Source organism: Streptomyces diastaticus subsp. diastaticus, assembly GCF_011170125.1.
GTDB classification, from domain to species: domain Bacteria; phylum Actinomycetota; class Actinomycetes; order Streptomycetales; family Streptomycetaceae; genus Streptomyces; species Streptomyces diastaticus.
In genome coordinates, this window is sequence record NZ_BLLN01000003.1 from 1,709,509 (window position 1) to 1,767,179 (window position 57,671).

A 57,671-nucleotide genomic window follows, 5' to 3' on the forward strand; every position below is an offset into this window, starting at 1 on the left:
ACCGGCTTCCTCGAACTCGCCGTCCGCGCCGGTGACCAGGTCGGCTGCGACCGCGTGGAGGACCTCACCCTCGCCAAGCCCCTCGTCCTCACCGAGAACTCCGCAGCCGTCGTCCAGGTCCACGTCGGCGCCCCCGACGCCGACGGGGCCCGTCCCGTCACCGTCTACTCCCAGGCCGTCGACGACCCCGAGCAGCGCTGGACCGAGCACGCCTCCGGGCTGCTGACCCGAGGCGAGCGCGTCACCGGCTTCGACTCCGCCGTCTGGCCGCCCCGAGGCGCGGTCGCCACCGACCTCGAGGGCTTCTACGCACGCACCGAGTACGGCCCGGTCTTCCAGGGGCTGCGCGCCGTCTGGACCCGCGACGACGAAGCGTTCGTCGAGGTCGCGCTACCGTCCCAGGTGGACGACGCCGAGTACTACGGGATGCACCCGGCGCTGCTCGACGCGGCCGTCCAGTCCGTCGGGTTCGCCGGCCTCGGCGACGGCAAGAAGCTCGTACCGTTCTCCTGGTCCGGCGTGTCGCTGCACGCCGGCGGCGCCTCCGTGGTGCGCGTGCGGGTCGCCCGGGTCGGCGAGGACACCGTGTCCATTTCCGCCGTGGACGTCGAGGGTGCCCCGGTGCTCTCCGCCGAGTCCCTCATCCTGCGGGCCCCCTCCGCTCTGCGGGCACCCACCCCGCACAGCAGCGAGCAGGACGGACTCCTGCGCGTGGAGTGGGTGGCCGCCCCCGACAGCGGCTCCGCCCCCGTGCACGCCGTCACCCTCGGCACGGACCGCGCCTGGCCCTGCCCGGTCGCCGGCCTCGCCGACGCCGCCGCCCTCACACCCGCCCCCGACCTGGTCCTCGTCCCGCTGGAGGGCTTCGAGGACGACACCCCCACGGCCGTCCACGCGTCCACCGCGCGCACCCTGGCACTGATCCAGGAGTGGCTGGAGCCGGCCGCGGCCACCTCCGGCCGCCTCGTGTTCGTCACCCGGGGCGCGGTGGCCACCGGGACCGACACCGGCGTGAGCGACCTCGCGGCCGCCGCGGCACACGGACTCGTCCGCAGTGCCGAGGCCGAGAACCCCGGCCGTTTCGCCCTCCTCGACCTCGACGCCGGCGCCCCCGCGCCCTCCGCCGAACTCCTGGCCCAGCTCCCGGCCCTGCTGGCTGCCGGGGACACGCAGTTCGCCGTACGGGACGACACCGTCCTGGTGGCGCGGCTGGCGCGGCTGGCCACCGGCGCGAGCCTGCTGCCCGTGCCGGGGCTCCCGTGGCGCCTGGACACCACCGTCCCCGGCAGCGTCGACGGCCTCTCCCTCGTGCCCGCCCCCGAGGCGCTGGACGAGCCGGAGGGCCGGGACGTGCGTATCGAGGTGCGGGCCGCGGGCCTGAACTTCCGTGATGTGCTGAACGCGCTCGGCATGTACCCCGGCGAGGCCGGGCTGCTCGGATCCGAGGCGGCCGGCCTCGTGACGGCCGTGGGGCCCGAGGCCACCGGGATCGCCGTCGGCGACCGCGTGACCGGCATGATCCCCGGCGGCCTCGCCGACACCGTCCTCGTCGACGAGCGGTACGTGACCCGTGTGCCCGAGGAGTGGAGCGACGAGGACGCGGCCTCGGTGCCGCTGGTCTTCCTCACCGCCCTGTACGCCTTCCGTGACCTGGCTTCGGTCCGGGCGGGGGAGCGGGTGCTGATCCATGCGGGTGCCGGTGGTGTGGGGATGGCGGCGATCCAGTTGGCGCGGTATCTGGGCGCGGAGGTGTTCGCGACGGCGAGTGAGTCCAAGTGGGGGGTGTTGCGGGAGCTGGGGCTGGACGACGCTCACATCGCGTCCTCGCGTGATCTGGGTTTCGAGGGGAAGTTCCGTGAGGTTTCCGGTGGTGCGGGGATGGACGTGGTCCTGAACGCGCTCGCGGGGGAGTTCGTGGACGCGTCGTTGCGGGTCACGGCTGCGGGCGGCCGGTTCCTGGAGATGGGCAAGACCGACATCCGCGACCCGCAGGCGCTCGGTGATGTCCGGTACCGCGCCTTCGACCTCGGCGAAGCAGCCCCCGAGCGCATCGGCGAGATGCTGACGGAGCTCCTCGGCCTGTTCGCCGAGGGGGTGTTGCGGCCGCTGCCGGTGCGTGTCTGGGACGTGCGTCGTGCTCGCGAGGCGTTCCGGTTCATGAGCCGGGCGAAGCATGTCGGCAAGATCGTGCTGACGATGCCACCGCGCTGGGACCTTGAGGGCACCGTGCTCATCACCGGTGGGACGGGGGGCCTGGGGCGTGAGGTGGCGCGTCATCTGGTGGTGGCGCGTGGGGTGCGGCGTCTGCTGCTGGCGTCGCGGCGTGGCCCGGCGGCGGAGGGCGTGGACACCTTCCGTGAGGAGCTGGCCGGGCTGGGTGCCCACGTGGACGTGGTCGCCTGTGACGTGACGGACCGTGCCGCTGTGGCGGAGCTGCTGGCGTCGGTGCCGGTGGCGCATCCGCTGACGGCTGTGGTGCATACGGCGGGTGTGCTGGACGACGGTGTGGTGACGGGTCTGTCGCCGGAGCGGTTGTCGGCGGTGTTGCGTCCGAAGGTGGACGCGGCGTGGCATCTGCACGAGTTGACGCGGGGCATGGGCCTCGCGGCGTTCGTGATGTTCTCGTCGGTGTCGGGGGTGATGGGCAGTGCGGGGCAGGCGAACTACGCCGCCGCCAACGTCTTCATGGACGCTCTCGCCCAGTACCGGCGCGCGGAGGGCCTGGCCGGCCTCTCCCTCGCCTGGGGTGCCTGGGAACGGACCAGCGGCATGACCGGCACGCTCACCGACGCCGACATGCAGCGCGTCACCGCCTCGGGAGCCGCCCCTCTCACCGTCGAGCAGGGCCTCGCCCTCCTCGACGCCGCCACGGTCTGCGACGAACCCCTGATCGTGCCCATCGGCTCCCCCTCCGGTGACCACCGCGTCCTCGGCCTCGTCCCGCCGCTGCTGCGCAACCTCGTCCGCGGCACCCGCCGTGCCGCCGCGACCACCGCCGGCGGCGCCGGCACCGCGGCCGACCTCGCCCGCCGCCTCCTGACGCTCCCCGCCGAGGAACGGGTCCGCCACGTCGTCGAACTGGTCCGCACCGAGGCCGCCGCCGTACTGGGCCACGCCTCGGCCAGGTCCGTCGAACCCGGGCGCGAGTTCCGCGAGCTGGGCTTCGACTCCCTCACCGCCGTCGAACTGCGCAACCGCCTGACCACCGTCACCGGCCTGCGCCTCACCGCCACTCTCGTCTTCGACTACCCCACCCCCCACGGCCTCGCCGAACACCTGGTCGCCGAACTCCTCGACGAGCACGGTGAGACGGGCACACCCCTCGTGGCGGCCGACGTGGCCGACGACCCGGTCGTCATCGTCGGCATGGCCTGCCGGATGCCCGGCGGCGTCGAGACTCCCGAGGACCTCTGGCGGATGCTCGCCGACGGCGAGGACCGCATCACCGGCTTCCCCACCGACCGGGGCTGGGACCTGGACGCCCTTTCCGGCGGCGGCCAGGACAACCGGGGTGTCAGCGCCACCCGGCGGGGCGGCTTCCTGCAGGACGTCGGCGGCTTCGACGCGGGCTTCTTCGGGATCTCCCCGCGTGAGGCGCTGGCCATGGACCCGCAGCAGCGGCTGTTGCTGGAGACCTCCTGGGAGGCCTTCGAGCGCGCCGGTATCGACCCGGCGGGCCTGCGCTCCAGCGCCACCGGTGTCTTCGTCGGCACCACCGGCCAGGACTACGCCAACCTCGTCATGACCTCCCGCGAGGATGTCGAGGGGCACGCCAGCACCGGTCTGGCCACCAGTGTCATCTCCGGCCGCGTCTCCTACGCGCTCGGACTGGAGGGCCCCGCCCTCACCGTCGACACCGCCTGCTCCTCCTCCCTCGTCGCGCTCCACCTCGCCGCCCAGTCGCTGCGCAGCGGGGAGAGCTCTCTCGCCCTGGCGGGCGGCGTGACGGTGCTGTCGACGCCGATGAACTTCTTCGGCTTCTCCCGCCAGGGCGGCCTCGCCGAGGACGGCCTGTGCAAGCCGTTCGCCGACGCCGCCGACGGGACCGGCTGGTCCGAGGGCGTCGGCATGCTCGTCCTGGAGCGCCTGTCCGACGCCCGCCGCAACGGCCATGAGGTCCTGGCCGTCGTCCGCGGCTCGGCCGTCAACCAGGACGGTGCCTCCAACGGGCTGACCGCGCCCAACGGTCCGTCCCAGCAGCGTGTCATCCGCCAGGCGCTCGCGGGCGCCGGGCTCACCGCCGCCGACGTGGACGCCGTCGAGGCACACGGCACCGGCACCACCCTCGGTGACCCGATCGAGGCGCAGGCCCTGCTGGCGACGTACGGACGGGAACGGCCCGGGGACCGTCCGCTGCTGCTCGGCTCCGTCAAGTCCAACATCGGGCACACCCAGGCCGCCGCCGGCGTCGCGGGCGTCATCAAGATGGTGCTGGCCATGCGCCACGGCACGCTGCCGAAGTCCCTCCACATCGACCGGCCCTCGACCCACGTCGACTGGGAGGCCGGAGCGGTCCGTCTGCTCACCGAGCCGACCGCCTGGCCCGAGACCGGGCGCCCCTGGCGCGCCGGCGTTTCCTCCTTCGGCCTCAGCGGCACCAACGCCCACGTGATCCTGGAGCAGCCGGAGCCCGCCGAGGCGGAGCCCTCCGAGGTCCCGGCGGAGCCCGAGGCCGTCGCAGGTGTCGTCCCGTGGCCGGTCTCCGCCCGTACCGAGGAGGCGCTGCCCGGCCAGCTCGCCCGGATCACCGCGCTCGACACCGCCCCCCTCGACATCGGTCACTCCCTGGCCACCGGCCGCACCGCCTTCGACCACCGCGTGGTCCTGCTGGCGGACGCCGAGGGCGAGGGTGAGCCGGTGGAGGTGGCGCGGGGGCGTGCCGGGGAGCGGCGGCTCGCGGTGCTGTTCTCGGGCCAGGGTTCGCAGCGGGCCGGAATGGGCCGCGAACTGTACGGCCGGTTCCCGGTGTTCGCACGCGCGCTGGACGAGGTCCTGACCCTGCTCGACCCGCGGGGGGAGCTTCCGCTGCGGGAGGTGCTGTTCGCTGAGGAGGGTACCGAGGAGGCCGCTCTCCTGGACACCACCGGTTACACCCAGCCGGCGCTGTTCGCCGTCGAGGTCGCCCTCTACCGTCTTGTCGAGTCCTGGGGCGTGGTCCCGGACTTCGTGGCCGGTCACTCCGTCGGGGAGATCGCCGCCGCGCACGTCGCCGGTGTCCTCTCCCTGGAGGACGCGTGCGCGCTGGTCGCCGCCCGCGCCCGCCTGATGCAGGAACTGCCCGCCGGCGGCGCCATGGTCGCCGTCCAGGCCACCGAGGCCGAGGTGACCCCACGGCTGACCGAGGGCCTGTCCCTGGCCGCGGTCAACGGACCGGACTCCGTGGTGGTCGCCGGCCTCGGAACCGAGGTCGATGCGCTCGCCGGCGAGTTCGCCGCCGAAGGGCGCAAGGTCCAGCGCCTGGCGGTCAGCCACGCCTTCCACTCCGCCCTCATGGAGCCGATGCTCGACGCCTTCCGTGACGTCGCCAAGGGGCTGGGTTACGGCGAACCGCGTATCCCGGTCGTCTCGAACGTGACCGGCGCCCTCGCCGAGCCGGGGCAGCTCAGCGTTCCCGAGTACTGGGTCGAGCACGTCCGCCGGACCGTCCGCTTCGCCGACGCCGTCCACGCCCTCGACCAGGCCGGCGCCAACGCCTTCCTGGAGGTCGGCGCCGGGGGCGTCCTCACCGCCCTCGCCCGGCGGACGCTGGACGACGGCGGCGCCGAGGCCGCCTGTGTGACCGTGCCCGCGCTGCGCAAGGACCGGACCGAGGAGTCCGCCCTGCTCACCGCGCTCGCCACGCTGCACGTCAACGGCGTCCACGTCGACTGGGCCGGCTGCTTCCAGGGCACCGGCGCACGCCGCGTCGAACTGCCCACCTACGCCTTCCAGCACGAGCGGTACTGGCCGCGCTCCTCCGCCCACCACGGGGACGTCACCGGCGCCGGACTGAGCCCCGCCGAGCACCCGCTGCTCGGCGCCGCCACCGCCCTCGCCGCCTCCGAGGGCGTCCTCTTCACCGGGCGCCTCTCCCTCACCACGCACCCCTGGCTCGCCGACCACACCGTCGGCGGCGGCATGGTGCTCTTCCCCGCCACCGGTTTCCTGGAGCTGGCCGTGCGCGCCGGCGACGAGGTCGGCTGCGACCGTGTCGAGGAGTTCACCCTCTCCACCCCGCTGCTGGTGCCCGCGGACGCCGCCGTGGTCGTCCAGGTGTGGGCAGGCGCCCCCGACGAGGGCGGCGCGCGCACCGTGAGCCTCTACTCCCGGTCCGCGGACGCTCCCGACGAGCCCTGGACCCAGCACGCCTCCGGTGTCCTGACGACCGGTGCCGTCACCGTTCCCGCCGACGCCGCGGTCTGGCCGCCCAAGGGCGCGGTCGCCGTCGGTCTGGAGGACTTCTACGACCGCACCGAGTACGGCCCGGTCTTCCGCACCATCCGCGCCGTCTGGAAGCGCGGCGACGAGGCGTTCGTCGAGGCGGCCCTGCCGCCGCAGGCCGACGACGCCGAGTACTACGGGATGCACCCGGCGCTGCTGGACGCCGCCGTCCAGTCCGTCGGCTTCGCCGGCCTGGACGACGAGCACCAGCTCCTCCCGTTCCTGTGGGCCGGCGTGTCGCTGCACGCGGGCGGCGCCCGCGTGGTGCGCTTCCGCGTCGCCCGGACCGGCGAGGACTCCGTCTCCATCGCCGCCGTGGACGTCGAAGGGGGCCCGGTGCTCTCCGCCGAGTCGCTGGTGCTGCGCGTGCCCGCCGGGACCCACGCCCCGGCCGCCCGCCGCACCGAGCTCGACTCGCTGCTCCGCCTGGAGTGGACCGCCGCCCCTGAGACCGGCGACGCCCCCGCCGCCCGACACGCGATCGCCGGTGTCCTCGGTGCCGACGGGGCCGCCGCCACCCTCGCCGGGCTGACCGGCGAGGAGGACCTGGTCCTGGTGGAGGTCCCCGCACCGGCCGACGGTGCCGACGTGCCCGCCGCCGCCCACCAGCGCGCCGCACAGGCACTCGCCCTGGCGCAGGAGTGGCTGACCGGCGAGCGGTTCGCCGACGCCCGGCTCGTCTTCGTCACCCGGGGCGCGGTCTGCGCCCGCCCCGGCGACCGGATGGAGGACCTGGCCGCCGCAGCGGTCTGGGGCCTCGTCCGCGCCGCGCAGTCGGAGAACCCCGCCCGGTTCGCCCTCCTCGACCTGGACGGCGCCGCCACCGCCGAAGCCGCGCTGCCGCGGCTTCCCGGCCCGCTCTCGGGCGGCGACGCCCAGTTCGTGGTCCGCGAGGGCGCCGTCCTGGTCGGCCGGCTCGACCGGGCCGTGACCGGCCCGTCCCTGCTGCCGCCCGCCGACGGGCCCTGGCGCCTGGACTCCACCTCACGCGGCAGCCTGGACGGGCTCACCCTGCGCCCCTGCCCCGAGGAACTGGCGGAGCCCCGAGGACGCCAGGTCCGTGTCGAGGTGCGGGCCGCGGGCCTGAACTTCCGCGATGTGCTGAACGCGCTCGGCATGTACCCCGGCGAGGCCGGGCCGCTGGGCGCGGAAGCGACCGGCTTCGTCACCGCCGTGGGCCCCGAGGTCACCGGAGTCTCCCTGGGTGACCGCGTCATGGGCATGGTCCCCGGAGGTCTCGCCACGGACACCCTGATCGACGAGCGCTTCCTCGCCCGGGTGCCCGAGTCCTGGAGTGACGAGGACGCGGCCTCCGTGCCGCTCGTCTTCCTCACCGCCTACTACGCGCTCACCGAACTCGCCGGTCTGTCGGCGGGGGAGCGGGTGCTGATCCATGCGGGTGCCGGTGGTGTGGGGATGGCGGCGATCCAGTTGGCTCGGTACTTGGGCGCGGAGGTGTTCGCGACGGCGAGTGAGCCGAAGTGGGGGGTGTTGCGGGAGCTGGGGCTGGACGACGCTCACATCGCGTCCTCGCGTGATCTGGGTTTCGAGGGGAAGTTCCGTGAGGTTTCCGGTGGTGCGGGGATGGATGTGGTCCTGAACGCGCTCGCGGGGGAGTTCGTGGACGCGTCGTTGCGGGTCACGGCTGCCGGTGGCCGGTTCCTGGAGATGGGCAAGACCGACATCCGCGACCCGCAGGCGCTCGGTGATGTCCGGTACCGCGCCTTCGATCTCGGCGAGGCCGGGCCCGAGCGGACCGGCGGGATGCTGACCGAGCTGCTCGGTCTGTTCGCCGAGGGGGTGTTGCGGCCGCTGCCGGTGCGTGTCTGGGACGTGCGTCGTGCTCGCGAGGCGTTCCGGTTCATGAGTCGGGCGAAGCATGTCGGCAAGATCGTGCTGACGATGCCGGCGCGTTGGGATCCTGAGGGCACGGTGCTGGTCACGGGTGGTACCGGTGGTCTGGGGCGTGAGGTGGCGCGTCATCTGGTGGTGGCGCGTGGGGTGCGGCGTCTGCTGTTGGTGTCGCGCAGTGGTCCGGCGGCGGAGGGGGTGGGGGGCTTCCGCGAGGAGTTGGCCGGGCTGGGTGCGCAGGTGGACGTGGTGGCGTGTGATGTGGCGGATCGTGCCGCTGTGGCGGAGCTGTTGTCGTCGGTGCCGGTGGCGCATCCGCTGACGGCTGTGGTGCATACGGCGGGTGTGCTGGACGACGGTGTGGTGACGGGTCTGTCGCCGGAGCGGTTGTCGGGTGTGTTGCGTCCGAAGGTGGACGCGGCGTGGCATCTGCACGAGTTGACGCGGGGCATGGGCCTCGCGGCGTTCGTGATGTTCTCGTCGGTGTCGGGGGTGATGGGCAGTGCGGGGCAGGCCAACTACGCCGCCGCCAACGTCTTCATGGACGCTCTCGCCCAGTACCGGCGCGCGGAGGGCCTGGCCGGCCTCTCCCTCGCCTGGGGTGCCTGGGAACGGACCAGCGGCATGACCGGCACGCTCACCGACGCGGGCACGCGCCGGATGTCGGCCTCCGCGGCCCCCGCCCTCACCGTCGAGCAGGGGCTCGCCCTCCTCGACGCCGCCACGGTCTGCGACGAGCCCTACCTCGTACCCCTCGGCGCCTCCGGCTCCACCCGGATGCCCGGCGAGGTGCCGCCGCTCCTGCGCAACCTCGTCCGCGGCACCCGCCGTGCCGCCGCGACCGCCGTCGGCGGCGCCGGCACGGCCGACGAACTCACCCGGACCCTCCTCGACCTGCGCGAGGACGAGCGACTGCGCTTCGCCGTGAACCTGGTCCGTGGAGAGGCCGCCTCGGTCCTCGGCCACTCCTCGGCCCAGGCCGTCGAAGCCGAACGCGACTTCCACGACCTGGGCTTCGACTCCCTCACCGCCGTCGAACTGCGCAACCGCCTCACCGGCGCCACCGGCCTGCGGCTGCCCGCCACCCTGGTCTTCGACCACCCGACGCCCACCGTGCTGGCGGAGCACCTGATCGCGGCCCTGCTCGACGAAGAGCGCGCCTCCGGCGCCATCGCGCCGACGCCCGTCGCCGCCGCGCTCGCCGAGGACCCCGTCGTCATCGTCGGCATGGCCTGCCGGATGCCCGGCGGCGTCAGCTCCCCCGAGGAGCTGTGGCAACTCGTCCTCGACGGCCAGGAGGGCATCTCCGCCTTCCCGGCCGACCGCGGCTGGGACCTCGACACCCTCCGGCGCGGCGGGGAGAGCGGCCACGGCCGCAGCGCCACCTCCGAGGGCGGATTCCTCCACGACGTCGCGGACTTCGACGCCGACTTCTTCGGCATCTCCCCGCGTGAGGCGCTGGCGATGGACCCGCAGCAGCGGCTGCTGCTGGAGACCACCTGGGAGGCTTTCGAGCGCGCCGGCATCACTCCCACCGCGGTGCGCGGAAGCCGGACCGGTGTCTTCGTCGGCACCAGCGGCCAGGACTACACCACCCTGGTGATGAACTCCCGCCAGGACGCCGAGGGCCACGCCCCCACCGGTCTGGCCACCAGCGTCATCTCCGGACGGTTGTCCTACACCTTCGGCCTGGAGGGCCCGGCGGTCACCATCGACACCGCGTGCTCCTCCTCCCTGGTGGCCCTCCACTGGGCCGCGCACGCGCTGCGCTCCGGCGAGGCCGACCTGGCGCTCGCGGGCGGCGTCACCGTGATGTCCACCGCCATGGGCTACGCCGGCTTCACCCGGCAGGGCGGCCTGGCCACCGACGGCCGCTGCAAGGCCTTCGCGGACGCCGCGGACGGGACCGGCTGGTCCGAGGGCGTCGGCATGCTCGTCGTCGAGCGCCTCTCGGACGCCCGCCGCAACGGCCACCCGGTCCTCGCCGTGCTGCGCGGCTCGGCCGTCAACCAGGACGGTGCCTCCAACGGGCTGACCGCGCCCAACGGTCCGTCCCAGCAGCGTGTCATCCGCCAGGCGCTCGCGGGCGCCGGGCTCACCGCCGCCGACGTGGACGCCGTCGAGGCACACGGCACCGGCACCACCCTCGGTGACCCCATCGAGGCGCAGGCCCTGCTGGCGACGTACGGGCAGGACCGGCCCGAGGGCCGTCCGCTGCTGCTCGGCTCCATCAAGTCCAACATCGGGCACGCGCAGGCCGCCGCCGGCGTCGCGGGGGTCATCAAGACCGTCATGGCGCTCCGGCACGGGCTCCTGCCCAGGTCACTTCACATCGACCGGCCCTCCACCCACGTGGACTGGACCGAGGGCGACGTCCGCCTGCTGACCGAGACCACCGAGTGGCCCGAGACCGGCCGCCCCCGCCGGGCCGCCGTCTCCTCCTTCGGCATCAGCGGTACCAACGCGCACACCATCATCGAGCAGGCGCCGGAGAGTACCGAGGCCGCGCCGGCCGGCACACCGGCCCTGACCGCCACGGCCGTCCCGTGGCCGGTCTCCGCGAAGTCCCCGGAGGCGCTCGACGGGCAGCTCGGCCGTCTCACCACCGTCACCGGCGCCACGCCGCTCGACATCGGTCACTCCCTGGCCACCGGCCGCGCGTCCTTCGCGTACCGGGCGGTCCTGATGGCGGGCACCGGTGCCGGGGACGAGCCGGTGGAGGTGGCGCGGGGGCGTGCCGGGGAGCGGCGGCTCGCGGTGCTGTTCTCGGGCCAGGGTTCGCAGCGGGCCGGAATGGGCCGCGAACTGTACGGCCGGTTCCCGGTGTTCGCACACGCGCTGGACGAGGTCCTGACCCTGCTCGACCAGGAGCGGGACGGTTCGCTGCGCGAAGTGCTGTTCGCGGAGGAAGGCTCCGAGAAGGCAGCTCTCCTCGACGCCACCGGCCACACCCAGCCCGCGCTCTTCGCCGTCGAGGTCGCCCTCCACCGCCTGTTGGTGTCGCAAGGGGTGTCGCCGGAGTACGTCGCCGGCCACTCCGTCGGTGAGATCGCCGCCGCACACGTGGCGGGCGTGTTCTCGCTGGAGGACGCCTGCGCGCTGGTCGCCGCCCGCGCCCGCCTGATGCGGGAACTGCCCGCCGGCGGCGCCATGGTGGCTGTGCGGGCCACCGAGGCCGAGGTGACCCCACGGCTGGCCGGGGGCCTGTCCCTGGCCGCGGTCAACGGACCGGACTCCGTGGTCGTATCCGGCCCCGAAGACGAAGTGACCGCGCTCGCGGCCGGGTTCGCGGCCGAGGAGCGCGAAGTCCAGCGCCTGGCGGTCAGCCACGCCTTCCACTCCGCCCTCATGGAGCCGATGCTCGACGCCTTCCGCGAGGCCGCCGGTGCCCTGACGTACGCCGAGCCGCGCGTCCCGGTCGTCTCCAACGTGACCGGTGCGCTCGCCGAGCCAGGACAGCTCACCGACCCCGAGTACTGGGTGCGGCACGTGCGCGAGACCGTCCGCTTCGCCGACGGCGTCCGCGCCCTCGGCGAGGCCGGCGCCGACGCCTTCCTGGAGGTCGGCCCCGGCGGCGTCCTCACCGCCCTCGCCCGGCGGACGCTGGACGACGGCGGCGCCGAGGCCGCCTGTGTGACCGTGCCCGCGCTGCGCAGGGACCGGGCCGAGGAGCCCGCCCTGCTCACCGCGCTCGCCACGCTGCACGTCAACGGCGTCCACGTGGACTGGGCCGCCTGGACCGAAGGCACCGGCGCACGCCGCGTCGAACTGCCGACCTACGCCTTCCAGCGCGTCCGCCACTGGCCCGACACCCGGCCTCCCGGCGCGGGCGGCGGCTCCGCCGATCCGCTCGACGGCGCCTTCTGGACCGCCGTGGAGGGCGAGGACCTGACCAGCCTCGCCGCCGACCTGGCCGTGGACACCGACGCACTCGGCGCGGTGCTGCCGGCCCTCTCCACCTGGCGGCGCCGGCGGCGCGACCAGGCCATGGTCGACGCCAACCGCCACCACGAGACGTGGAAGCCGCTGTCGCTGCCCGCCGGCGCCCCCGCCCCGGCCGGGACCTGGCTGGCCGTCGTGCCCGCCGCGCTGGCCGAGGACCCCTGGACCTCCGCCGTCCTCGACGCCCTCGGCACCGACGTCGTACGCCTCACCGTGGACACCGCCGAGCGGGAGGCGCTCGCCGGCCGGCTGCGAGCCCTGTCCGCGGACGGCGCCCCCCTCGCCGGTGTGGTCTCCCTGCTGGCCCTCGCCGACACTCCGGAGGCCGTCGCCTCCGCCGAAGCGGCCGGCACGCCCGCCGTCCCGTCCGCGGCCCTGTTCCAGGCCCTGCTCGACGCCGAGGTCGACGCTCCCCTGTGGTGCCTGACCAGCGGAGCCGTCGCGGTGGCGGGTTCCGAGTCCGTCACCGCCCCCGCCCAGGCCGCCGTCTGGGGCCTGGGCCGGGTCGCGGCGCTCGAACACCCCGCCGCGTGGGGCGGGCTCGTCGATCTGCCCGCCGAGTGGGACGAGCGCGCCGCCCGCCGCTTCGCGACCGTCCTCGCCGGACACGACGGCGAGGACCAGGTGGCCGTCCGCTCGTCCGCCGCCTTCGCCCGACGGCTCGTTCCGGCGCCGCCCGCCGAGCCCGACGCGGGCTGGCAGCCACGCGGCACCGTCCTCGTCACCGGCGGGACCGGCGGCCGAGGTGCCCACGTGGCACGCTGGCTCGCCGGAGCCGGCGCCGAGCACCTGGTACTGCTCGGCCGCCGAGGCCCGGGCGCGCCGGGTGCCGACGCCCTTCGCGCCGAACTGGAGGCGACCGGCGCGCGCGTCACCCTCGTCGCCTGCGACGCCGCCGACCGGGACGCCCTCGCAGGCGTCCTCGACGGCATCCCCGCCGACACCCCGCTCTCCGCGGTGGTGCACGCCGCCGGAGTCGTGGACGACGGAGTCCTGGACGACCTGACTCCGGAGCGGTTCGCCGCTTTGCACCACGCGCGGACCGTGCCCGCCGTCCATCTGGACGAGCTGACCCGCGGCCTGGACCTCGACGTCTTCGCCCTCTGCTCCTCCGTCGCCGGCACCGTCGGCACGGCGGGCCGGGCCAACCTCGCCGCCGCCACCGCCGTCCTCGACGCCCTTGCCCGGCGCCGCCGGAGCGAGGGGCTGCCCGCCACCTCGATGGCCTGGGGCGCCTGGATCGGCGACGCCGAGGAGGCCGGAGCGAAGGACGCGCCGGACTCACGGAGGACGGGAGCCGGGCACCCCGCGGTCCACCCGGACCTGGCCCTGGCCGCGCTGCGGCAGGCCGTGACCCGGCCCGAGGCCGCGCCCGTCCTGTTCGACCCGCATCAGCCGCAGGTCCTGGAGAGCCTCATCGGCATGCGCGGCAACGCGCTGCTGCGGGACCTGCCCGACGCCCGGCAGGCACTCGCCGACGCCCAGAGCACCCGCGACCGGACCCGGACCGCCGCCTCCGGACTCGCCGAGCGGCTGCGCGGCCTGCCCGCCGACGAGCGCACCGGAATCGTCACGGAGCTGGTGCGCGGCCACGCGGCGGCCGTCCTCGGCCACCGAGGTCCGGAGGCCGTCGCCCCCGACCGCAACTTCCGCGACCTCGGCTTCGACTCGCTCACCGCCATCGAACTGCCCAACCGGATCGCCCTCGCGACCGGCCTGCGCATGCCCGCCACGACCGTCTACGACTACCCGACCTCCCAGGCCCTCGCCGAACACCTCGTCGCCGAACTGCTCGGCGAGCAGGACACCCCCGGCCCCGACCGGGCCACCCTGGCGGCCCTGGCCGAGGACCCGGTCGTCATCGTCGGCATGGCCTGCCGCCTGCCCGGCGGGGTCCGCTCCCCGCAGGAGCTGTGGGCCATGCTCAGCGAGGGCCGCGACGGCATCGACGCCTTCCCCGAGGACCGCGGCTGGGACCTCGCCACCCTGACGACCGGCGGAGCCGACGGCCGGGGCCGCAGCGCCACCCTGCGCGGTGGATTCCTCTCCGGCGCGGCCGACTTCGACGCCCCCTTCTTCGGGATCTCCCCACGGGAGGCGCTGGCGATGGACCCCCAGCAGCGCCTGCTGCTGGAGACCACCTGGGAGGCCTTCGAACGGTCCGGCATCGACGCCGACGGACTGCGCGGCAGCCGCACCGGCGTCTTCGTCGGCACCAACGGCCAGGACTACTCCACCCTCGTCATGAACTCCCGCGAGGACCTGGAAGGCCACGCCGGCACCGGCCTCGCCGCGAGCGTCGTCTCCGGCCGGCTGGCCTACACCTTCGGCCTGGAGGGCCCGGCGGTCACCGTCGACACCGCCTGCTCCTCCTCCCTGGTCGCCCTCCACTGGGCGATGCAGGCGCTGCGCGCCGGTGAGTGCGACCTCGCCGTCGCCGGCGGCATCACCATGATGAGCACCCCGTCCGCGTTCTCCGGCTTCACCCTGCAGAACGGCCTGGCCGTCGACGGACGCTGCAAGGCGTACGCGGACGCCGCCGACGGCACCGGCTGGTCGGAGGGGGTCGGCCTGATCGTCGTCGAGCGGCTCTCCGACGCCCGCCGCAACGGCCATGAGGTCCTGGCCGTCGTCCGCGGCTCGGCCGTCAACCAGGACGGCGCCTCCAACGGTCTGACCGCGCCCAACGGTCCGTCCCAGCAGCGCGTCATCCGCCAGGCCCTGGCCAGCGGCGGACTGAACCCGTCGGACGTCGACGCGGTCGAGGGCCACGGCACGGGCACCCCGCTGGGTGACCCGATCGAGGCGCAGGCCCTGCTGGCGACGTACGGGCAGGGCCGGCCCGGGGACCGGCCGCTGCTGCTCGGCTCCGTCAAGTCCAACATCGGGCACACCCAGGCCGCCGCCGGCGTCGCCGGCATCATCAAGACCGTCATGGCGATGCGCCACGGGGTCCTGCCGCGCACGCTGCACGTCGACCGGCCCTCGACCCACGTCGACTGGGAGGCCGGGGCGGTACGGCTGCTCGTGGAGGAGTCGGCCTGGCCCGACAGCGGCCGCCCTCGGCGCGCGGGCATCTCGTCCTTCGGCATCAGCGGCACCAACGCGCACACCATCATCGAGCAGGCGCCCGCCCCGGAGGCCCCCGAGGAGGCCGGGACGGACGCCGGACCGAGGCCGACACCGACCGTCGTGCCGTGGCCGGTGTCGGCCAGGTCCGAGCAGGCCCTCGACGCGCAACTCGGCCGCCTCACCTCCACCACCGGGCCGACCGGAGCGGCCCCGCTCGACGTCGGCCACTCCCTGGCCACCGGGCGCGCCCGCTTCGACCACCGCGCCGTGCTCCTCGCGGGCCCCGGCGGGACGCCGACGGAGGCCGCCCGTGGCCGCGCCGCCGTGCGCTCGCTCGCCGTGCTGTTCTCCGGCCAGGGTTCGCAGCGGGCCGCGATGGGACGCGGACTGTACGACCGCTTCCCGGTGTTCGCCGACGCGCTGGACGCCGTCCTCGCCCGTCTGGGCACCGGTTCGACCCCGTCGCTGCGGGAGGTGCTGTTCGCAAAGGAGGGTTCTGAGGCGGCGGCTCTGCTGGACACGACGGGATACACGCAGCCGGCGCTGTTCGCCGTCGAGATCGCCCTGTACCGCCTCGTCGAGTCCTGGGGTGTGCGCCCCGACCAGGTCGCGGGCCATTCGATCGGTGAGATCGCGGCGGCGCACGTGGCGGGCGTGTTCTCGCTGGAGGACGCGTGCGCGCTGGTCGCCGCCCGGGCCCGTCTGATGCAGGAACTGCCGGCGGGCGGGGCGATGGTGGCCGTGCAGGCGACCGAGACCGAGGTCGCGCCCCGGCTGACCGGGGGGCTGTCGGTCGCGGCCGTGAACGGTCCCGACTCCGTCGTGATCGCCGGCCGGGAGGAGGAAGCTCTCGCGCTGGCCGGTGAGTTCGCGGCTGAGGGGCGCAAGACGCAGCGTCTGCCGGTCAGCCACGCCTTCCACTCGCCGCTGATGGAGCCGATGCTGGCCGGGTTCCGCCGGGTGGCGGAGGAGCTGGAGTACGCCGAGCCTCGTGTTCCGGTCGTCTCCAACGTGACCGGTGCGCTCGCCGAGCCCGGACAGCTCACCGACCCCGAGTACTGGGTGCGGCACGTGCGCGAGACCGTCCGCTTCGCCGACGGCGTCCGCGCCCTCGGCCGGGCCGGAGCCAACGCCTTCCTGGAGATCGGCCCCGGCGGCGTCCTCACCGCCCTCACCCAGCGCGTCCTCGACGCCGACGGCCGGGACGACGCCGTCAGCTTCCCGGCCCTGCGCAAGGACCGGGACGAGGAGACCGCGCTGCTCACGGCCCTCGCCGGACTCCACGTCAACGGCGCCCGCGTGGACTGGACCGCCTGGTTCGCCGGCACCGGCGCCCGCCGCGCCGAACTGCCCACCTACGCCTTCCAGCACGAGCGGTACTGGCCGCGCCCGGCCGCCCTCAGCGGCGACGTCAGCACGGCCGGCCTCATCTCCGCCGAACACCCCCTGCTCGGCGCGGCCGTCCCGCTCGCCGACTCCGAGGGCGCCCTGTTCACCAGCCAGATCTCCATGCAGGTGCACCCCTGGCTGCTCGACCACCGGGTCGGCGGCACGGTCATCATGCCGGGCACCGGCTACCTGGAGATGGCCATTCGCGCCGCCGACCAGGTCGGCTGCGCCCGCGTCGAGGAGCTCGTCCTCGCCGCGCCCATGGTCCTGGACGAGAAGAACCCGACCGCCGTCCAGGTCACCGTCGGGGCTCCTGACGAGAACGGCGGCCGGTCGATCAGCTTCTACTCCCGGCCCTCCGACGCCGTGGACGCTCCCTGGACCCGGCACGCCGACGGCCTCCTGGCCGTCGAGGAACGCACCGACACCTTCGAGGCCCCGCTCTGGCCGCCGTCCGACGCGGTCTCCGTCGGGTTCGACGGCGACTACAGCCGCACCGGGTACGGGCCGTCCTTCCAGGGCCTGCGCCAGGTGTGGGTACGCGGAGAGGAGGCGTTCGTGGAGGTCGCCCTGCCCGGGGACGTCGCCGGGGACGCCCAGTACTTCGGCATGCACCCCGCACTCCTGGACGCCGTCCAGCACGCCAACGGCTACCTCGGGGTCGGCAGCGCGGAGAACCCGCTCCTGCCCTTCGCCTGGAACGGAGTCTCCCTGCACGCCCGGGGCGCCACCACGCTGCGGGCGCGGATCACCCGGCTCGGCGACGAGTCGGTCCGGCTGACCGCCGTCGACGCTGAGGGCGTGCCGGTGCTCTGCGCCGAGTCCCTGGTCCTGCGCGCCCCCGGCGTGCCCAGCGCCCCGGCCGCGGCCGGGGGCCAGGAGCCGGTGTTCCGTCTCGACTGGACCCCGGCACCCGCGGTCAAGCCCACCGAGGGCCTGACCGTGGCGACCCTCGGCGACGACGTGTTCGGCGTGGGCGCCACCCTGGCGTGCCTCACCGAGCTGACCGGCCCCGACGCGGACCCGTCCGCCGCCCCCGACTTCGTCCTCGTCCCGCTCACCGGGGCCTCCGACGCCGCCGGGGCCGAGGGCCCGCACGCCCACGGCGGTGACGTACCCGCCGCCGTCCACGCGCTGACCACCCGGACGCTGGACCTGCTCCAGCAGTGGCAGGCCGCCGACCGGCTCAGTCACTCCCGTCTGGTCCTCGTGACCACCGGGGCGGTCGCCGCCCACGACACCGAGACCGTCCGCGACCTCGCGGCCGGCGCCGCCTGGGGCCTGGTGCGCTCCGCCCAGTCCGAGAACCCGGACCGTTTCGTCCTCCTCGACCTCGACGGAGCGGACGCCGCGGACACCCTGCGCTCGCTCCTGCCGGACCTGCCGGGACTGCTGGGCGGCGGCGACGCCCAGTTCGCCGTCCGGGAAGGCACCGCGCTGGTCGGCCGGCTCGAACGGCTCACCACGGCACCCGGCCTGCTCGCCCCGGCCGGCACACCCTGGCGCCTGGACACCACCGGCAAGGGCAGCCTGGACAACCTGATCCTCGCTCCCTGCCCGGAGGTCCTCCAGCCGCTCGGAGCCCACGAGGTGCGCATCGACGTCGAGGCCACCGGCCTGAACTTCCGCGACGTGCTGAACGCGCTCGGGATGTACCCGGGCGAGTCCGGCCCGATGGGCACGGAGGCCGCCGGCGTGGTCACCGCCGTCGGCGAGGCCGTCACCGGCCTGGCCCCCGGCGACCGCGTCCTCGGCACCGTCCCCGGCGGATTCGGCCCGGTCGTCGTCGCCGACCAGCACTACGTCACCCGTGTCCCCGAAGGCTGGACCATGCGGGACGCGGCTTCGGTGCCGCTGGTGTTCCTCACCGCGCTGTACGCCTTCCGTGATCTCGCCTCGGTCCGGGCGGGGGAGCGGGTGCTGATCCATGCGGGTGCCGGTGGTGTGGGGATGGCGGCGATCCAGTTGGCGCGGTATCTGGGCGCGGAGGTGTTCGCGACGGCGAGTGAGCCGAAGTGGGGGGTGTTGCGGGAGCTGGGGCTGGACGACGCTCACATCGCGTCCTCGCGTGATCTGGGTTTCGAGGGGAAGTTCCGTGAGGTTTCCGGTGGTGCGGGGATGGATGTGGTCCTGAACGCGCTCGCGGGGGAGTTCGTGGACGCGTCGTTGCGGGTCACGGCTGCGGGTGGCCGGTTCCTGGAGATGGGCAAGACCGACATCCGCGACCCGCAGGCGCTCGGTGATGTCCGGTACCGCGCCTTCGACCTCGGCGAGGCCGGGCCGGAACGGAACAAGGCCCTCCTCGGCGAACTGCTCGACCTCTTCGCCCAGGGCGCGCTCCGGCCGCTGCCGGTCCGCACCTGGGACGTACGCCGGGCCCGCGAGGCCTTCCGGTTCATGAGCCAGGCCAAGCACACCGGCAAGATCGTGCTGACCATGCCGCCCCGCTGGAACCCCGAGGGCACCGTCCTCATCACCGGCGGCACCGGAGCACTCGGCGGACACCTCGCCCGCCGCTTCGCCGACGCCGGCATGCGCCACCTGCTGCTCACCAGCCGACGCGGCACGGACGCCCCCGGCGCCGCCGAACTCGCCGCGGACCTAGGCGCCCGGGGCGCCGAGGTCACCATCGCCGCCTGCGACACCGCCGACCGCGACGCCACGGCCGCGCTCATCGGCAGCGTCCCGGCCGAGCACCCGCTCACCGCCGTGGTGCACACCGCCGGCGTCCTCGACGACGGAGTCATCGCCTCCCTCACCACCGAACGCCTCACGGCCGTCCTGCGGCCGAAGGTGGACGCCGCCTGGCACCTGCACGAGCTGACCCGCGAACTCGACCTCGCCGCCTTCCTGCCCTTCTCGTCCATCGCGGGCGTCATGGGCAGCCCCGGCCAGGGCAACTACGCCGCGGCCAACTCGTTCCTGGACGCCCTCACCCGGCACCGGCGCCAACTCGGCCTGCCCGCCACCTCGCTGGCCTGGGGCCCGTGGGCGCACGACGGCGGCATGACCAGCACCCTGTCCGACACCGACATGCGCCGCATGCAGTCCGGCGGCCTCCCGCCGCTCCCGGTCGACCAGGGCCTGGAACTGTTCGACATCGCGCGCGGCTCGGACGAGTCCTTCCTCGTCCTGGTGGGCCTCGCCGCCGGCGCGATGCGCGGCGCCGCGCCGGAGGACCTGCCCCCGTTGTTCCGCTCGATGGTGCGCAGCGGCCGGCGTACCGCCGCCTCCACGGACGCGGCCGGCGCCTCGGCGGCGCTCGGCGCCAAGCTCGCCGGGCTCGGTGCCGCGGAGCGCGTCCGGCACGTCACCGAACTGGTCCGCGAACAGGCCGCCCGGGTCCTCGGCCACGCCTCACCGAAGTCCGTCGACGTCACCCAGGAGTTCCGCGAGCTGGGCTTCGACTCGCTGACCGCGCTGGAACTGCGCAACCACCTGTCCACCGCGACCGGGCTGCGCCTGCCCGCCACGCTGGTCTTCGACTACCCGACCCCCTCCTCGCTCGCCGAACACTTCGTCGCCGAACTGGCCGGCGACGACGACACCCGGCAGGGGCCCTCGCTCCTCGCCGAACTCGACCGCCTCGACGCACTCCTCGCGGCCGGGGACGCGGACGAGACCACCCGCGCGGGCCTCGCCCTGCGGCTCGGCCAGATGCTCGACAAGGTGCGCGGCGCGGCACCGGAGCCGACCGGACCCGCCGTCGACGACGACTTCGAGTCCGCCAGCACCGACGAGGTCCTCGCCTTCATCGACAACGAGCTCGGCCGCCTGGGCGACCTCTGAGACGAGCTTGATCCACCACAGGAAGGTTCCCCACGTCATGCCCGATGACAACAAGCTCGTCGACTACCTCAAGTGGGTCACGGCCGATCTGCACAAGACCCGCCGGCGGCTGGAGGAGGCGGAGGCCCACCGGCGCGAACCCATCGCGATCGTCGGCATGGCCTGCCGCCTGCCCGGCGGCGTCGACACCCCCGAGGAGTACTGGCGTCTCCTGGACGAGGGCCGCGACGGCATCGCGCCGTTCCCCACCGACCGCGGCTGGGACCTCGACGCGCTGAACGGCGAGGGCCCGGGCAGCAGCGCCGCGGGCGAGGGCGGTTTCGTCGACGCCGCCGCGTTCGACGCGGGCTTCTTCGGCATCTCGCCCCGCGAGGCCGTCGCCATGGACCCCCAGCAGCGGATCCTGCTGGAGACCACCTGGGAGGCGGTGGAACGGGCCGGCATCGACCCGGTCTCCCTGCGCGGCAGCCGCACCGGCGTCTACGTCGGCACGGCCGGCGTCGACTACGTCGGCGTCGTCATGAACTCCCGTGAGGACGCCGAGGGCCACGCCACCACCGGCCTCACCGCCAGCGTGGTCTCCGGCCGCCTGTCGTACGCCTTCGACCTCGCGGGGCCCGCCGTCACCGTCGACACCGCGTGCTCGGCCTCGCTCGTCGCCATCCACCTGGCGGCCCAGGCGCTGCGCAACGGTGAGTGCGGCCTCGCCCTCGCGGGCGGCGTCACCGTGATGTCCACCCCGATGGGCTTCTCGGGCTTCACCCGCCAGGGCGGCATCTCCACCAGCGGGCGCTGCAAGGCGTTCGCCGACTCCGCCGACGGCACCGGCTGGGCCGAGGGCGCCGGCGTCCTCGTCCTGGAGCGGCTCTCCGACGCCCGCCGCAACGGCCACCAGGTGCTGGCCGTGGTGCGCGGCTCCGCCGTGAACCAGGACGGCGCCTCCAACGGCCTCACCGCCCCCAACGGCCCCTCCCAGCAGCGTGTCATCCGCCAGGCACTGGCCGGCGCGGGGCTCTCCGCCGCCGACGTGGACGCGGTCGAGGCGCACGGCACGGGTACTCCGCTGGGCGACCCGATCGAGGCGCAGGCGCTGCTGGCGACGTACGGGCAGGACCGCCCCGAGGACCGGCCGCTGCTGCTCGGCTCGGTGAAGTCGAACATCGGCCACTCCCAGGCCGCCGCCGGTGTCGCGGGCGTGATCAAGACCGTCCTCGCCCTTCAGCACGGGGTCCTGCCCAAGTCCCTCCACATCGACGAGGCGTCCAGCCACGTCGACTGGACCGCGGGCAACGTCCGCCTGCTCACCGAGAGCACCCCCTGGCCCCGGACCGGCCGGCCGCGCCGCGCCGGCGTCTCCTCCTTCGGGATCAGCGGCACCAACGCCCACGTCGTCGTCGAGCAGGCCCCTGAGCCGGACGAGCCCACGACGCCCGCGGCGTCCACGCCCGTCGCGGCGCCCACCGTCGTCCCCTGGCCGGTGTCCGCGAAGACGCGCGACGCCCTTGACGCGCAGCTCGCCCGCGTGACCGCCGTCACCGGCGCGGGCCCGCTCGACGTCGGCCACTCCCTGGCCACCGGACGCTCCACCTTCGAACACCGCGCGGTCCTCCTCGCGGGCCCCGACGGGGAGCCGGCCGAGGTCGCGCGCGGACGCGCCACCGAACGCCGCCTCGCCCTGCTGTTCTCGGGGCAGGGTTCGCAGCGTGTGGGGATGGGTCGTGAGTTGTACGGCCGCTTTCCGGTGTTCGCGGAGGCGCTGGACGGGGTGATGGCGCGCCTTGATGTGGGTCTGGAGCGTCCGTTGCGGGAGGTGTTGTTCGCCCAGGAGGGTTCTGGGGCGGCGGTTCTGCTGGACTCGACGGGTTTCACGCAGCCGGCGTTGTTCGCGGTCGAGGTGGCGTTGTACCGGTTGGTGGAGTCGTGGGGTGTCTCGCCGGGGTTCGTCGCGGGGCATTCGGTCGGTGAGATCGCGGCGGCGCATGTGGCGGGGGTGTTGTCGTTGGTGGACGCGTGTGCGCTGGTCGGTGCCCGGGCTCGTCTGATGCGGGAGTTGCCCGGTGGTGGGGCGATGGTGGCGGTGGGGGCCGGTGAGGCCGAGGTCGCGGCGCGGCTCACCGACGGGTTGTCGCTGGCGGCGGTGAACGGCCCCGGCTCTGTGGTGATCGCCGGGGCCGAGGACGAGGCCCTTGCTCTGGCCGCCGAGTTCGCCGCGGAGGGTCGTAGGACGCGCCGTCTGGCGGTCAGCCACGCTTTCCACTCGCCGCTGGTGGAGCCGATGCTCGCGGAGTTCCGCGAGGTCGCCCGCTCACTGACCTACGCCGAGCCGCGGATCCCTCTTGTCTCCAACGTGACCGGTGCGCTCGCCGAGGCCGGACAGCTCACCGATCCCGAGTACTGGGTGCGGCACGTCCGTGCGGCGGTCCGTTTCGGCGACGGCGTCCGCGCCCTCGCCGAAGCCGGCGCCGACGCCTTCCTGGAGATCGGCCCCGACGGCGCCCTCACCGCCCTCACCCAGCAGACCCTGGACACCCTCGACAGCGGCCCGGACGCCGTCGCCGTCCCGGCCCTGCGCACCCGGCGACCCGAGCAGGAAGCCCTGCTCACCGGAGTCGCCCAGCTGCACGTCGCCGGCGTCCGCGTCGACTGGGCCGCCTGGTTCGAGGGCACCGGCGCACGCCGCACCGACCTGCCCACCTACGCCTGGCAGCACCGCGGCTACTGGCCGCGCCCGCTCGCCCACGCCGCCGACCTCCCCGGCGCCGGGCTCGTCCCGGCCGAGCACCCCCTGCTCGGCGCCGCCGTCTCCCTCGCCGGCTCCGAGGGCGTCCTGCTCACCGGACGCGTCGGCCCGCGCACCCACCCCTGGCTCGCCGAGCACACGATGGGCGGCCTCATCCTCTTCCCGGCCGCCGCCTTCCTCGAACTCGCCGTCCGCGCGGGCGACCAGGTCGGCTGCGGCCGCGTCCAGGAACTCACCCTCACCACCCCGCTCGCCCTCGACCCGCAGGGCGCCGTCGCCGTGCAGGTCCGCGTCGGCGCCCCCGACACCGCCGGCTGCCGCCCGCTCGAGATCCACGGCCGGCCCGCCGACGCCGCCGCCGACGAGCCCTGGACCCGGCACGCCACCGGCGTCCTGGTCGCCGGAGAACAACGCGTCGCCTTCGACCAGAGCGCCTGGCCGCCCGCCGACGCCGCCCCCGTCGACCTCGACGGCTTCTACCAGCGCACCGAGCACGGCCCGCTCTTCCAGGGCCTGCGAGCCGCGTGGACCCGGGGCGACGAGGTCTTCGCCGAGCTCGAACTGCCCGCCCGCGCCGAGGACGCCGCCCTCTTCGGCCTCCACCCCGCGCTGCTCACCGCCGCCCTGCACGCCGTGGAGTACGTCGAGCTGAAGGACGCCGACCAGGGCCTGCTGCCGTTCTCCTGGTCCGGCGTCACCCTGCACACCTCCGGCGCCACCCGGCTTCGGGCCCGCATCACCAAGGCCGGTGAGGACACCGTCGCCCTCGCCGCCGTCGACACCGCCGGCCGTCCCGTACTGTCGGTCGAAGCGCTGGCCCTGCGGCCCTCCGAGACGGCCCGCCTGCTCAAGCCGGGCACCGACCGCGCCACCCTCCTCGGCCTCGACTGGGTCCCCGCCGAACCAGCCGGCACCGCCGGCGCCGGCCCCCGGGTCGCCCTCGGCACCGACCCCTTCGGCACCGGCACCACCCTCGCCTCCCTCGCCGAGGTCACCGAGGACGGGACCCAGGTCCTCGTGCCCGTCACGGACGGCGGCGGCGACCCGGTCACCGCCACCCACGAGGCGACCCGCACCACCCTCGCCCTCCTCCAGGAATGGCTGAGCGCCCCCCGCCCCGCCGGCGCCCGACTCGTCTTCGTCGCCCGGGGCGCGGTCGCCGCCCGGCCCGGCGACCCGGCCGCCAACCTGGCCGGCGCCGCCGTGTGGGGCATGGTCCGCACCGCCCAGGCGGAACACCCCGCCGACTTCGCCCTGGTCGACGCCGAGCCGGGTGCCCCGCTGCCGCTGGAGGACATCCTCACCGCCGACGAACCGCAGGCCGCCGTCCGCGACGGCCGGGTCCTCGTCGGCCGGCTCACCCAACTGCCCCTCGCCACCCACCAGGACGGCCCGCGGAGCCCCGACCCGTTCGGCGGCGCACGCGGCGGCACGGTCCTCGTCACCGGCGGCACCGGCACCCTCGGTGCCCGTACCGCGCGCCACCTCGTGACCCGCCACGGCGTCACCCGGCTCCTGCTGGCCGGCCGTCGCGGCGCCGACGCCCCCGGAGCCGCCGCCCTGCGGGAGGAACTGACCTCCCTCGGCGCCCACGTCACCCTCGCCGCCTGCGACGTCACCGACCGCGCGGCCCTGGTCGCACTGCTCGCCGGCATCCCCGCCGAGCACCCGCTCACCGCCGTCGTGCACGCAGCCGGCGTCCTCGACGACGCCGTCGTCACCTCCCTCACCCCCGACCGCCTGGCGGCCGTCCTGCGGCCCAAGGCGGACGCGGCCTGGCACCTGCACGACCTCACCCGCGACCTCGGCCTCGACGCGTTCGTCCTCTACTCCTCCGTCTCCGGCGTCACCGCCCGCGCCGGCCAGGCCAACTACGTCGCCGCCAACCTCTTCCTCGACACCCTCGCCCAGCACCGCGCCGCCCAAGGGCTGCCCGCCCTCTCCGTCGCCTGGGGCGCCTGGGACCTCGACGAGGGCATGGCCGGCGACCTCCTCACCGACACCGGCCGTCGCCGCATCCGCTCCGGCGGCCTCGACACCCTGCCCGGCGACCGCGCCCTGGACCTCCTCGACACCGCGCTCACCTGCGGCGAGCCGCTGGTGGTCGCCACCAACCTGGCCGCGCCCCCCGCCACCGTCCACCCGGAGGAAGTACCGCCGCTCATGCGCGGCCTGGTCCGCGCCCCGCGCCGGACCGCCTCCGCCACGGCAACCGCCGCCCCAGCCCGCGTCCTCGACCCGGTCTCCTTCCGCGAGACCTTCGCCGGACTCGGCTCAGGTGAACAGGAGACCGCCCTGCGGGACCTGGTCCTGACCTGCGCCGCAGAACTCCTCGGCCACACCGACACCTCGGAGATCGACCCCGACCGCGACTTCCTGGAACTCGGCTTCGACTCCCTGATCGGCATCGAACTGCGCCGCAGGCTCAGCGAGGTCACCGCGCTCCAGCTCCCCGCCAGCATCGTCTACGACAGCGGCTCCCCGAACGGGCTCACCGCCTGGCTGCGTACCGAACTCGGCGCCCAGGGCAGCGGCGCCCCGCACACCGGAGCGGCCGGCGGCCCCACCGAGAACGACTCCATGGAACGCCTGTTCCTGGACGGCCTCGCACAGGGCAAGGTGCGCGAGGCCCAGCGGATGCTCGCCACCGTCGCGGCGCTGCGTCCCGCCTTCGAGGTGACCGCCGAACTGGAGGACCTGCCCTGGCCGGTGACGCTCGCCGAAGGGCCCGCACCCTCCCGTCTGGTGTGCGTCAGCGCCCCCACCGCCAACGGTGGCGTCCACCAGTACGCCACCCTCTCCGGCCACTTCCGTGGCCGCCGCGACGTCACCGCGCTGCCCCTCATCGGCTTCAACACCGGCGAGGCGCTGCCCGCCCATGCCGAGGCCGCCGCGCGGATCGTCGCCGACTGCGCCCTCCAGGCCGCCGACGGCAAGCCCTTCGTCCTCGTCGGCCACTCCTCCGGCGGCTCCCTCGCCTACGCGGCGGCCGGGGTCCTGGAACACACCTGGGGCATCCGGCCCGAGGCCGTCGTCCTCCTCGACACCCTCAGCATCCAGCACAGGAGCGACGAGGGCGTCGACTACAACGGCATGATGAAGTTCAACTTCACCGCCGTCGACGACTCCCCGGTGCGCCTGACCAACTCCCGCCTGTCCGCCATGGGCCGCTGGATGGTGCTCCTCAACGCCCTCGACGTGCACTCCACCACCGCCCCCGTCCTGGAGATCAAGTGCACCCGGGCGCTCATCGAGGGCGTCCCCGCCCCCGACCCCGAGCGCCTGCACCTTCCGGTCGTCCCCGGTGCGGAGGTCCGCCCCCTGGACTCCGACCACCTCTCCCTCATCCGTGAGGACTCCGGCCCCGCCGCCGACCTCGTGGACGAGTGGCTGACCGCCCTGGAGACCGCGGCCACCACCACCGAGCCGGAGCCCGCCCCCGCCGGCTGACCGCCCCCATCCGCGAGGTCCCGTTCCCTCCCTCCCGACGGAACGGGGCCTCGTCGGCTCCAGGACCGAGCGGGCCCGGCGCCACCGGACCCCCCCCCAGCCGTCTCGCGTCCCGCCGTCGCGAATTCCCCGCCCGGAGATCCGCCCCGCCCCTATCGGAAACCGTCGAGGGAATTCACCAGACCTCGGACGGAGAATCCGCCTGGACCGGAACGGGCGCCCCCACCAGCCTCCCCATGCTTTAGGGAAACCCGCAGTCCAAGACGGCCAGACTGGCTCTCGCACCGGGCCGTCCCGTACGGCGTGGGGCCGCTTCCCCGGACGAGTCCCCTGGCTTCCGGGAGGGCGAACTGGGTCGGGGCGTGGAATTCGGGAATCGCCGCCTCCGCGTTTTCCGGTATCTCATGGAGAGGTGGGCACCTGATGTCGAACGAGGACAGGCTCCGCGCATATCTCAAGCGGGCCGTCACCGACCTCCAGGAGGCCCGGCAGCAGCTCAGCGACGCCGAGAACCGCGACCGCGAGCCGGTCGCCGTCGTCGCCATGGCCTGCCGCTACCCCGGCGGCGTGCGCACCCCCGAGGACCTGTGGGAACTGGCCCGGGACGGAGTGGACGCCATCTCCGCGTTCCCCGCGAACCGGGGCTGGGACCTCGACCACCTGTTCCACCCGGACCCCGCCCACCACGGCACCACGTACACACGCGAGGGCGGATTCCTCCACGACGCCGGTGAGTTCGACCCGGCGTTCTTCGGGATCTCGCCGCGCGAGGCCCTGGCCATGGACCCGCAGCAGCGGCTCCTGCTGGAGACCTCCTGGGAGGCGCTGGAGCGCGCCGGCATCCTCCCCGACACCCTCGCGGGCAGCACCACCGGTGTCTTCGTCGGCACCGGACACGGCGACTACGACGGCGCCTCGCGCGGCCGCCAGGAAGAGGTCGCCGGGCACCTGCTCACCGGCAACACGGTCGCCGTCGCCTCCGGCCGCCTGTCGTACACGTACGGCTTCGAGGGCCCCGCCGTGACGGTGGACACGGCCTGCTCCTCCTCCCTCGTCGCCCTGCACCTGGCCGTCCGTTCGCTGCGGCAGGGCGAATGCTCGCTGGCGCTGGCCGGCGGCGCCACCGTCATGTCGACGCCGAAGATGTTCACGGAGTTCTCCCGCCAGCAGGGCCTGGCGGCCGACGGCCGCTGCAAGCCCTTCGCCGAGGCGGCAGACGGTACCGCCTGGTCCGAGGGCGTCGGCCTGATCCTGCTGGAGCGGCTCTCCGACGCGCAGCGCAACGGCCACGAGATCCTCGCCGTCATCCGGGGTTCCGCCATCAACCAGGACGGCGCCTCCAACGGCCTGACCGCCCCCAACGGTCCCTCCCAGCAGCGGCTGATCCGTCAGGCCCTCATCGACGCCGGCCTCACCACGGGCGAGGTCGACGCGGTCGAGGCGCACGGCACCGGCACCACCCTGGGCGACCCCATCGAGGCGCAGGCCCTTCTCCACACGTACGGGCAGGACCGCGGTGACGCGCACCCGCTGCTGCTCGGCTCGCTGAAGTCCAACACCGGCCACACCCAGGCCGCTTCCGGCGTCGCCGGGGTCATCAAGATGGTGCAGGCCATGCGCCACGGCATCCTGCCCCGGAGCCTCCACGTCGACGCGCCCACCCCGCACGCCGACTGGGCGACCGGCGGCGTGGAACTGCTCACCGAGACCACCGCCTGGCCCGAGACCGGCCGGCCCCGCCGTGCCGCCGTCTCCTCCTTCGGCGTCAGCGGCACCAACGCCCACCTCATCCTGGAACAGGCCCCCGAGGACCTTGCCCCCCACACGGAAGAGTCCGGCGCCGAGCCCTCCGCGAACGACTCGGCCGAGGTCGTCCGGTCGTGGGTGGTGTCGGGTGGGTCGCGTGCGGTGGTGGGGGAGCAGGCGGCGCGGTTGGCGGCGTCGGTGCGTGCGTCCGAGGTTTCGGCGTTGGATGTGGCGTTCTCGTTGGTGTCGTCGCGGGTGGCGATGGACCGGCGTGCGGTGGTGGTGGGGCGTGGTCGTGAGGAGTTGTTGGCGGGGTTGGATGCGTTGGCGGTGGGTGAGCCGTCTGTGCGGGTGGTTGAGGGTGTTGTTGGTGAGGGGTCGGGCGGGGTTGTGTTCGTGTTCCCGGGTCAGGGTTCGCAGTGGGTGGGTATGGCGGTGGAGTTGTTGGGGTCGTCTTCGGTGTTCGCGGGGCGGGTGGCGGAGTGTGCGGTGGCGTTGGAGCCGTTCACGGAGTGGTCGTTGCTGGATGTGCTCAATGGTGTGGAGGGTGCCGCGTCGTTGGAGCGGGTGGATGTGGTGCAGCCGGTGTTGTGGGCGGTGATGGTGTCGTTGGCGGAGGTGTGGCGGTCTCAGGGTGTGGAGCCGGGTGCGGTGATGGGGCATTCGCAGGGGGAGATCGCGGCGGCGGTGGTGGCGGGTGGGTTGTCGTTGGAGGACGGGGCGCGGGTGGTGGCGTTGCGGTCGCGTGCGTTGCGGGCGTTGTCGGGTCTGGGTGGGATGGTGTCGGTGGCGCGGGGTGTGGGTGAGGTGCGTGGTCTGTTGGCGGGTTGGGAGGGGCGTATCGGTGTGGCGGCGGTGAACGGGCCGTCGTCGGTGGTGGTGTCGGGTGATGCTGATGCGCTGGACGAGTTCGTGGCCGTGTGTGACGAGGCGGGGGTGCGGGCTCGTCGGGTGGCGGTGGACTACGCGTCGCATTCCGCGCATGTGGAGCGTATCGAGGGGGAGCTTGCCGGTCTTCTGGCGCCGGTGGCGCCGCGTTCGTGTGCTGTGCCGTTCTACTCGACGTTGTCGGGCCGGGTGATCGACACGGTGGAGCTGGATGCCGGGTACTGGTACCGGAATCTGCGGGGGGCGGTGGAGTTCGAGGCGGGGACGCGTGCGTTGCTGGCTGACGGGTTCCGGGTGTTCGTGGAGGTGAGTGCGCATCCGGTGGTGGCGACGGGGGTGCGGGAGACCATCGAGGACGTGGGTGTGCGGGCCGGTGTGGTCGGTACGTTGCGGCGTGACGAGGGTGGTGCGGAGCGGTTCGCGCTGTCGCTGGGTGAGGCGTGGACGCTCGGGGCGGACGTCGACTGGGACCGGCACTACGCGGGCACCCGCCCCCGCCGCGTCGACCTCCCCACCTACCCCTTCCAGCGTCAGCACTACTGGCCGCGTTTCGCCGAGCTCGGCGGTGACGTCAGCTCGGCCGGCCTCGACTCGCCCGACCACCCCCTGCTCGGCGCCTCCGTCGAACTCGCCGGCGGCGACGGCCTGGTGGCCACCGCCCGGTGGTCGCTGCGCACTCATCCCTGGCTGGCGGACCACGCCGTGTCCGGCACCGTGATCGTCCCCGGCACCGCGCTCGTGGAGTCCGTGATCCGGGCCGGAGACGTCCTAGGCTGTGGCCGGATCGAGGAACTGACCCTCCAGACCCCCGTGGTTCTCCAGGAACGGGGCGAGGCGCAGGTGCAGATCGGCGTCGGCGAGCCCGACGCCTCCGGCCGCCGCCCCGTCACCGTCCACACCCGCACCACCGGCCCCGACGGCGCCACCGAGGACCTGTGGACGCTCCGCGCCCAGGGCACCCTCACCGAGCCCGGCGCCCCCGTCGTCGACCGGCCCGAGGACTTCGCCGCCTGGCCACCGCCCGGCGCCACCACCCTCGCCGCCGAGGGCTTCTACGAGCTGCTCGCCGACCGGGGCTACGAGTTCGGGCCCGTCTTCCAGGGCGTGCGCGCCACCTGGAGCCGTGGTGACGACCTGTTCGCCGAGGTCGTCCTGCCCGAGCAGGTCCGCGGCGACGCCGGACGGTTCGGCATCCACCCCGCGCTCCTCGACGCCTGCCTGCACGCCGCTCACCTCGTCCCCGGCAGCGCCGGGCGCACCGTCGTCCCGTTCACCTGGACCGGGGTCACCCTGCACGCCACGGGCTCCACCGCGCTGCGCGTCCGCGTCTCCCCGGCCGGCCAGGACACCATCTCCGTCCACCTCACCGACCCGACCGGCGTCCCGGTCGCCGCCATCGACGCCCTGGCCGTGCGCGAGGTCACCCCAAAGACCCTCGACCCGTCCGCCCGCGCCGCCCGCGACTGGCTCTTCCGCCTCGACTGGACCCCGGTCACGCCGCCCGCCGTCGTCCCGGCCGTCACCGGCTGGGCCGTCCTCGGCGCCCCGGCCGCCCCGGTCACGGCACCCGATGCCGGCCGCGCCCCGCTGCCCGCCTTCGCCACCCTCGGCGAACTGACCGAGCACACCGCGGCCACCGGTCACCGGCCGGGCGCCGTCCTGCTGTTGGCCGGCGCCGCCACGAGCGGTGCCCACACCCCGGACCACGACACCGAGCCCGGTGCGCCGGACGCCGTCCTCGACGACGTGCTCGCCACCGTGCAGAGCTGGCTCGCCGACGAGACCACCGACGGCACCCCGCTGGTCGTCGTCACCCGCGGCGCCGTACCCACCGGCCCCGGCGATCCCGCTCACGACCTGCCCGGCGCCGCCGTCTGGGGCCTGGTGCGCTCCGCCCAGACCCAGCACCCCGGCCGCCTCGCCCTCGTGGACCTCGACATCCACGACAGCTCCTGGCTCGCCCTGCCGGCCGCGCTCGCCACCGGCGAGCCGCAACTCGCCCTCCGGGAGGGCGCCGCGTACGCGCCGCGCCTCGTCCGGCCCAGCACCACCGAGGCCCTCACCGTGCCCGCCCGGACCGGGAACTGGCGTCTCGACATCCCCGAGAAGGGCTCCGTCGACCGGCTGGACATCGTCGCCGCACCCGGGACGACCGAGGAGCCCGCCGCCGGCCAGGTGGTGATCGAGGTGCGCGCCGCCGGACTCAACTTCCGCGACGTCCTCAACACCCTCGGCATGTACCCCGGCCCCGCCGTGCTGCTCGGCGCCGAGGCGGCCGGCGTGGTCACCGCCGTGGGCGAGGGAGTCACCGAGTTCGTTGCGGGCGACCGCGTCATGGGCCTGGTCTCCGGCGGCTTCGCCCCCCGCGCCGTCGCCGACGCCCGGATGCTCGCCCCCGTACCCGCCGGCTGGACCTGGACCCAGGCCGCCTCCGTCCCCGTCGCCTTCCTCACCGCCTACTACGGCCTGCGTGACCTCGCCCACCTCGACGCCGGCGAATCGGTCCTCGTGCACGCCGCCGCCGGCGGGGTCGGCATGGCCGCCGCCCAGCTCGCCCGCCACTGGGGCGCCGAGGTCTACGGCACGGCCGGCGACCACAAGCGCACCCTGCTGCGCGCCGACGGCTGGGACGACGCCCACCTCGCCTCCTCCCGCACCCTCGCCTTCGAGGACCACCTCCGCGCCACCAGCGGCGGCCGCGGGGTCGACGTCGTCCTCCACTCCCTGGCCGGCGAGTTCACCGACGCCTCTCTGCGGCTCCTCGCCCCCGGCGGACGCCTCGTCGACATGGGCAGGACCGACGTCCGCGACCCCGAGCAGGTCTCCCGCGACCACCCCGCCGTCGCCCTCTACCAGGCGTACGAACTCCGCGAGGCCGGCGAGGACCGCATCCGGGAGATGTTCCGCGATCTGACGGAGCTCTTCGCCTCCGGAGCCCTGCGCCCTCTGCCCACCGTCACCTGGGACGTCCGCCACGCCCGCGAGGCCTTCCGCCACATGGCCCAGGCCAAGCACTACGGAAAGATCGTCCTGACCCTGCCCCGCGCCTGGGACCCCGAGGGCACCGTCCTCGTGACCGGCGGCGCCGGCGTCCTCGGCGGCATCCTCGCCCGCCACCTCGTCACCCGCCACGGAGTGCGCCACCTCGTCCTCACCGGCCGCCGGGGCCCCGACGCCCCCGGCGCCGGCGAACTCGCCGCCGAACTGCGGGGAATGGGCGCCGAGGTCACCCTCGCCGCCTGCGACGCGGCCGACGCCGACGCCCTCGCCGCGGTGCTCGCCGACGTTCCCGAGGACCACCCGCTCACCGCGGTCGTGCACGCCGCGGGCGTCCTCGACGACGGCGTCCTCGAATCCCTCACCCCCGGCCGGCTGCGTACCGTCCTCGCCCCGAAGGCCGACGCCGCCCGCCACCTCCACCGCCTCACCCGCGACCACGACCTCGCCGACCTGGTGCTCTTCTCCGCGGGCGCCGGCGTCTTCGGCAACGCCGGACAGGCCAACTACGCCGCCGCCAACACCTACCTCGACGCGCTCGCCCACCGGCGCCGCGCCGACGGCCTGCCCACCACCTCCCTCTCCTGGGGCCTGTGGGCCGACACCAGCGCCCTGACCGGACAACTCGACGACACCGACCTCGCCCGGGTGCGCCGCTCCGGCGTCCTGCCGCTGTCCGCCGCCGACGGCATGGCCCTCTTCGACGCCGCCCTCGCCGAGCAGCGCCCCCACCTGGTACCGGTCCGCCTCGACACGGGACGGCTGCGCGCCTCCGGTGACGAGGTTCCGCACCTGCTGCGTTCCGTGTACCGGGGCCCGACACGGCGCACCGCCGCCGCGGGCGCCGCCGGCACCGACGGCCTGCGGGCACGCCTGGCCGGCCGCTCCGCCGAGGACCGCCTCAGCACCCTGCGCGACCTGGTCGCAGCCCACGCGGCCGCCGTCCTCGGCCACGAGGACACCGACCCGCTCCACGCCGGCCGCGCCTTCCGCGACCTCGGCTTCGACTCGCTGACCGCCGTGGAACTGCGCAACCGCCTCAGCGCCGCCACCGGCCTGCGGCTGCCCGCCACGCTCGTCTTCGACCACCCGACCGCCGCCGAACTCGCCGCCCACCTCGACGGCGAACTCTCCGACGGCACCGTCGCCGCGTCACCCGCCGCACCCGTGCCGGTGAGCACCGCACCCGGCGACGACGAGCCCTTCGCCATCGTCGGCATGGCCTGCCGCCTGCCCGGCGACGTCCGTTCGCCCGAGGACCTGTGGCGTCTGCTGGCCGAGGGCGCCGACGCCGTCGCTCCCTTCCCCGACAACCGGGGCTGGGACCTCGACCGGCTCTACGACGCCGTCCCCGAGGGCCGAGGGAGCTCCCGCACCCGCGAAGGTGGCTTCCTCCACGACGCCGCCGACTTCGACGCCGACTTCTTCGGCATCTCCCCGCGCGAGGCCCTGGCGATGGACCCGCAGCAGCGCCTGCTGCTGGAGACCTCCTGGGAGACCTTCGAGCACGCCGGCATCGACCCCCGCTCGATGCGTGGCAGCCGCACCGGCGTCTTCGCCGGCCTCTCCTCCAGCGACTACCTGAAGCGCGTCGCCCACGTCCCCGACGAGATCGCCGGATACGTCAACAACGGCAACGCCAACAGCATCGTCTCCGGCCGCGTCTCCTACAGCCTCGGCCTGGAGGGGCCGGCCGTCACCGTCGACACCGCCTGCTCCTCCTCCCTCGTCGCGCTGCACATGGCGCTCCAGGCACTGCGGCGCGGCGAGTGCACCATGGCGCTGGCCGGCGGCGTCACCGTGATGTCCTCACCCGAGATCATCGTGGACTTCTCCCGGCAGCGCGGCCTCGCCGCCGACGGTCGCTGCAAGCCCTTCGCCGAGGCCGCCGACGGCACCGGCTTCTCCGAGGGCGTCGGCCTGATCCTCCTCGAGCGCCTCTCCGACGCCCGCCGCAACGGCCACCAGGTCCTCGCCCTGGTCCGGGGCTCCGCCGTCAACCAGGACGGCGCCAGCAACGGCCTCAGCGCCCCCAACGGCCCCGCTCAGCAGCGGGTGATCCGCCAGGCCCTCGCCGACGCGGGCATCGGCGCCGCCGAGGTCGACGCCGTCGAGGCGCACGGCACGGGGACCCGCCTCGGCGACCCCATCGAGGCCCAGGCGCTCCTCGCCACCTACGGTCGCGACCGGGACGGCGGCCACCCCCTGCTCCTCGGCTCCGTCAAGTCCAACCTCGGCCACACCCAGGCCGCCGCCGGCGTCGCCGGCGTGCTGAAGATGGTGCTGGCGCTGCGCCACCGCACCCTGCCCAAGAGCCTGCACATCGACGCGCCCACCCCGCACGTCGACTGGGCGGACTCCGGTGTCCGCCTGCTCACCGAGTCCACCGCGTGGCCCGAGCCGGCCGCGCCCCGGCCGCGCCGCGCCGCCGTCTCCTCGTTCGGCATCAGCGGCACCAACGCCCACGTCATCCTGGAGGAGGCCCCTGCCGGCACCCCCGCCCCCGGCACCGCGGGCGAGCCGGACTCCACCGGCGCCGACGCCGCCACCGAGGCCGCTCCCGCGCCCCTGCCGTGGGTCCTGTCCGCCCGCAGCGAGGCCGCCCTGCGCGGCCAGGCCAAGGCGCTCCTCGCCCACCTCGACGCCCACCCCGGCACCCACCCGGCCGGCATCGCCCACTCCCTGGCCACCCGCCGTGCCCGGCTGGAGAAGCGGGCCGTCGTCGTCGGGGAGACCACCGGCGACCTCCGGGCCGGCCTCGCCGCCCTCGCGGAGGGCAGCCCCGCCGCCCACGTCGTCAGCGGCGGCCGAGGCGCCGGACGCGACCGCCGGCCCGTCCTCGTCTTCCCCGGCCAGGGCTCCCAGTGGGCCGGTATGGGCGCCGAACTCCTCGACGCCGAGCCGGTCTTCGCCGGCCGCCTCGCCGCCTGCGAGGAAGCCCTCGCCCCGTACGTCGACTGGTCCCTGACGGCCGTACTGCGCCAGGACGAGGGCGCCCCCGGCCTCGACCGCGTCGATGTCGTCCAGCCCGCCACCTGGGCCGTGATGGTCGCCCTCGCCGAGGTGTGGCGGGCCCACGGCCTTCGGCCCGCCGCCGTGCTCGGCCACTCCCAGGGCGAGATCGCCGCGGCGGCCGTCTGCGGGGCCCTCTCCCTCGCCGACGCCGCCAAGGTCGTCGCCCTCCGCAGCCAGGCCATCGCCCGCGAACTGTCCGGACACGGCGGCATGGTGGCCGTCTCCGCCCCGCACGACGAGGTCGCCGCCCTCCTCACCGACCTGTCCGGCGTCTGCGTCGCGGCCGTCAACGGCCCGTCCTCCGCGGTGGTCTCCGGTGACGCCGACGGCCTCGACACCCTCCTCGCCGCCTGCGAGCGGCAGGGCGTCCGCGCCCGCCGCGTCCCCGTCGACTACGCCTCCCACTCGGCGCACGTCGACCGGCTCGCCGAGAGCCTGCCCGCCGCCCTCGACGGCATCGTCCCCCGCGACGGCGACATCCCCTTCTTCTCCACCGTCACCGCCGACTGGCACCCCGGCACCGGCCTCGACGCCTCCTACTGGCACCGCAACCTGCGCTCCACCGTGCGCCTGGAGGAGTCCCTGCGCGCCCTCGTCGAGCAGGGCCACGACGTCTTCGTCGAGTGCGGCCCGCACCCGGTGCTCACCGTCGGCATCGAGGACACCGTGGCCGCCACCGGAGCCGACGCCGTCGCCCTCGGATCGCTGCGCCGCGACGACGGCGGCCCCGCCCGGGTCCTCACCGCTCTCGCCGCCGCCGACGTCGAAGGCGTCCCGGTCGACTGGCGGCCCGCCGTCTCCCACGGCGCCCCCGTCGGCCTGCCGACGTACGCCTTCCAGCGTGAGCGGTACTGGCTGGAGGCCGACACCGCCCAAGGCGACCCGGCCGGCCTGGAGAGCGCCGTCCGCCTGGCCGACGGCGGGGCCGTCCTCAGCGGCTCCCTGTCCCTCGCCGCCCAGCCCTGGCTGGACGCCCACCGCACCCACGGCGCCGCCGTCGTGCCCGCCACCGCCCTGCTGGACTGGGCGGTCCGGGCCGGCGACGAGACCGGCCTGCCCGTGATCGCCGCACTCGACGAGCACATCCCGCTCCTGGTGCCCGACGAGGGCCGCGTCGAGATCCAGCTGACCGTCTCCGCCGCCGCGGACGACACCGGCGCCCGTCCGTTCGCCGTCCACTCCAGGACCCTCGACGCCGACGCCGACGCCGACGACTTCGCCGTGACGCCGTGGAAGCGGAACGCGACGGGCGTCCTCACCGACCGGCCCGCCGCGGTCGCCCCGGCGGCGCCGGACACCTGGCCGCCGGCCGAGGCCGTCGCCACCGACCCGGCCCCGGCCCGCACCCTCGTCGAAGAGCGCGGCCTCGACCTCACCGCGCCCTTCGACACGGTGCGCTCCCTGTGGCGCGCCGGCACCACCGTCCTCGCCGACGTCGTCCTTCCCGGCACCGACCAGGCCGACGCCGCCCGGTTCCGCCTCCACCCGGCGCTCCTGCAGAGCCCGCTCGCGCTGGCCGCGACCACCGAGGCCGCCACCGCGCCCCTCCTGCCCGCCGCCTGGCGGAACGTCACCGTGCACGCCACCGGTGCCACCCGGCTCCGCCTCCGCCTCACTCCGGGCGACGGCGCCACCTGGACCATCGACGCCCGCGACGCCGCCGGCAACCCCGTCCTCACCGGCACCGCCGTGACCCTCCCGGCCGGCCCCGACCGGCTCCCCGCGACCACCGGAGGGGACGCCCCGCACCGCGTCGCCTGGCTCCCGTGGACCGACAGCACCCCCGCCGGCAATCCGCGACCCGACGGACCGTGGGCCGTGCTCGGCGACACCGGACGGCTCGCCGCCGCCCTGCGACGCACCGGCGCCACCGTCCAGGCCCACGCCGACCTGGCCGCCCTCACCGCGGCCCTCGACAGCGGCGAGGCGGCACCGCCCGCCCTGGTCGTCACCGTCCATGGCCACGACACCGGCGACGACCCGGCGACGGCCGCGCACACCTCCGCGCACCGCGCCCTGGACCTGGCCACCACCTGGCTGCGCGAGCCGCGCCTCACCGACGCCCGGCTCCTGGTGGTCACCGAGGGCGCCGTCGCCACCGGCCCGGACGACACCGTCCCCGGCCTCGCCGACGCCACCGCCTGGGGCCTGCTCCGCTCCGCCCAGACCGAGCACCCCGGACGGTTCCTCCTCGCCGACCTCGACCCCGCCACTCCCGGCGGCACCGACGAGGACAGCGCCGCCGACGCCCTGCTCGCCGCCGCGGCTGCGGCCGGCCGCACCGGCGAGCACCAGTTCGCCGTACGGGCCGGCACCGTCACCGTGCCGCGCCTCGTCCGGGCCGACCACCCGGACGGCGCCCCCGCCGCCGCCACCACCGCCCCGTGGGGCGAGGGGACCGGAACCGGCACCGTCCTGGTCACCGGCGGGACCGGTACCCTCGGCGCCCTCGTCGCCCGCCACCTCGTCACCCGCCACGGCGTACGGCACCTGCTGCTCACCGGCCGTCGCGGCCCCGACGCCCCCGGCGCGGCGGCCCTGCGCGACGAACTCGCCGCGCTCGGCGCCGAGACCGAGATCGTCGCCTGCGACGCCGCCGACCGCGACCAACTGGCCGGTGTGCTCGACGCCGTACCGGCCGAGTACCCCCTGACCGCCGTCGTCCACGCGGCCGGCGTCCTCGACGACGGCACGCTGGACGGCCTCACCCCCGACCGCGTCGACCACGTCCTGCGGCCCAAGGCGGACGCCGCCTGGCACCTCCACGAACTCACCCGCGACATCGAGCTCACCGCCTTCGTGATGTTCTCCTCCTACGCGGGAGTCGCCGGCGGCCCCGGCCAGGCCAACTACGCGGCGGCCAATTCCTTCCTCGACGCCCTCGCGCAGCACCGGCGGGCGCGCGGCCTCGCCGCGCACTCCCTGGCCTGGGGCTTCTGGCAGGAGCGCAGCGAACTGACCGGCGCCCTCGGCTCCACCGGCCTGGCCCGCCTGGAACGCTCCGGCATCCGGCCCCTCACCGCCGACCAGGGCCTCGCCCTCCTCGACGCCAGCACCCTCCTGGACACCGCCCAACTCGTCCCCGTACGGCTCGACACCCGCGCCCTGCGGGCCGACGAGGTGCCCCCGCTGCTGCGGTCCCTGGCCCGCCCGGCCGCACGACGCGCCGCCGACGCCGGCACCGAAGCGGCCACCGGCGCACCCTCGGACCTCCGCGAGCGGCTGGCCGCACTCAGCGGCCCCCAGCAGCAGGCGCTGCTGCACCGCACGGTCCTCGGCCACGTCGCCGCCGTCCTCGGTCACGCCTCCGCCGCCTCCCTCGACGCCGGCCGCGGCTTCCTCGACCTGGGCATGTCCTCCCTGACCGCGGTCGAACTCCGCAACCGGCTCAACGCCGAGACCGGGCTCTCCCTGCCCACCACCCTGATCTTCGACCACCCCGACCCGGCGGCCCTCGTACGCCACCTGCACACCCAACTCGGCACCGGAGGCGGCACACCGGACCAGCCCGTCTTCGCGGAACTGGCCGCCCTGGAGGCAGCCGTCGGCGGCGCCGCCCTCGACGAACAGGACCGCGCCCGGCTGGCACAGCGCCTCAAGGCCCTCCGGTGGAAGCTCGACGCGACCTCCCAGGACGGCGGCGAGCCCGAGGACGACTCCGACCTCGACACCACCACGGACGACGAGATGTTCGACCTCATCGACAACGAACTCGGGCTCGCCTGACCGCGGCCGGCCGCCGGCGTGCCCACGAGCGCCGGCGGCCACCGCTCCCGTCCCCGCCCCGGCCACCGCGTCCTTCTCGAACTCAGAGGAACCACCCCATGGCAAGCTCCGAAGCCAAGCTCCGCGACTACCTCAAGAAGGTCACCACCGACCTTCGCCGCACCCGGCAGCGGCTGGAGTCTGTCGAGGCCCGGGAGAGCGAGCCCATCGCCGTCGTCGGCATGGCGTGCCGCTTCCCCGGCGGCGTCCGCTCCCCGGAGGACCTGTGGCGGCTGGTCGCCGACGGCACCGACGCCATCGGCCCCCTTCCTTCGGACCGCGGCTGGGACCTGGACGGCCTCTACGACCCCGACCCGGGCACCCCCGGCAAGAGCTACGTCCGCGAGGGCGGATTCCTCGACGGTGCCGCCGGCTTCGACGCGGACCTGTTCGGCATCGCCCCCCGCGAGGCGCTCGCCATGGACCCCCAGCAGCGCCTGCTGCTGGAGACCGCCTGGGAGGCGGTCGAGCGTGCCCGCATCAACCCGGCCGCCCTGCGCAACACCGACACCGGTGTCTTCGTCGGCGGTGCCGACACCAACTACGGCTCCCTGGCCCGCACCGCCGAGGAGACCGAGGGCCACAACCTCACCGGCGGCGCCATGAGCGTCCTCTCCGGCCGCATCTCCTACACCCTCGGCCTGGAGGGCCCGGCCGTCACCGTCGACACGGCCTGCTCCTCCTCCCTGGTCGCCCTGCACCTCGCGGTGCGCGCCCTGCGCGCCGGCGAATGCTCTCTCGCCTTGGCCGGCGGCGTCGCCATGATGCCGACCACCGAGCTGTTCACCGAGTTCTCCCGCCAGCGGGGCCTCGCCGCCGACGGCCGCTGCAAGCCCTTCGCCGAGGCGGCGGACGGTACCGCCTGGGGCGAGGGCGTCGGCGTGCTCCTCGTCGAACGCCTCTCCGACGCCCGCCGCAACGGCCATCCCGTCCTCGCCGTCGTCCGCGGCTCCGCCGTCAACCAGGACGGCGCCAGCAGCCGCCTCACCGCCCCCAACGGTCCCTCCCAGCGCCGCGTCATCGAGGCGGCCCTCGCCGACGCCCGCCTCGCCGCCGACCAGGTCGACGCCGTCGAGGCCCACGGCACCGGCACCACCCTGGGCGACCCCATCGAGGCCCAGGCCCTCCTCGCCACCTACGGCCGGAACCGCCCGCAGGACCGCCCGCTGCGGCTGGGCGGCATCAAGTCGAACATCGGCCACGCCCAGGCCGCAGCCGGTGTCGCGGGCGTCATCAAGATGGTCATGGCGATGCGCCACGGCCTGCTGCCCGCCACCCTCCATGTCGACACCCCCACGCCGCACGTCGACTGGACGGCCGGTGCCGTCGCACTCCTCACCGAGGCCGTCGACTGGCCCGACGCCGACCGCCCTCGCCGGGCCGGTGTCTCCGCCTTCGGCATCAGCGGCACCAACGCCCACGTCCTCCTCGAACAGGCCACCCCCGAACCCGCCGGGGCCGCCGCCACCACCGGCGACGAGAACGCCCCTGAGGAAGCCGCCTTTGCCGACCCGGTGACGGCCACCGACCCGGCCGTCACCCCCTGGCTCCTCTCCGCCCGCTCGCACACCGCGCTGCGTGCTCAGGCGGCCCGGCTCCTGGCCCACGTCACCGGGAACACCGGCCCCGAAGCCCCACGGCCGGTGGACATCGCCCTCTCCCTCGCCACCAGCCGCGCCCCGCTCCCGCACCGCGCCGTCGTCCTCGCCACCGACCCCGCGACCACCGAGGCCGCCCTGGAGGCCCTGGCCTCGGGCCTGCCGCACGCCGGTGTCACGGAGGGTGTGGCCACCGGAGGCCGCACGGCGTTCCTGTTCTCGGGTCAGGGTGCGCAGCGTGTGGGGATGGGGCGTGGTCTGTATGCGCGTTTCCCGGTGTTCGCTGAGGCGTTCGATGAGGTGTGTGCGGGGTTGGACGTGCATGTGGGGTGTTCGTTGCGTGAGGTGGTGTGGGGTGGGGATGCGTCGGTCCTTGATGGCACCGGGTATGCGCAGGCGGGGTTGTTCGCGGTCGAGGTGGCGTTGTTCCGTCTGGTGGAGTCGTGGGGGGTGCGGCCGGAGTTCGTGGCGGGTCATTCGATCGGTGAGGTGGCTGCGGCGTATGTGGCCGGGGTGTTCTCGCTGGCGGACGCGTGTGCGTTGGTGGCGGCGCGTGGTCGTCTGATGCAGGCGTTGCCTGTGGGTGGTGCGATGGTGGCGGTGGAGGCGGGCGAGGCGGAGGTGCTGGCGCGTCTGGAGTCTGTTGCGGGTGTGTCGGTCGCGGCGGTGAACGGGCCGTCCTCCGTGGTGGTCTCGGGTGATGAGGCGGCGGTCGGGGCGGTGGCGGAGGTGTTCCGTGCCGAGGGGTGCCGTGTGAGTCGTCTGCGGGTCTCGCACGCGTTCCATTCGCCGTTGATGGAGCCGATGCTCGATGCGTTCCGTGAGGTTCTGGCGGGTCTGTCGTTCGCGGAGCCGTCGTTGCCGGTGGTCTCCAACGTCACGGGGCGGATCGCCGGTTCCGGTGAACTGACCACGCCTGACTACTGGGTGCGGCATGTGCGTGAGGCGGTCCGTTTCGGCGACGGTGTGCGGGCTTTGGTGGCGGAGGGTGTCTCGCGGTTCGTGGAGCTGGGGCCTGACGGGGTGCTCAGCGGCATGGCGCGTGAGAGCGCCGGCGAGGACGCCGTACTCGTTCCCCTGCTGCGCAAGGACCGCGACGAGGAGGGGACCGCGCTCGCCGCGCTCAGCCGCCTCCACACCACCGGTGCGCCCGTCGACTGGACCGCCGTCCTCGCCGGCACCGGCGCACGCCTCACCGACCTGCCGACCTACGCCTTCCAGCACGAGCACTACTGGCCCGTGCCCACCCTCGTCCCCGCCGGGGACGTGGAGTCCGCCGGCCTGCGCGCGGCCGGGCACCCCCTGCTGAGTGCCGCCGTCGAACTCTCGGACTCCGGCGGTCTGCTGCTCACCACCCGGCTGTCCCTGCGCACCCACCCCTGGCTCGCCGAGCACGTCGTCCTGGGCAACGCGCTGCTCCCCGGTACGGCCTTCGTGGAACTCGCGGTCCGTGCCGGGGACGAGGTCGGCTGCGAGCGCGTCGAGGAACTGACCCTCGCCGCCCCGCTGGTCCTGCCCGAGCAGGGCGGTGTCCAGCTCCACCTGCACGTCGGCCCCGCCGACGCCGCGGGCCGCCGCGTCCTCACCGCCCGCTCCCGCACCGAGGGCGCCGACGACCAGCCCTGGACCGAGCACGCCACCGGTGTGCTCGCTCCCGGGGAGCGCACCGCGGCCTTCGACACCACGGTGTGGCCGCCCGCCGACGCCGAACCCCTCGACCTCACGGGCCTGTACGAGCGCATGGCCGAGGGCGGCTACCACTACGGGCCGCTCTTCCAGGGACTGCGGACCGCCTGGCGGCGCGGCGACGAGGTGTTCGCCGAGGTCGCCCTGCCCGAGACGGCCGAGCGCGACGCCGCCGGCTACGGCCTCCACCCGGCGCTGCTCGACGCCTGCCTGCACATCTCCGCCCTGGGCGGCCTCGCGCACGGCGTGGTCCCGTTCTCCTGGGAAGGAGTGTGCCTGCACGCCACCGGAGCCCGTGAGGTCCGGGTCCGGATGACCCGGACCGGCGACGAGTCCGCCGCGGTCGCCGTCGTCGACCCCACGGGCGCCCCCGTGGCCAGCGTCGAGAACCTGGTGCTGCGCGCGGTCACCCCCGAACCCACCGGCACCGACGCCCTGACCCGTGACGCGCTCTTCCGCGTGGACTGGGTCCGCGCCGGGACAACCGGTGACGCCGCCGACGCCGGTCCGGTCGGTGTGCTGGGCGCCCTTGACGCCCCCACGGCCCTCGCCGACGTCATCGGTGGCGAGGGAGCGACGGGCCACGGATTCGTGGCCTTCGCCGATCTGGAGAGCCTGGCCGCCGCCGAAGAGGTACCGGCGACGGTCCTGGTCCGGGTGCGTCCCGACACTGCGACGCGGGCCGAGGCGGTGGTGGACGCCGTGCACGCCGTGGCGGCCCGGAGTCTGGACCTGGTGCGGGGGTGGCTGGCGCAGGAGCGGTTCGCCGACTCCCGTCTGGTGTTCGTCACCTCGGACGCCGTCGACGGCGGCGACCTGGCCGGCTCCGCGCTCTGGGGCCTGGTGCGCTCCGCCGGCTCCGAGCACCCCGGTCGCTTCGGCCTGATGGATGTCGGAGCCGGTGCGGACACCGCGACCGTCCTGACCGCCGTCGCCACGGGCGAGCCGGAGACCGCCGTACGCGACGGCGAGGTACGCGCCCCGCGACTGGCCCGGGTCGCGCCCGGCACAACGACGGGCCCGCGGTGGGACAAGCTCGACGGCACCGTGCTGCTGACCGGTGGCACGGGTGGTCTGGGCCGGATTCTCGCCCGGCATCTGGTGGTCGAGCGCGGTGTGCGGGACCTGCTGCTGGTGAGCCGCAGCGGTGCCGCCGCCGAGGGCGCCGAGGAACTGGTCGCCGAACTGTCGGCTGCCGGCGCACACGTGGCCGTCGAGGCGTGCGACGTCTCCGACCCCGCCGCCGTCGCGGACCTGGTCGCCCGCCACCCGGTGCGCGCGGTCGTCCACTCCGCCGGTGTGCTGGACGACGGCACGGTGGAGTCCCTCACGGCCGAGCGCGTGACCCGCGTGCTGCGTCCGAAGGCGGACGCCGCGTGGCACCTGCACGAGGCCACCCGCGCCCTCGACATCGACGCCTTCGTCGTCTTCTCCTCGATGTCCGGCATCCTCGGCGGCCCCGGCCAGGCCAACTACGCGGCCGGCAACACCTTCCTCGACGCCCTGGTACGCCACCGCCGCGCCCTCGGCCTGCCCGCGGCCTCCCTCGCCTGGGGCCCGTGGAGTCAGGACGCCGGCATGATCGGCACCCTCTCCGACACCAGTCAGCACCGCATCGCCCGTGCCGGAATGCCCGAACTGAGCCCGGAGCAGGGCACCGCCCTCTTCGACGCCGCCCTCGCCTCCGGTGAGCCGGTGGTCCTTCCGGTCCGCCTCGACCTGGCCGCTCTACGCGGGCAGGGCGACCTCCACCCGATGCTGCTCGGCCTGGTGCGGCGGCGTGGGCGTCGTGCGGCCGCCGGTGGTTCGGTGGCGGCGGTGGGCCTGGCGCAGCGCCTTGGGGCGTTGGGGGGTGATGAGCGTCGTGAGGTGTTGTCGGACCTGGTGCGTGGTCAGGTGGCCGTGGTGCTGGGACACGCGGGTGTGCAGTCGGTGGATCCGGAGCGTGCTTTCCAGGATCTGGGTTTCGATTCGTTGACTGCGGTGGAGCTGCGGAACCGGTTGGGGAAGTCGACGGGGTTGCGGTTGCCGGCGACGGTGGTGTTCGACTACCCGACGGTGCGTGCGCTGGTGGGGTATCTGCTGGAGGAGTTGTTCGGTGCGGTGGAGCCGGCGGAGGTGGTGCCGGTGTCGGCGTTGCCGTCGGTGGCCGAGGACCCGGTGGTCATCGTCGGGATGGCGTGTCGTTATCCGGGGGGTGTCTCCTCGCCCGAGGATCTGTGGCGCATCGTCTCCGAAGGTGTCGACACCGTCTCCGAGTTCCCCGCCAACCGCGGATGGGACGTCGACGCGCTCTACAACCCCGACCGCGATGCCTCCGGTACCAGCTACACCAAGGCCGGTGGCTTCCTGCACGAGGCCGGTGCCTTCGACTCCGACTTCTTCGGGATGAGTCCGCGTGAGGCGGTGGCGACCGACGCACAGCAGCGGTTGCTGCTGGAGACGACGTGGGAGGCGATCGAGCGGTCGGGTATCGACCCGGTCTCGCTGCGCGGCAGCCAGACCGGTGTCTTCGCGGGCGTCATGTACAACGACTACGGCAACATGCTCGCCGACGAGCAGTACGAAGGCTTCCGCAGCAACGGCAGCGCGCCCAGCATCGCGTCCGGCCGTGTCTCCTACACGTTCGGTTTCGAGGGGCCGGCGGTGACGGTGGACACGGCGTGCTCGTCGTCGTTGGTGGCCTTGCACTGGGCGGCGCAGGCATTGCGTTCGGGTGAGTGCTCACTCGCGGTGGCCGGTGGTGTGACGGTGATGTCGACGCCGACGACGTTCGTGGAGTTCTCGCGGCAGGGTGGTCTGTCGGCGGACGGCAGGTGCCGTTCGTTCGCGGATTCGGCGGACGGTGTGGGGTGGTCCGAGGGTGTGGGCATGGTGGTGCTGGAGCGTCTGTCGGACGCCCGGCGCAACGGGCATCGTGTGTGGGCGGTGGTGCGTGGTTCGGCGGTGAACCAGGACGGTGCGTCGAACGGTCTGACGGCGCCGAACGGTCCGTCGCAGCAGCGGGTGATCCGTCAGGCGCTGGCGAGTGGTGGTCTGTCGGCGGCGGATGTGGATGTGGTGGAGGCGCACGGGACGGGGACGACGCTGGGTGACCCGATCGAGGCGCAGGCACTCCTGGCCACGTACGGCCAGGGCCGGGACGAGAGCCAGCCGTTGCTGCTCGGCTCCGTCAAGTCCAACATCGGGCACACGCAGGCCGCGGCGGGTGTGGCGGGTGTCATCAAGATGGTGATGGCGATGCGGCACGGCCGGCTGCCGCGCACGCTGCACGTGGACTCTCCCTCGTCGCATGTCGACTGGTCGGCCGGTGCTGTCGAGCTGCTGACCGGTGAGCGGGCGTGGCCGGGGGAGGAGTGTGTCCGCCGAGCCGGTGTGTCCTCGTTCGGCATCAGCGGCACCAACGCCCACGTCATCCTGGAGCAGCCCGAGCCGGTCACCGAACCGGAGACGGGCGGGGAGGGGATCGCCTCCCTCGACCCCGGCATCGTGCCGTGGGTGCTCTCGGGGCGTACCGAGGAGGCGCTGCGCGCCCAGGCCGCCCGGCTGCTCGCCCAGGTCGAAGGCCACCCCGGCGTGCGTCCCGTGGACCTGGGGCTCTCCCTGGCCACGCAGCGCTCCCTCTTCGACCACCGCGCCGTCGTCCTCGCCACCGACCCCGCGACCACCGAGGCCGCCCTGGAGGCCCTGGCCTCGGGCCTGCCGCACGCCGGTGTCACGGAGGGTGTGGCCACCGGAGGCCGCACGGCGTTCCTGTTCTCGGGTCAGGGTGCGCAGCGTGTGGGGATGGGGCGTGGTCTGTATGCGCGTTTCCCGGTGTTCGCTGAGGCGTTCGATGAGGTGTGTGCGGGGTTGGGCGTGCATGTGGGGTGTTCGTTGCGTGAGGTGGTGTGGGGTGGGGATGCGTCGGTCCTTGATGGCACCGGGTATGCGCAGGCGGGGTTGTTCGCGGTCGAGGTGGCGTTGTTCCGTTTGGTGGAGTCGTGGGGGGTGCGGCCGGAGTTCGTGGCGGGTCATTCGATCGGTGAGGTGGCTGCGGCGTATGTGGCCGGGGTGTTCTCGCTGGCGGACGCGTGTGCGTTGGTGGCGGCGCGTGGTCGTCTGATGCAGGCGTTGCCTGTGGGTGGTGCGATGGTGGCGGTGGAGGCGGGCGAGGTGGAGGTGCTGGCGCGTCTGGAGTCTGTTGCGGGTGTGTCGGTCGCGGCGGTGAACGGGCCGTCCTCCGTGGTGGTCTCGGGTGATGAGGCGGCGGTCGGGGCGGTGGCGGAGGTGTTCCGTGCCGAGGGGCGCCGTGTGAGTCGTCTGCGGGTCTCGCACGCGTTCCATTCGCCGTTGATGGAGCCGATGCTCGATGCGTTCCGTGAGGTTCTGGCGGGTCTGTCGTTCGCGGAGCCGTCGTTGCCGGTGGTCTCCAACGTCACGGGGCGGATCGCCGGTTCCGGTGAACTGACCACGCCTGACTACTGGGTGCGGCATGTGCGTGAGGCGGTCCGTTTCGGCGACGGTGTGCGGGCTTTGGTGGCGGAGGGTGTCTCGCGGTTCGTGGAGCTGGGGCCTGACGGGGTGCTCAGCGGCATGGCGCGTGAGAGCGCCGGCGAGGACGCCGTACTCGTTCCCCTGCTGCGCAAGGACCGCGACGAGGTCGCCGTCGTCCTGACCGCCCTCGCCGAGTTGCACGTGCGCGGCGTCTCCGCCGACTGGGGCACCGTCCTCGACGGCACGGGGGGCCGCCCGGTCGACCTGCCGACGTACGCGTTCCAGCACGAGTACTACTGGCCCACCGCAAGCGCCGCCGGAACCGGGGACATCCGCCTCGCCGGGATCGGCGCTGCCGGACACCCGCTGCTCGGCGCGGCCGTGGAGCTGGCCGGCGCGGACGGCCTGATCCTCACCGGACGCCTCTCCACGCAGTCCCACCCGTGGATCGCCGACCACGTCGTCCAGGACGCCGTGCTGGTGCCGGGCACGGCCCTGCTGGAGGTGGCCGTCCGCGCCGCCGACGAGGCGGGCTGCGAGGCCGTCGAGGAACTCACCCTGTCGGCACCCCTGGTGCTGCCCGAGCGCGGCGCCGTGCGCATCCAGGTGGCCGTCGGCGAGCCCGACGACTCCGGCCGCCGCACCGTCGCGATCCACTCCCGGGACGACGCCGGCGACGAACGTCAGCCCTGGAGCCTGCACGCCCAGGGCGTACTCGCCCCGGACGCCGCCCTCCCGGACCCGGAGGCCGCCGGCTTCGCCGCCTCGGCATGGCCGCCGCACGACGCGGCACCGGTCGACCTGGCCGACTGCTACGAGCGCCTCGAAGAGGCCGGCCTGCGCTACGGCCCCTTCTTCCAGGGACTGCGGGCCGCCTGGCGGCGCGGCGACGAGGTCTTCGCCGAGGTCGCCCTGCCCGACGGCGTCGACGGCACCACCTTCGGCCTGCACCCGGCCCTCTTCGACGCCGCCCTGCACGCCTCCTTCGCCTTCGGCGTCGACGACGCCCCCGGCGGGGTTCCGTTCGTCTGGGAGAACGCCACCCTGCACGCGTCCGGCGCGTCCGCCCTGCGGGTCCGGCTGACCCGGACCGGCGACGACAGCCTGGGCGTACACCTGGCCGACCCGACGGGAGCGCCGGTCGCCTCGGTCGACTCCCTCACCGTCCGCACGGCCACCGCCGGTGACGTCGCAGCCGACACCGCCGCACCGCTCTACCGCGTGGACTGGGTTCCGGCCGACGGCACGCGCGGCGCCGCCGAAGCGGGACGGATCGCCCTCCTCGGCGAGAACCTCGCGGACCTGGCGGGCGAGGGAATCTCCGTCCACGCCGACCTGGCGGAGCTGGCCGCCGCCGACGAGGTGCCGAGCACGGTCCTGGTCACCGTCCCGGCCGTCCCGGCCGCCGAGGGCGTCGTGGGCTCCGCGCACACCGCGGCCGCATGGGCGCTCGACCTGGTGCGGGAGTGGCTGGCGGGGGAGCGGTTCGCCGACTCCCGTCTGGTCCTCGTCACCCGGGGCGGCCCCACCGCCGAGCCGGCCGACGCGCTGGCCACCGCGCCCGTACGCGGCCTGCTGCGCTCGGCGGCACTGGAACACCCCGGCCGCTTCGGTCTGCTGGACCTCCCGGCGGGAACGGACGCGCAGGCGCTGCTCGCCGCCCTCGCCTCCGGCGAGCCGGAGTCCGCCGTCCAGGACGGCGAGGTGCGCGTTCCGCGGCTGGTCCGTACGACGCCGGCCGCCGGGGTGCAGACGGCTGAGGACCCGCTGACCGGCCTCGGCTCCGGCACCGTGCTGCTGACCGGTGGCACGGGTGGTCTGGGCCGGATTCTCGCCCGGCATCTGGTGGTCGAGCGCGGTGTGCGGGACCTGCTGCTGGTGAGCCGCAGCGGTGCCGCCGCCGAGGGCGTCGACACCTTCACCGCGGAGCTGAACGGTCTCGGGGCCCGCGTGACGGTCGCCGCCTGCGACCTGGCCGACCGCGCCGGACTCGACGCCCTGCTGGCCGAGGTCCCGGCCGACCGCCCGGTGCGGGCCGTCGTGCACACGGCAGGCGTTCTGGACGATGGCATGCTCGTGTCGTTGACGGCGGAGCGGGTTTCGGCGGTGCTGCGTCCGAAGGTGGACGCGGTGTGGAACCTGCATGAGGCGACGCGTGACCTGAGCCTTGAGGCGTTCGTGGTCTTCTCGTCGGTGGCGGGGACGTTCGGGAGTGCGGGGCAGGGCGCGTACGCGGCCGGGAACGTGTTCCTGGACGCGTTGGTCGAGTATCGGCGTGCGTCGGGTCTTCCCGGGGTGTCGTTGGTGTGGGGTCCGTGGGAGGGCGACGCCGGTATGACGCGGGCGTTGTCGGAGACGGACCGGCGTCGGATCGCCCGTTCGGGTCTGCCGCCGGTGTCGGCGGAGCAGGGCACCGCCCTCTTCGACGCCGCCCTCGCCTCCGGTGAGCCGGTGGTCCTGCCGGTCCGCCTCGACCTGGCCGCTCTGCGTGGCGACGAGGACATCGCGCCGCTCCTCCGTGGTCTGGTGCGGCGGCGTGGCCGTCGTTCGGCTGCGGGTGGTTCGGTGGCGGCGGCGGGTCTGGTGCAGCGTCTTGGGGCGCTGGGGAGGGATGAGCGTCGTGAGGTGCTGCTGGACCTGGTGCGTGGTCAGGTCGCGGTGGTGTTGGGACACGCGGGTGTGCAGTCGGTGGATCCGGGGCGTGCGTTCCAGGATCTGGGTTTCGATTCGTTGACTGCGGTGGAGCTGCGGAACCGGTTGGGGAAGTCGACGGGGTTGCGGTTGCCGGCGACGGTGGTGTTCGACTATCCGACGGTGCACGCGTTGGTGGGATATCTGCTGGAGGAGTTGTTCGGCGGGGCGGAGCCGGCCGAGGTGGTGCCGGTGTCGGCGCTGCCGTCGGCGGCCGGGGACCCGGTCGTGATCGTGGGCATGGCGTGCCGCTACCCGGGTGGTGTCTCCTCGCCCGAGGACCTGTGGCGCGTCGTCTCCGAGGGCGTCGACGCGGTCTCGGACTTCCCCTCGGACCGAGGCTGGGCCGTCGACTCGCTCCACAACCCCGACCGCACTGTGCCGGGCACCTCCTACACCCGGTCCGGTGGTTTCCTGCACGACGCGCCGGAGTTCGACCCGGAGTTCTTCGGGATGAGCCCGCGTGAGGCGGTCTCCACGGACGCGCAGCAGCGTCTTCTGCTGGAGACGACGTGGGAGGCGATCGAGCGGTCGGGTATCGACCCGGTCTCGCTGCGCGGCAGCCAGACCGGTGTCTTCGCCGGTGTCATGTATCACGACTACGCCAACCTGCTGGCCTCCCCGGAGTACGAGGGGTACCAGGGGAGCGGCAGTGCCGGAAGCGTGGCCTCGGGCCGCGTCTCGTACACGTTCGGTTTCGAGGGGCCGGCGGTGACGGTGGACACGGCGTGCTCGTCGTCGTTGGTGGCGTTGCACTGGGCGGCGCAGGCATTGCGTTCGGGTGAGTGCTCACTCGCGGTGGCCGGTGGTGTGACGGTGATGTCGACGCCGACGACGTTCGTGGAGTTCTCGCGGCAGGGTGGTCTGTCGGCGGACGGGCGGTGCCGTTCGTTCGCGGATTCGGCGGACGGTGTGGGGTGGTCCGAGGGTGTGGGCATGGTGGTGCTGGAGCGTCTGTCGGACGCCCGGCGCAACGGGCATCGTGTGTGGGCGGTGGTGCGTGGTTCGGCGGTGAACCAGGACGGTGCGTCGAACGGTCTGACGGCGCCGAACGGTCCGTCGCAGCAGCGGGTGATCCGTCAGGCGCTGGCGAGTGGTGGTCTGTCGGCGGCGGATGTGGATGTGGTGGAGGCGCACGGGACGGGGACGACGCTGGGTGACCCGATCGAGGCGCAGGCACTCCTGGCCACGTACGGCCAGGGCCGGGACGAGAGCCAGCCGTTGCTGCTCGGCTCCGTCAAGTCCAACATCGGGCACACGCAGGCCGCGGCGGGTGTGGCGGGTGTCATCAAGATGGTGATGGCGATGCGGCACGGCCGGCTGCCGCGCACGCTGCACGTGGACTCTCCCTCGTCGCATGTCGACTGGTCGGCCGGTGCTGTCGAGCTGCTGACCGGTGAGCGGGCGTGGCCGGGGGAGGAGTGTGTCCGCCGGGCCGGTGTGTCCTCGTTCGGGATCAGCGGCACCAACGCCCACGTCATCCTGGAGCAGCCCGAGCCGGTCACCGCATCAGGTCCGGAAGAGACGGGCGGCACGACGGCACCGTCCGGTGTCCAGCCGTGGGTCCTGTCGGGCCGTACCGAGGAGGCACTGCGCGCCCAGGCCGCCCGCCTGGCCGACTTCCTCACCGACGCGCCGGCGGACGTACGGGACGTGGCGCTGTCCCTGGCCACGCAACGCACCCTCTTCGACCACCGCGCGGTGATCCCGGGCGCCGACCTGGAGACGGCGCTGACCTCGCTCCGCGCGCTGGCCGCCGGCACGCCCGACGCCGACGTCGTGGAAGGCGTGACCGGGAACGGTCGTACCGCCTTCCTGTTCTCCGGGCAGGGCTCCCAGCGGCTCGGCATGGGCCGTGACCTCCATGAGCGGTTCCCCGTCTTCGCCGAGGCGTTCGACGCGGTCTGCGCCGAGCTGGACGCGCACCTGGACCGCCCGATCCGTGAGGTGGTGTGGGGCGAGGACGCCGAACTCCTGAACCGTACGGCGTACGCCCAGCCGGGCCTGTTCGCCGTCGAGGTGGCGTTGTTCCGCCTGGTCGAGTCGTGGGGGGTGCGGCCGGAGTTCGTGGCCGGTCACTCCATCGGCGAGGTCGCCGCGGCGCACGTGGCCGGGGTGCTCGCCCTCGCCGACGCCGCCGCGCTCGTCGCCGCCCGGGGCCGTCTGATGCAGGCGCTGCCCGAGGGCGGCGCCATGGTCGCCCTGGAGGCGTCGGAGGAGGAGGTGCTGCCGCACCTCACCGGCGACCTGTCCATCGCCGCCGTCAACGGCCCGTCGTCGGTGGTCGTCTCGGGCTCCGAAGCGACCGTCGAGACGGTCGCCGAGGTCTTCCGGGAGCTCGGCCGCCGGGTCAGCCGGCTGCGCGTCTCGCACGCCTTCCACTCGCCGCTGATGGAGCCGATGCTCCACGCGTTCCGCGAGGTGGTGGAGGGGCTGTCCTTCGCGGCGCCGAGGATCCCGCTGGTCTCGAACGTCACCGGCACGCTCGCCGAACCGGGACAGATGGACGAGCCCGCGTACTGGGTCACCCACGTCCGTGAGACGGTCCGTTTCGACGACGGTGTGCGGGCCCTGGTGGCGGAAGGCGTCACGCGGTTCGTGGAGCTGGGGCCCGACGGGGTGCTCAGCGGAACGGCGCGCGAGAGCGCCGGGGAGGACGCCGTCCTGGTCCCCCTTCTGCGCAAGGACCGTGAGGAGACGGCTTCGGCGCTGAACGCCCTCGGCCGGCTCCACATCGCCGGCGTGGACGTCGACTGGTCCGGCTTCCTCGTGGGCGCCCGCGCCGTCGACCTGCCGACCTACGCCTTCCAGAAGCAGCGCTACTGGCCCGAGGCCATACCTCCGCTCGCCGGTGACGTGCGCTTCGCGGGTCTCGACGCCGCCGACCACCCGCTGCTCGGCGCGGCCGTCGAACTCGCCGGCGCCGACGGCACGGACGGGGTGGTCCTCACCGGTCGCCTGTCGACGCGGTCCCACCCGTGGCTCGCCGACCACGTCGTCCAGGGCACCGTGCTGGTGCCGGGCACCGCCCTGTTGGAGATGGCCGTCCGCGCCGCCGACGAGGCGGGCTGCGGATCGGTCGAGGAGCTGACGCTCTCCGCCCCCCTGGTCCTGCCCGAACGCGGCGCCCTCCAGATCCAGGTACGGGTCGCCGCTCCCGACGAGGACGGCCGCCGTGCCCTCGGCGTCCACGCGCGCACCGAGGACGACGAAGGTGCTCCGTGGACCGTCCACGCCACCGGAGCCCTCGCCCCAGAGACCCTCGCCCCCGCCGGCTTCGACGCCACCGTCTGGCCGCCGCGCGACGCGGCCCCGGTCGACGTGACCGACTGCTACGAGCGCCTGGCCGAGGCCGGCTTCGCCTACGGCCCCGCCTTCCAGGGGCTGCGGGCCGCCTGGCGGCACGGCGACGCCCTGTACGCCGAAGTCGCCCTGGACGAGGGTGCCGACGGCGGCGCCTTCGGCCTGCACCCCGCGCTCTTCGACGCCGCGCTGCACGCCTTCGCCCTCGACGACGACGGCCGTGGGGGTGTCCCGTTCTCGTGGGGCGGCGTCTGCCTCCACGCCTCCGGCGCCACGACCCTCCGCGTCCGCCTCACCCGGGACGCCGACGGCACCATGGCACTCGCCCTCGCCGACCCCGCCGGTTCCCCGGTCGCCACCGTCCACTCCCTGACGGTGCGCCCGCTCGCCACCGGACAGCTCACCACCCCGGCGCGGGACTCCCTCTACCAGGTGGAGTGGGTCCCGGCCCGGCCGGTCGACGGCCCTGCCGAAACCGGTGCGGTGGCCGTCCTCGGCCACGCCCGGGACGCCGTGCCGACCGCCGACGACTTCGCCACGTACGCCACCCTGGACGAGCTGGCGGCCGCCGAGGAGGTGCCCTCCACCGTGCTGGTGACCGCCTCCGAGGACACCGACGGCATCGACCCGGCCGGGGCCGCACACACCGCCGCCGCCCGTGCCCTCGCCCTGGTGCGGTCGTGGTTGGCCGAGGACCGGTTCGCCGGATCCCGCCTGGTCTTCGTCACGGCCTCCACCGACGGCACCACCGGACTCGCCGATGCCGCCGCCCGGGGCCTGGTGCGCTCCGCGATCTCCGAACACCCAGGACGCGTGGGCTTGTTGGAGCTTCCGGCCGACGCGGACCCCGCGTCCGTCCGCGCTGCTCTCGCCTCCGGCGAGGCGGAGTCGGCGGTGCGGGACGGCGAGGCGCGCGTGCCGCGCCTGGCCCGCGTCACGCCGGAAGCGACCGAGGGCCCGCGCTGGGACGCCCTCACCGGTCCGGTGCTGGTCACCGGCGGTACCGGCGGCCTGGGCCGGGTACTGGCCCGCCACCTCGTCATGACACACGGCGTCCGGGACCTGCTGCTGGTGAGCCGGAGCGGCGCCACCGCCGAGGGCGCTGCGGAACTGGTCGCCGAACTGTCGGAGGCCGGCGCACACGTGACCGTCGAGGCCTGCGACGCCGCCGACGCCGACGCCGTCGCCGGGCTCGTCGCCCGGCACGGCGTGCGCGCGGTCGTGCACGCGGCGGGCGTCATCGACGACGCCACGCTCACCTCGCTGACGGCGGAGCGGGTCGCGGCGGCGCTGCGTCCGAAGGTGGACGCGGCGTGGAACCTGCATGAGGCGACGCGTGACCTGAGCCTTGAGGCGTTCGTGGTCTTCTCGTCGGTGGCGGGGACGTTCGGGAGTGCGGGGCAGGGCGCTTACGCGGCCGGGAACGTGTTCGTGGACGCGTTGGTGGAGTACCGGCGTGCTCTGGGTCTTCCTGGTGTGTCGTTGGTGTGGGGTCCGTGGGCGCAGGACGCGGGTATGACACGGGGGCTGTCGGAGACCGACCGGCGTCGCATCGCCCGGTCCGGTCTGCCGCCGGTCGAGGCCGAGCAGGGCACCGCGCTCTTCGACGCGGCCCTGGCCTCCGGCGAGCCGGTCGTCCTCCCCGTCCGCCTCGACCTCCCGGCGCTGCGCGCCCAGGGTGAGGTGCCGCCGCTGCTCGGCGGGCTGATCCGCACCCCGGTCCGCCGCGCCGCGGCGGCAGCCGGCTCAGCCGCCGCCACCGGGCTGGCCGCGCGCCTCGCCGGCCTCGCGGAGGCCGAGCGGCGCGAGGTGCTGCTCGACCTGGTCCGCGGCCAGATCGCCGTCGTCCTCGGCCATTCCGGTGCCCAGACCGTCGACCCGCACCGCGCCTTCCAGGACCTCGGTTTCGATTCCCTGACCGCTGTGGAACTGCGCAACCGGCTCGGCAAGGTCACCGGCCTGCGCCTGCCCGCGACGGTCGTCTTCGACTACCCGACCGCCGACCTCCTCGCCGGTCATCTCCTCGACGGCGTCCTCGGCACCGAGCCGGCCGTGGCGGTCCCCGTCGCGGCACTGCCGTCCGTGGCCGACGACCCGGTCGTCATCGTCGGCATGGCCTGCCGCTACCCGGGCGGCGTCACTTCCCCCGAAGACCTGTGGCGCATCGTCTCCGACGGCGTCGACGCGGTCGGCGACTTCCCGTCCGACCGAGGCTGGGACGTGGAATCCCTCTACAGCGAGGACCGGGGCGTGCCCGGCACCACGTACACCCGGTCCGGTGGTTTCCTGCACGACGCGCCGGAGTTCGACCCGGAGTTCTTCGGGATGAGCCCGCGTGAGGCGGTCTCCACGGACGCGCAGCAGCGTCTTCTGCTGGAGACGACGTGGGAGGCGATCGAGCGGTCGGGTATCGACCCTGTCTCCCTGCGCGGCAGCCAGACCGGTGTCTTCGCCGGTGTCATGTACAACGACTACGGCAGCATCCTCACCGACGACCAGTACGAGGGCTATCGCGGCAACGGCAGCGCGGGCAGCATCGCCTCGGGCCGTGTCTCCTACACCTTCGGCTTCGAAGGCCCCGCGGTCACGGTCGACACCGCCTGCTCCTCGTCGCTCGTCGCCATGCACTGGGCGGCGCAGGCGCTGCGCTCCGGTGAGTGCTCGCTGGCCGTGGCCGGCGGCGTCACCGTCATGGCCACCCCCACGGCGTTCGTGGAGTTCTCCCGCCAGGGCGCCCTCTCCCCGGACAGCCGCTGCAAGGCGTTCTCCGACGCCGCCGACGGCGCGGGCTGGTCCGAGGGTGTGGGCATGGTGGTGCTGGAGCGTCTGTCGGACGCCCGGCGCAACGGGCATCGTGTGTGGGCGGTGGTGCGTGGTTCGGCGGTGAACCAGGACGGTGCGTCGAACGGTCTGACGGCGCCGAACGGCCCCTCGCAGCAGCGGGTCATCCGTCAGGCCCTTGCCAGTGGCGGTCTGTCGGCGGCGGATGTGGATGTGGTGGAGGCGCACGGGACGGGGACGACGCTGGGTGACCCGATCGAGGCGCAGGCACTCCTGGCCACCTACGGCCAGGAGCGTGAGGAGGGCAGGCCGCTCCGGCTCGGTTCGGTGAAGTCCAACATCGGGCACACGCAGGCCGCGGCGGGTGTGGCGGGTGTCATCAAGATGGTGATGGCGATGCGGCACGGCAGGTTGCCGCGCACGCTGCACGTGGACGCGCCGTCGTCGCATGTCGACTGGTCGGCCGGTGCGGTGGAGTTGCTGACCGGTGAGCGGGCGTGGCCGGCGGAGGAGCGTGCCCGCCGGGCCGGTGTGTCCTCGTTCGGGATCAGCGGCACCAACGCCCACGTCATCATCGAACAGCCGGAGGAGGCGCCCGAGCCGGAGCCCACGGTGGTACCCGCGGTCGACGTGCCGTGGGTGCTCTCCGCCCGGTCGGCCCCGGCGCTGCGCGCCCAGGCCGAGCGGCTGCGCGCCCACGTGGCCGCCGAGCCGGCCGACGTGCTGGACGTGGCCTTCTCGCTCGCCTCGGGCCGAGCCACCCTCGACCACCGGGCGGTGGTCCTGGGCACCGACCGCGAAGCGGCCCTGGAAGCCCTGGCCTCGGGTCTGCCCGACGCGGGCGTCGTGGAGGGCGTGGCCACCGGAGGCCGTACCGCGTTCCTGTTCTCGGGGCAGGGGTCGCAGCGTCTGGGGATGGGGCGTGGTCTGTACGAGCGTTTCCCGGCGTTCGCGGAGGCTTTCGACGCGGTGTGCGCGGGCCTGGACGCGCACCTGGACCGCCCGCTGCGCGAGGTGGTCTGGGGCGACGACGCGTCGGTCCTGGACGGGACGGCGTACGCGCAGGCGGGTCTGTTCGCCGTCGAGGTGGCGCTGTTCCGGCTCGTCGAGTCGTGGGGGGTGCGGCCGGAGTTCGTGGCCGGTCACTCCATCGGTGAGGTCGCCGCGGCGCACGTGGCCGGGGTGCTCGCCCTCGCCGACGCCGCCGCGCTCGTCGCCGCCCGGGGCCGTCTGATGCAGGCGCTGCCCGAGGGCGGCGCCATGGTCGCCCTGGAGGCGTCGGAGGCGGAGGTGCTGCCGCGTCTGGAATCCGTCGAGGACGTGTCGATCGCCGCCGTCAACGGTTCCACCTCCGTGGTCGTCTCGGGCGCCGAGGACGCGGTCGAGGAGGTCGCCGCGGTCTTCCGTGAGCAGGGGCGCCGCGTCAGCCGGCTGCGCGTCTCGCACGCCTTCCACTCGCCGCTGATGGAGCCGATGCTTGACGCGTTCCGGCAGGTGGTGGAGGGGCTGTCGTACGCGGAGCCGTCGCTGCCGGTCGTCTCGAACGTCACGGGGCGGATCGCCGAGTCCGGTGAACTGACCACGCCGGACTACTGGGTGCGGCATGTCCGTGAGGCCGTCCGCTTTGACGACGGCGTCCGGGCCCTCGCGGAAGAGGGCGTCACGAGGTTCGTGGAACTGGGCCCTGACGGGGTGCTCAGCGGCATGGCGCGGGAGAGTGCCGGTGAGGACGCCGTCCTCGTCCCGCTCCTGCGCAAGGACCGTGAGGAGACGTCGACGGCGCTCGCCGCGCTGGCCCGTCTCCACACGGTGGGAGCCGAGGTGAAGTGGACCGGCTTCTTCGCCGGTACCGCTGCCCGCACCGTTGACCTGCCGACCTACGCCTTCCAGAAGCGGCGTTTCTGGCCGGAGGCCACCGTCCGCGCCGTCGCCGGCCCCAGGTCGGCGGGGGTCGACGCGGCCGACCATCCGTTGCTGGGCGCGGTGGTGTCGCTGCCGGACTCGGGGGGCGTGGTGCTGACGGGCCGGTTGTCGGTGGAGGCGCAGCCGTGGCTCGCCGATCACGTGGTCCT

General features: G+C 74.5%; 4 protein-coding genes (2 of these 4 only partly in view). All 4 read left to right on the plus strand.

Annotated elements, in window-relative coordinates; all coding sequences use genetic code 11:
* Positions 1-20,463: the 3' portion of a type I polyketide synthase gene (locus Sdia_RS15970; RefSeq protein WP_191835347.1), read on the plus strand. Its footprint begins 2,871 nt before the window's first position; only the last 20,463 of its 23,334 coding nucleotides appear in the window; the start codon falls outside the window, past its left edge; it ends in the stop codon at positions 20,461-20,463.
* 37 nt (positions 20,464-20,500) lie between these two features.
* Complete coding sequence (locus Sdia_RS15975; RefSeq protein ID WP_191835348.1) at positions 20,501-26,653, plus strand: type I polyketide synthase; 6,153 nt, start codon at positions 20,501-20,503, stop codon at positions 26,651-26,653.
* Positions 26,654-27,076: 423 nt separating this feature from the next.
* A complete protein-coding gene (locus tag Sdia_RS15980; RefSeq protein ID WP_191835349.1) occupies positions 27,077-39,025 on the plus strand; it encodes a type I polyketide synthase in 11,949 nt (3,982 codons plus the stop codon).
* A 98-nt stretch (positions 39,026-39,123) separates the two neighbouring features.
* On the plus strand, positions 39,124-57,671 hold the 5' portion of the coding sequence (locus tag Sdia_RS15985) for a type I polyketide synthase (RefSeq protein WP_191835350.1). 13,396 nt of this gene lie beyond the right edge of the window; 18,548 of the gene's 31,944 nt are visible here — the first part of the coding sequence; its start codon is at positions 39,124-39,126; the stop codon falls past the right edge of the window.

What these genes read in the sequence shown, in the direction of transcription:
- Sdia_RS15975 (WP_191835348.1), top strand. Translation starts at nt 20,501, where the DNA reads ATGCCCGATGACAACAAGCTCGTCGACTACCTCAAGTGGGTCACGGCC.
- Sdia_RS15980 (WP_191835349.1), top strand. Translation starts at nt 27,077, where the DNA reads ATGTCGAACGAGGACAGGCTCCGCGCATATCTCAAGCGGGCCGTCACC.